Origin of the sequence: Streptomyces erythrochromogenes (genome assembly GCF_040684695.1) — a bacterium.
In the GTDB taxonomy this organism is placed as follows: Bacteria; Actinomycetota; Actinomycetes; order Streptomycetales; family Streptomycetaceae; genus Streptomyces; species Streptomyces erythrochromogenes_C.
The window spans coordinates 1-57,671 of the sequence record NZ_JBFBGM010000007.1 but is presented as its reverse complement, the minus strand read 5'-3'; the positions used below and the strand labels follow the sequence as shown (position 1 = coordinate 57,671).

The following is a 57,671-nucleotide window of genomic DNA, read 5'->3' as shown; positions in this document are numbered from 1 at the left end:
GGGCGGCGTGCAGGCCAAGCCGATCTACGAGATGCTCTTCGTCGCCGCGCTCCTCTACGGCTTCGGCCGACTCGGCAACTGGCGGACGGTCTGGACGCGCCTGGTCGTCGCGCGCGGCCCCGTCGTCCAGGCCCTCGCGGTGGTTCCGCTCGCCTACGTGACGATCCTGCTCGTGCACAACTACCAGCTGCCGATCCGGCAGCTGGTGGAGGGATTCCTCACCTTCGACGGTGATCCGGTGGCCAACCGGGCCCTCGTGGACACCACCCGGACCGTGATCGACGTGGTCCTCGTCCTCGCCTTCGCCCTCCTGGGCGGTGTCGTGGGCCTGGTCCGCCGGTTCGCGGGCGGCGGCGGAGCGGCGGCAGCCGCGAGCCCGGAGCGCCCGCAGCCGCCCGCCTCCCAGCCGGGTGGCGAGGGGGATCCCGTGCGGTGGCCGCAGTTGCGGGGGGCCGGGCTGGTGGAGGCGGCCGACCGGCTGGAGGGGGAGGCCGGGGGCGGGCGGATGAACGACGTGGACTACACCCGGATCCGCCGGGCCTGGGACTCCGTGCGCGTCGACCCCTCCCGCATGCGGGCCTTCGCCGACTCCGTCCGCGACAAGGGCGCCGGGGCCTGTGTGCACCCCTCCGGGGACCGGGACCTGCCCGTGCGGGCGGCCCGGCACGACCTGCTGGCCCGGCAGGTGCTGCTCGGCACCGTCGAGGACGGTGTCCGCAACCCCTACGCCCGCCGCGGCACCTCCCTCGCGCTCGACCCCGACGTCCTCGGCACCTCCCTCCTCGCCGTCGGCCCCTCCGGCACCGGCAAGACCCAGCGCCTGGTGCGGCCCGTCGTGGAGTCCCTCGCGCTCCAGGCGCTCGCCGGCCAGGCCGCCGTCGTCGCCGTCGGCGCGGCCGGGGCCCAGCTCGGGCCGGACGCCGCCTACGACGTCGTGGTCCGCATCGGCGACCCCGCCTCCGTCTACGACCTCGACCTCTACGGCGGGGCCACCGACCCCGACGAGGCCGCCACCCTGCTCGCGGAGGCCTTCGTCGGAGACGTCCCCGGCATCGACGTACGCCGGGCCGCCACCGCCCTCGCCCAGCTCCTCGGGCCGTTCCGGACGGCGTACGGCCGCTTCCCCGCCGTGCCCGAGCTGCGCGAGCTGCTCGACCAGGTACCGGCCGCCTTCGACGCCCTGCGCCGCGAGCTCGCCGCCGACGGCGCCCAGCACGCCATGCTGCGCGAGCTCGACGCCCGCACCCGCCAGCACGGGGCGCACGGCGACCCCGGGCCGGCCCTCGCCGACCGGGTGGCCCTGCTGGACCGGCCCGCCTTCGCCGGCTTCTTCGACACCACCGGCCAGGGCCGGCCGTTCTCGCTGCGCGCCCTGGAGCACCCCATCCGGGTCCGCGTCGACCTCCCCGAGCGCGGGCACGCCGACGCCTCCCGGATGCTGGCCCGGCTGCTGCTCGCCCAGTTCAACGCCGCCGCGGCCGCCCGCGCCGACCGCTCCCTCTTCGCCTTCCTCGCCTTCGACGACGCCTCGCACACCCTGACCGCCGAGACCGTGCGCGGGGTCCAGCGGCTGCGCTCGGCGCACGCGGGCGTCCTGCTCACCCTGCGCTCGCTGGACGACGTACCGGAGGCGCTGCGCACGCCCCTGCTCGGGGCGGTCGGCTGCCGGATGGCCTTCTCCGGGGTCACCACCTGGGACGGCAAGCGCTTCGCCGAGGCCTGGGGCACCGAGTGGGTGGAGACGCGCGACGTCACGCACCGCACCGTCTTCGCCGACCAGCCGCTGACCCGGGCGATCCACGCCTTCCGCAAGCTCGTCACCGGCAAGGCGGTCACCACGGACGCGGTGACCGTGCGGCAGGTGGAACGGGAACGGTGGTCCGCCTCGGACCTGGCGCACGCCGTGCCGCCGGGGCACGCGGTGCTCTCGCTCACCTCCGTGAAGGGGGAGCGGGCGGCCCCGCTGCTGGTCCGGCTGGCCGGAACGGCCTGACCCGCGCCTCGACCCGTACGAGGTGGCAGAATCGAGGGGAGTCGTTCGTACGACACGGCGAAAAGGCGGCGAAGCGTCGAAGTGCCGAAGTGCCGAAGTGCCGACGGCTCCCGCGACCTCGCCCCCGTCTCCCCTGTCCCCTCCCGCCTCCCTCCGCCTCCCTCCCGCCGAAGGCCCCTGGTAACCGATGCCGCTGACCCTCGCCTCACTCGTCCAGCACTCGGCGCTCAAGCTCAGCGTCCGGGCGGGGGAGAACCGCCTGGACACCCCCGTGCGCTGGGCCCACGTCAGCGAGCTCGCCGACCCCGTCCCCTATATGGAGGGCGGCGAACTGCTCCTGATCACCGCGATGAAGCTGGACGCCGACGACCCGCAGGAGATGCGGGCCTACGTGCGCCGCCTCGCCGCGGCCGGAGTGGTCGGCATCGGCTTCGCGATCGGCGTCAACTACGAGGCGGTCCCCGAGGCGCTGGTCGAAGCGGCGCGCACCGAGGACATGCCGCTGCTGGAGGTGCCCCGCCGGACGCCCTTCCTCGCCATCAGCAAGGCCGTCTCCGCGGCCCTCGCGGCCGACCAGTACCGGGCGGTGACCGCGGGCTTCGAGGCGCAGCGCGAACTGACCCGCGCCGCGCTCTCCGCCGACGGCCCCGCCGAGCTGCTCGCGAAGCTCGCGGCGCACGTGCACGGCTGGGCCGCGCTCTACGACACCTCCGGCGCGGTCGTGGCCGCCGCCCCCGACTGGGCCGCGCGCCGCGCCGCCCGGCTGACGCCCGACGTGGAGCGGCTGCGGGAGCGGCCCGCGCCCGCGAGCGCCGTGGTCGGAGGCTCCGAGGACCGCGTCGAGCTCCAGTCCCTGGGCACCGGCCGGCGGGCGCGGGGCGCGCTCGCCGTCGGCACCGGGGCCCCGCTGGGCACGGCCGAGCGGTACGCCGTCCACTCCGCGGTCGCGCTGCTGACGCTGACCACCGAGCGGTCGCGGTCGCTGCACGACGCCGAGTCCCGGCTGGGGGCGGCCGTGCTGCGGATGCTGCTGGCGGACGAGCCGGAGCACGCCCGGGCCGTGGCCGGCGACCTGTACGGGTCCCTGCTCGACGCGCCGTTCCGGCTGGTCGTGGCCGAACCGGCGCTGGCGGGGACCGCGCAGCCGGAGGGCCTGGCGCTGCTGACCGACGCGGTGGAGTCCGCGGCCGCCCGTACCGGGGAGGCGCTGCTCGTGGTCCCGGAGGCCGGGCGGCTCGTGGTCCTCGCCTGCGACGCCGGCTCGGCCGTACAGGCCTGCACCGACCACGCGGAGGCGCTGGAGGCCCGGCGCGGCCGGGACGCGGCCGGCCCGGAGCCGGACGAGCTGGTGATCGGCCTGTCCGCGCCCGCGGGGCCCGGCGGCGTCGCGGCGGCCCTGAAACAGGCCGACCAGGCCCTCGCCGTCGCCCGCCGCCGCGGGCGGCCGATGGTGGAGCACGAGGAGATGGCGGCCGGCTCGGTCCTGCCGCTGCTGGCCGACGACGCGGTACGGGCCTTCGCGGACGGCACCCTGCGCGCGCTGCGCGAACACGACGCGACGGGACGCGGGGACCTGGTGGCCTCGCTCCAGGCCTGGCTCTCCCGCCACGGCCAGTGGGACGCGGCCGCTGCCGACCTCGGCGTGCACCGGCACACCCTGCGCTACCGGATGAAACGGGTCGAGGAGATCCTCGGCCGCTCCCTGGAGGACCCCGACGTCCGCATGGAACTCTGGCTCGCCCTCAAGGCCACCTCCACGCCGGCCTAGGGGTCCCCGTCGGGTCCGCAACCGCGGGCGACAGTGACAAACCGGCGCGACCCCGACGGCAGGTACTACACCCCGGATAAACGCCGAATCCCCCGGGGAGTCCTACGGTGGAGGGGTCAGGACCCACCGCACACTTCTCGAAGGGCCGGGATTCGCATGACTTCCACCCACGCCTTCTGGCTCGCCGGCCGCCAGGCCACCGGCGAGGACAGCTTCGACGTCCACTCCCCGTGGGACGGCCGACTGGTCGGCACGGTCAGCGTGCCCACCGACGAGCAGGTCGAAGAGGCCGTGGCCGCGGCGTACGCCGTGACGGCGGAGTTCTCCGCGACCCCCGCCCACGTACGGGCCGCCGCCCTGGACCACGTGTCCAAGCGGCTCGTCGAGCGCACCGAGGAGATCGCCCAGCTGATCTCCGCCGAGAACGGCAAGCCCATCAAGTGGGCCCGCGGTGAGGTCGGCCGTGCGGTGTCCGTGTTCCGCTTCGCCGCGGAGGAGGCCCGTCGCTTCAACGGCGGCGAGGCCCAGCGCCTCGACACCGACGCCGGCGGCGTCGGCCGCCTCGCGCTGACCCGCCGCTTCGTCAAGGGCCCGGTCCTCGGCATCGCGCCGTTCAACTTCCCGCTGAACCTGTGCGCCCACAAGGTGGCCCCGGCCATCGCCGTCGGTGCGCCGATCATCCTCAAGCCGGCCCCGGCCACGCCGCTCTCGGGTCTGATCCTGGGTGAGCTGCTCGCCGAGACCGACCTCCCGGCCGGCTCCTGGTCGGTCCTGCCGGTCGCGAACGACAAGATGCCCGCCCTGGTCAAGGACGAGCGCCTGCCCGTCATCTCCTTCACGGGCTCCGACACCGTCGGCTACGCCATCCAGCAGTCGGTGCCCCACAAGCACTGCACTCTGGAGCTCGGCGGCAACGCCGCGGCCGTGGTCCTCGACGACTGGTCCTCCGAGGCCGACCTCGACTGGGCCGCGACCCGCATCGCGACCTTCTCGAACTACCAGGCCGGCCAGTCCTGCATCTCCGTGCAGCGCGTGATCGCCGACGCCTCCGTCTACGACCGCCTCGTCGAGAAGGTCGTCGCGAAGGTCCAGGCGCAGGTCACCGGCGACCCGAACGACGACGCCACCGACGTCGGCCCGCTCGTCTCCGAGGCCGCCGCCCAGCGCGTCGAGTCCTGGGTCGACGAGGCCGTCAGCGCCGGCGCCAAGCTGCTCACCGGCGGCAAGCGCGAGGGCGCCTCGTACGAGCCCACCGTCCTCGCGAACGTCCCCGAGGGCGTCAAGCTCGCCACCGAGGAGGTCTTCGGCCCGGTCCTGACCCTGCTGCGGGTCGAGAACACCGACGAGGCCTTCGCCGCGGTGAACGAGTCGAAGTTCGGTCTGCAGACCGGCGTCTTCACCCGCAACGTCCAGACCGCGTTCCGCGCGCACCGCGAGCTCGAGGTCGGCGGCGTGATCATCGGCGACGCGCCGTCCTACCGCGCCGACCAGATGCCCTACGGCGGCGTCAAGCAGTCCGGTGTGGGCCGCGAGGGCGTCCGCTACGCGATGGACGACTACACGTACGAGCGGGTCCTGGTCCTGACCGGCCTCGACATCTGATCTCGTACGGCCGAAAAGCCGACGGCCGGAGCCTACTGTGCGGGGGCTCCGGCCGTCCCCCTTTTCCCGGCCGGGTCCGGGCGGGAAGTTCCGGCCCCGGGACCCGGCGATTCCCCCGACTGGTCCGCCCCGGCTTTTCCCGCGGAGCCGGGCGGGGTACGACTCACAGGTAGCACCGGCCAGTAGGCCGGTACCACCGACTCCGGCGGCGAGGTGAGTCCCCTCATGTCCGCAACACAGCCCGTACAGCCCAGCGGCACACAGCCCAAGGTGACCGAGCGCGAGGCACGACAGGTCGCGGAAGCGGCCCGGGAACAGGACTGGCGCAAACCCAGCTTCGCCAAGGAACTCTTCCTCGGGCGGTTCCGGCTGGACCTGATCCATCCCCACCCGCTCCCCACCGACGAGGACGTCCGCCGGGGCGAGGCCTTCCTCGCCCGGCTGCGCGAGTTCTGCGAGACCCGTGTCGACGGCGCGCTCATCGAGCGCGAGGCGAAGATCCCCGACGAGACCGTGCGCGGCCTCAAGGAACTCGGCGCCCTCGGCATGAAGATCGACCCCAAGTACGGGGGCCTCGGCCTCACCCAGGTCTACTACAACAAGGCGCTCGCCCTGGTCGGCTCCGTCAGCCCGGCCATCGGGGCCCTGCTCTCCGCGCACCAGTCGATCGGCGTGCCCCAGCCCCTGAAGATGTTCGGCACGCAGGCACAGAAGGACGCCTACCTGCCGCGCTGCGCCACCACCGCCATCAGCGCCTTCCTGCTCACCGAGCCCGACGTGGGCTCCGACCCGGCGCGCCTGGCCACCACCGCGGTCCCGGACGGCGACGACGCCTACGTCCTCGACGGAGTGAAGCTCTGGACCACCAACGGGGTCGTCGCGGACCTGCTCGTGGTCATGGCCCGGGTGCCGAAGTCGGAGAACCACCGCGGCGGGATCACCGCCTTCGTCGTCGAGGCCGACTCGCCCGGCATCACCGTCGAGCACCGCAACGCCTTCATGGGCCTGCGCGGCCTGGAGAACGGCGTCACCCGCTTCCACCAGGTGCGGGTCCCCGCCGACCAGCGCATCGGCGCCGAGGGCGCGGGACTCAAGATCGCCCTCACCACGCTCAACACCGGCCGGCTCTCCCTGCCCGCCATGTGCGTCGGCGCCGGCAAGTGGTGCCTGAAGATCGCCCGCGAGTGGTCCGGCGTGCGCGAGCAGTGGGGCCGGCCGGTCGCGAAGCACGAGGCGGTCGGCGCCAAGATCTCCTTCATCGCCGCCACCACCTTCGCCCTCGAAGCGGTCGTCGACCTCGCCTCCCAGATGGCCGACGAGGACCGCAACGACATCCGCATCGAAGCCGCCCTCGCCAAGCTCTACGGCTCCGAGATGGCCTGTCTGATGGCCGACGAACTGGTCCAGATCCGCGGCGGGCGCGGATTCGAGACCGCCGAGTCCCTGGCCGCCCGCGGCGAACGCGCCGTCCCCGCCGAGCAGATGCTCCGCGACCTGCGCATCAACCGGATCTTCGAGGGCTCGACGGAGATCATGCACCTGCTCATCGCCCGCGAGGCTGTCGACGCCCACCTCTCGGTCGCCGGCGACCTCATCGACCCCGACAAGGCCCTCGGGGACAAGGCGAAGGCCGGCGCCCGCGCCGCCGGGTTCTACGCCCGCTGGCTGCCCAAGCTGGCCACCGGACCCGGCCACGTCCCCGGCACCTACCGGGCCTTCCACCCCGGCGGCCACCCCGACCTGTCCACCCACCTGCGCTACGTGGAGCGCAGCGCCCGCAAACTCGCCCGGTCCACCTTCTACGCCATGTCCCGCTGGCAGGGCCGCATGGAGACCAAGCAGGGCTTCCTCGGCCGGATCGTCGACATCGGCGCCGAACTGTTCGCGATGAGCGCGGCCTGCGTCCGCGCCGAGCACCTGCGCGCCTCGGGCGAGCACGGCCGAGAGGCGTACCAGCTCGCCGACGCCTTCTGCGAGCAGTCCCGGCTGCGCGTCGAGGAGCTCTTCGGCCGGCTCTGGTCCAACACCGACGACCTCGACCGCAAGGTGGTCGCCGGCGTCCTGTCCGGGACCTACGCCTGGCTGGAGGAGGGGGTCCTCGACCCCTCCGGGGACGGCCCCTGGATCGCGGACGCCGCCCCCGGCCCGTCGAACCGCAAAAACGTGCACCGTCCCATCCGCTGACCTGCGATCATCGCCGCACGTCGGACAGGCGTACGAGGATGAGTGCGCGTGCGGACCCGGCACGCGTACGAGCACAGCACGAGGCGGACGAACGATGTCGACGGCCGAGCAGGACCGCACCAGCCGACGGCTGGCCTGGTGCGTGGCGCACCTCCTGCGCCACGCACCGGACCACGTCGTCGTCGACATGGCCCGCCGGCTCGACCGGCCGGCCCTGAAGTACCTCTGCCGGGACGAATGGCTGGCGGCCTCCACCGTCACCCTGCTGCTGCGCCACGGCGCCGCCGCCGACCGCGACTACATCGCCCGCAACCCCCGCGTCGTGGGCCGGCCGCTGCCCGGCCTGCCCGGGCCCGCCCGCTACGCCCGCCGCCGCACCCCGCCCGAGCTGCTGCCCGTGCTCCGCGCCGAGCTCGGCCGGGACCCCGAGGAGCGGCCCCTCACCGCCGCCGAGCTGGCCGGACTGCTGCGCCGGCACGGCCGTCGCGGACCGCGGGTCCCCCTGGACGTCCTGGCGCTTCCCCACGAGGCCGATCCCGGACCGCTGCTCGCCGAGCACGTCCGCGATCCGCTGCCCGCCGGCTCCGTCGAAGCCCTGCTGCTCGCCGCCGACCTGCCCCGGGAGAGCGTCCACGGGCTGCTCGCCACGGCCGCGGCCCCGGTGGACGGCCCCTCCTGGCACCGGCCCGCCGTCCGCGCCGTGCGGATGGGCCGCCTCACGCACGAGGAACTCGTCGCCCACGTCGCCCCCGCGCGCCACACCCTGCTCCTCGGCCACCTTCCCGCCCGCCGCTCCCTGCGCTGGACCCTGCCCGAACAGGCCGGCATGCAGACCGCCGTGATGCGCGCCCTGCGCCCGCTGGGGGACGACCCCAGGCTCTGGGCGGAGCTGCTGCGGCACGCCCCCGGACATGCCGGCCCGCTGCCCGCGCTGGTGGCGGGCGTCGTCGACGGGACCCTGCCCGCACCGGACGGCGTACGGGAGCGCGACCCCGAGCTCGCCCGGGCCGTGCGCCACCTGGCGCCGACGGCCGCCGACCCCTCCGGGGGAGTGGAGCGCGAGCTGGCCCTCGCGAGCCTCGCCGTGCCCATGGAGCGCGTCGAGGAGGACATCCGCTGGGTGCGCGACTGCCTCGACCGCGGCCTGCTCACCGGCATCGACGTGATCCGGCACAAGCTGCCGGCCTGCTGGGCCCTCGACGAGGACCACTGGCTCGGCGAGGTGGACCACCCCGACCGGCACGACCGTCCCGGTGCCGTCCTCGCCGCCCACGCCGAGGCGTACCGGCTGCTCACCGCGGCCCTCGGGGAGGACCCGGAGGCCTGGTGGCGCACCGCCCGCACGCTCCCCGACTTCGCCGGAACGCTCCCGCACCTCCTCCTGCGGGTCACGGAAGGGGGCTCCGTGTCGGGCCGCCCCTGACTTGCGGCAACAATGGGGGCATGAGCGACCGTCCAGCCCCCCTCGCCGACCCGCACCTCCTCTTCGACCCCGCGGCCGGCCGCCGGGACATCGTGATCCTCGGGTCCACCGGCTCCATCGGCACCCAGGCCATCGACCTCGCCCTGCGCAACCCGGACCGGTTCCGGGTGACCGCCCTGTCCGCCGCCGGCGGCCGGGTGGCGCTGCTGGCCGAGCAGGCCCGGCTGCTGCGGGTCGAGAAGGTGGCCGTCGCCCGCGAAGACGTCGTACCGGCCCTGAAGGAGGCGCTGAGCGCCCAGTACGGCCCGGGCGAGGCGCTGCCCGAGATCCTGGCCGGACCGGACGCCGCGACCGAACTCGCCGCCTCCGCGTGCCACACCGTCCTCAACGGCATCACCGGCTCCATCGGCCTCGCGCCGACCCTCGCCGCCCTGCGCGCGGGCCGCACCCTGGCCCTGGCCAACAAGGAGTCGCTGATCGTCGGCGGCCCGCTGGTCAAGGCCCTCGCGAAGCCCGGCCAGATCATCCCCGTGGACTCCGAGCACGCGGCGCTCTTCCAGGCGCTCGCCGCCGGCACCCGCGCCGACGTCCGCAAGCTCGTGGTGACCGCCTCCGGCGGCCCCTTCCGCGGCCGGACCCGCGCCGAGCTGGCGAAGGTGACCGTCGAGGACGCGCTCGCCCACCCCACCTGGGCCATGGGCCCGGTGATCACCGTCAACTCGGCGACCCTGGTCAACAAGGGACTGGAGGTCATCGAGGCGCACCTGCTCTACGACATCCCGTTCGAGCAGATCGAGGTCGCGGTCCACCCGCAGTCGTACGTGCACTCGATGGTGGAGTTCACCGACGGCTCCACGCTCGCCCAGGCCACCCCGCCGGACATGCGCGGCCCCATCGCGATCGGCCTCGGCTGGCCCCAGAGGATCCCGGACGCGGCCCCCGCCTTCGACTGGACCAAGGCCTCCACCTGGGAGTTCTTCCCGCTGGACACCGAGGCCTTCCCGGCCGTGGGCATCGCCCGGCACGTGGGCGCCCTCGGCGGCACCGCCCCGGCCGTGTTCAACGCGGCGAACGAGGAGTGCGTCGAGGCGTTCCTGGCCGGTCGGCTGCCGTTCACAGCAATCATGGATACGGTCTCTGCCGTGGTCGATGAGCACGGGACACCGCAGTCGGGAACCTCCCTGACCGTCCAGGACGTCCTTGAAGCAGAGGCCTGGGCCAGGGCCCGGGCGCGGGAGATGGCGGCTCGGGCCGCCGCGGAGGCGCGCGCATGACACTTCTGATGACGGTGCTCGGAATCGTGATCTTCGCGGTCGGCCTGCTGGTCTCCATCGCGTGGCACGAGCTGGGGCACCTCTCCACGGCCAAGCTGTTCGGCATCCGCGTGCCGCAGTACATGGTGGGCTTCGGCCCGACCGTCTGGTCGCGGAGGAAGGGCGAGACCGAGTACGGGATCAAGGCCATCCCCATGGGCGGCTACATCCGCATGATCGGGATGTTCCCGCCCGGCGAGGACGGCAAGGTCACCGCCCGGTCCACCTCGCCGTTCCGGTCGATGATCGAGGACGCCCGCTCGGCGGCGTACGAGGAGCTCCAGCCCGGCGACGAGACCCGGCTCTTCTACACGCGCAAGCCGTGGAAGCGCGTGATCGTGATGTTCGCCGGGCCGTTCATGAACCTGGTCCTGGCCGTGGCGATCTTCCTCACCACCCTGATGACCTTCGGTCTGAACACCCAGACCACCTCGGTCGCCACCGTCTCCGACTGCGTCATCCAGCAGAGCGAGAAGCGCGACAAGTGCCAGCCGGGCGACCCGGCCGCACCCGCCAGGGCCGCCGGCCTCAAGGCGGGCGACAAGATCGTCGCCTTCAACGGCCGCCAGGTCGACGACTGGTCCGCCCTCCAGAAGGACATCCGGGCCACCGTCGGACCCGCCACGATCACCGTCGTCCGCGCGGGCGAGCGCCTCGACCTCACGGCGAACCTGATCGAGAACAAGGTCGCCAAGACCGACGGCAGCGGCAAGTACGTCAAGGACGAGTACGTCACCGCGGGCTTCCTCGGCTTCGCCCCCGCCTCCGGCTACGTACCGCAGTCCTTCGGCCAGTCCGCCGAGCGCATGGGCGAGATGATGGAGGCCGGCGTGCAGTCGCTGGTCGCCCTGCCGTCCAAGGTCCCGGACCTGTGGAACGCGGCCTTCAACGGGGCCGAGCGCAAGCAGGACAGCCCGATGGGCGTCGTCGGCGCCGCCCGCGTCAGCGGTGAGATCTTCACCCTCGACATCCCCGCCCAGCACCAGCTGGTGTTCTTCCTGAACCTGCTGGCCGGCTTCAACCTCTCGCTGTTCCTCTTCAACATGCTGCCGCTGCTCCCGCTCGACGGCGGGCACATCGCCGGCGCCCTGTGGGAGTCCTTCCGGCGGGGCGTGGCACGGATCTTCCGCCGCCCCGACCCCGGCCCGTTCGACGTGGCCAAGCTGATGCCGGTCGCGTACGTGGTCGCGGGCCTGTTCATCTGCTTCACCCTGCTGGTGATGGTGGCCGACGTGGTCAACCCGATCAAGATCACCTAGTTTGCGGGGGCGTACCCCAGACGTACCGGAGCCGGGCACGGATCGTGCCCGGCTCCCTACGTTCGGGTGGCGCACCCCCTCGGATGCACGGCCCGCCCCTGGGTTGGCGTAATCTCGAAGCCTGGAGCCCGCCGATCTCGGGACCTTGATCCACACCTTGGGGTTGCACAGCAGATGACTGCCATCTCTCTCGGAATGCCGGCCGTGCCGACGAAGCTTGCCGACCGCAGGGTCAGCCGCAAGATCCAGGTCGGCAAGGTGGCCGTCGGCGGCGACTCGCAGATCTCCGTCCAGTCGATGACCACCACCAGGACCTCCGACATCGGGGCGACGCTCCAGCAGATCGCCGAGCTCACCGCCTCCGGCTGCGACATCGTCCGCGTGGCGTGCCCGACGCAGGACGACGCCGACGCGCTCGCCGTGATCGCCAAGAAGTCGCAGATCCCGGTCATCGCCGACATCCACTTCCAGCCGAAGTACGTGTTCGCCGCGATCGACGCCGGCTGCGCCGCCGTCCGCGTGAACCCGGGCAACATCAAGCAGTTCGACGACAAGGTCAAGGAGATCGCGAAGGCGGCGAACGAGACCCGCACGCCGATCCGCATCGGCGTGAACGCCGGCTCCCTCGACGCCCGCCTGCTGAAGAAGTACGGCAAGGCCACCCCCGAGGCGCTGGTCGAGTCCGCGCTGTGGGAGGCCTCCCTCTTCGAGGAGCACGGCTTCGGCGACATCAAGATCTCGGTCAAGCACAACGACCCGGTCGTCATGGTCAACGCCTACCGCCAGCTCGCCGCCGCCTGCGACTACCCGCTGCACCTGGGCGTCACCGAGGCCGGCCCCGCCTTCCAGGGCACCATCAAGTCCGCCGTCGCCTTCGGCGCCCTGCTCTCCGAGGGCATCGGCGACACCATCCGCGTCTCCCTCTCCGCCCCGCCGGCGGAGGAGGTCAAGGTCGGCATCCAGATCCTGGAGTCGCTGAACCTCAAGCCGCGCCGCCTGGAGATCGTCTCCTGCCCGTCCTGCGGCCGCGCCCAGGTCGACGTCTACAAGCTGGCCGAGGAGGTCACGGCGGGCCTGACCGGCATGGAGGTCCCGCTGCGCGTCGCGGTCATGGGCTGCGTCGTCAACGGCCCGGGCGAGGCCCGCGAGGCCGACCTCGGCGTCGCCTCCGGCAACGGCAAGGGCCAGATCTTCGTGAAGGGCGAGGTCATCAAGACCGTCCCCGAGTCGAAGATCGTCGAGACCCTCATCGAAGAGGCCATGAAGATCGCGGCGCAGATGGAGGCCGACGGCATCACCAGCGGCGAGCCGACGGTCGCCATCGGAGTCTGAGCCACCCCGCCACCGGCACCCGGCCCGGCCCCGTTCCCGCAGTTCGGGAGCGGGGCCGGGGCCTTTTCGTGACCTGCGGACGCGGCATCGTCCCGCACCTGCGGGTACAGTGCGGAGATCAGCAGACTTGCATCGTGAGGCCCCCGTGTTGACGCAGACCACCACCCGGGTCCTTGAGCCCAGTGATCTCGACGCCGCGCTCGACATCCTCGGACGCGAGCCGGTCGAGAACGCCTTCGTCACCTCCAGGGTCCAGGTCGCCGGACTCGACCCCTGGCGCCTGGGCGGCGAGATGTGGGGCTGGTACGCCGACGGCGAGCTCCGTTCGCTCTGCTACGCCGGAGCCAACCTCGTCCCCGTCTGCGCCGAGCCCGACGCCGTACGCGCCTTCGCCGACCGGGCCCGCCGCACCGGCCGCCGCTGCTCCTCCATCGTCGGCCCGGCCGGGCCCACCCGGCTGCTGTGGCAGCTCCTGGAGCCCAGCTGGGGCCCGGCCCGCGAGGTCCGCGCCCACCAGCCCCTCATGGTCATCGAGCGTCCGTCCACCACGGTCGAGCCGGACCCGCAGGTCCGCCGGATCCGCAAGAACGAGATGGACCTGATCATGCCCGCCTGCGTGGCCATGTTCACCGAAGAGGTCGGCGTCTCGCCCATGGCCGGCGACGGCGGCCTGCTCTACCAGGCCCGTGTCGCCGAGCTCGTCGCCGGCGGCCGCTCCTTCGCCCGCGTCGAGGACGACAAGATCGTCTTCAAGGCGGAGATCGGCGCCGCTACCTCCCGCGCCTGCCAGATCCAGGGCGTCTGGGTGGCCCCCGAGTTCCGCGGCCGCGGGCACTCGGAGACCGGGATGGCCGCCGTCGTCGAGTACGCGCTGCGCGACGTGGCGCCCGTGGTCAGCCTCTACGTGAACGACTTCAACACCGCCGCGCGGGCCGCCTACCGCCGGGTGGGCTTCCGTGAGGTCGGCGCGTTCATGAGCGTGCTGTTCTGAACCGGCAGGAGACCGGGGCCGCGCCATTCCGGCACACCCTTACCGCGAAGTAAGGTCACCGCATGCTGCCTTCCGGTGTCCGTATCGGCCCCCTCGACCTCGCCGCCCGGGTGGACGAGGCCCTGCGCGTGCAGGCCGTCGCCTTCGGCCTCAGCGAGGAGGAGGTCGGCATCCGGCGCTACATCGTCCAGCGCCACATGACCTGCAAGGGCGCCCGCGCCCTGGGGGCCTTCGCCGAGGACGGCGCGCTCACCGGGTTCGTGTACGGAATGCCGAACGACCGCACCCACTGGTGGTCCACCATCGTCGAGCCCTACCTGCGGGCCGACGGCCACGAGCACTGGCTCGACGGCTCCTTCGTCATCACCGAACTCCACGTCCACCCCGGCTTCCAGGGACACGGCATCGGCCGCTCCCTGATCACCACCCTCACCGACGCCGCCGCCGAGCCCCGCTCGATCCTCTCCGCCATCGACACCGAGAGCCCCGCCCGCGGCCTCTACCGGGCCCTCGGCTACGCCGACCTCGCCCGCCAGGTGCACTTCCCGAGCGCGAGCCTCCCGTACGCCGTCATGGGCGCCGCACTGCCCCTGACCAGGCCCTGAAACGGGTTGCCGGGGGCCCGCGGTGCCCCGGTAACCTCCCGGCATGTCCACACATCACGTACAGCGCATGTCCCGCCTCATGGCCAAGACCCTCCGCGAGGACCCGGCCGACGCCGAAACCCTCAGCCACCGGCTCCTGGTCCGCGCCGGATACGTCCGGCGCAGCTCGGCCGGGGTGTGGACGTGGCTGCCGCTCGGCAAGCGGGTCCTGGACAACGTCAGCCGCGTCGTCCGCGAGGAGATGGACGCCATCGGCGCCCAGGAGGTGCTGCTCCCGGCCCTGCTGCCCAAGGAGCCCTACGAGGTCAGCGGACGCTGGTCGGAATACGGCGACCTGCTGTTCCGGCTCAAGGACCGCAAGGGCGCGGACTACCTGCTCGGCCCCACCCACGAGGAGATCTTCACCCTGGTGGTGAAGGACCAGTGCACCTCGTACAAGGACCTGCCGGTCATGCTGTACCAGATCCAGACCAAGTACCGCGACGAGGCGCGGCCCCGGTCGGGCGTGCTGCGCGGCCGCGAGTTCCAGATGAAGGACTCCTACTCCTTCGACGTGTCCGACGAGGGGCTGGAGGAGTCCTACCGGCTCCACCGCGAGGCCTACGTCCGGATCTTCGAGCGGCTGGGCCTGGACCACCGGATCGTCTCCGCCGTGTCGGGGGCCATGGGCGGATCGGCGTCCGAGGAGTTCCTGGCCCCGGCCGGAGCGGGCGAGGACACCTTCGTGGACTGCCCCTCCTGCGACTACGCCGCCAACACCGAGGCCGTGACCTTCGCCCTGGCACCGGTGTCCGCGGAGCACCCGCCGCTGGAGGAGGTGGACACCCCCGACACCCCGACGATCGAGACCCTCGCCGCGCACCTGGGGGTCCCCGCCTCGGCGACGCTGAAGAACCTCCTGGTGAAGGTCGACGGCGAGATCGTGGCCGTGGGCGTGCCCGGGGACCGTGAGGTGGACCTCGGCAAGCTGGGCGAGCACCTGGCCCCGGCGGTCGTCGAGCTCGTCACGGCCGAGGACTTCACGGACCGCCCCGACCTCGTGCGCGGGTACGTGGGCCCGCAGGGCCTGGAGAAGGTCCGCTACCTGGCCGACCCGCGCGTCGCGCCGGGCACCGCCTGGGTGACGGGCGCCAACAAGCCCGACACGCACGCCCGCAACGTGGTCTGCGGCCGTGACTTCGAGGTCGACCGGTACCTGGACGTGGTCGTCGTGGAGCCGGGCGACCCCTGCCCCTCCTGCGGGGCCGGGCTCCGCCTCGACCGCGCCATCGAGATCGGCCACATCTTCCAGCTCGGCCGCAAGTACGCCGACGCCTTCGGACTGGACGTGCTGGGCCGCGAGGGCAAGCCGGTCCGGGTCACGATGGGCTCCTACGGCATCGGCGTCTCCCGCGCGGTGGCGGCCCTGGCCGAACAGACCGCGGACGAGCGCGGGCTGTGCTGGCCGGCGGCGGTGGCCCCGGCCGACGTCCACGTCGTGGCGGCGGGCAAGGCGGTGCCGCTGGCCCTGGCGGAGGAGGCGGCCGCGGCCCTGGCCGGCTCCGGCCTGCGGGTGCTGCTGGACGACCGTCCGGGCCTCTCCCCGGGCGTGAAGCTCACGGACGCGGAGCTGATCGGCGTGCCGTGGATCCTCGTGGCGGGCCGCCGCTCCGCGGAATCGGTGGTCGAGCTCCAGAACCGCGCCACGGGCACCCGCGAGGAACTCCCGCTGACCGAGGCCCTCGCCCGCCTGACGCCGTAACCCGGCCCCGGCCGACCCGCTCGCGCCGGGGCCGACCCGCCGGCCCGGGCGGGGGTCGGCCGGCGGCTAGTCCCGCAGCCCCTTGCGCTGCTGCTCCGGCGCGGGCGCGTCCAGCATCAGCCCGTCCGCCGGCGGGCCGAGGGCGTCCGTACCGGGGGCCGCGCCGAGCGCATCGGAGTCGTCGGCGGCGACCCCGGCCGGCCCGGGGCCTTCGGAAGCCGGGCCGGCCGGAGCCGGTTCCTCCCGCGCCGGCGCCGCTCCGGCCCCGGCCTGCGGGACCGAGCGTTCCAGGAAACGCAGCAGTTCCACCGGGAACGGCAGCACCAGCGTGGAGTTCTTCTCGGCGGCGACCGCGACGATCGTGTGCAGCAGGCGCAGCTGGAGGGCCGCCGGCTGCTCCGACATCACCTCCGCCGCCTCGGCCAGCTTGTGCGAGGCCTGCAGCTCGGCGTCCGCGTTGATCACACGGGCCCGCCGCTCGCGGTCGGCCTCCGCCTGCCGGGCCATCGACCGCTTCATCGTCTCGGGCAGGGACACGTCCTTGATCTCGACCCGGTCGATCTGCACCCCCCAGCCCACCGCCGGGCTGTCGATCATCAGCTCCAGGCCCTGGTTGAGCATCTCCCGGTTGGAGAGCAGGTCGTCCAGGTCGGACTTTCCGATGATCGACCTCAGCGAGGTCTGCGCCATCTGGGAGACGGCGAAGCGGTAGTCCTCCACCGCCACGATGGCGTTCGCCGGATCGACGACCTTGAAGTACACCACCGCGTCCACCCGCACCGTGACGTTGTCCCGGGTGATGCCCTCCTGCGCGGGCACCGGCAGCGTCACGATCTGCATGTTCACCTTGCGGAGCCGGTCGATCACCGGAACGATCACCGTGAAGCCGGGAGGGCGTATCTCCTCCCGCAGCCTGCCGAAGCGGAAGACCAGGCCCCGCTCGTACTGCTTCACCACGCGGGCCGCGGCGCCCATGTAGACGGCGGCGCCCACGCCTGCGGCCAGCACCGCTGTCAGCAGTTCCTCGACCATGACGGCCCCCTGCCGGACATACCTTCCTACCTACGGTATGCCCCACGCGGTGCCCGGGCGATCAGACCGGAACCCTCCTACAGCCAGGAGGCGAACTCCAGCAGGAGTTCCGCGTCCCGGCGCCGCCCCGCGGCCAGGGCGCGGTTGCCCGACTCCACCGCCCGGAAGAGCGTCCAGCCCCGCAGCCGCTCCCGGTCCACGTCCAGGGCGTCCGCCAGCTTGTTCACCCGGCGCCGGGCGCCCGCCGCTCCCGCCGAGGAGGCCACCTGGTCCTCCAGCCGGTCCCGGACCAGCCGCGCCAGGTCGTACGCCCGCTCGCCGACCAGCGGGTCGGGGCCCACCGTCAGCCACGGCGCCCGCTCGCCCGCCAGGACCTTGCCCTGCCGGAAGTTCCCGTGCAGCAGCAGTTCCTCCGGAGGGGCCGCCACCAGCTCCTCCCGCAGCGCCAGAGCGGTGTCGGCGAGGGCCCGGGCTTCCGCGGGAGCCGCCCGCAGGGCCTGCGCCTGCCGCGCGGTGCGCTCGGCCGCCGTCTCCCAGCCGTGTCCGGCCGGCGGCGCCACCCACAGCCGGCGCAGTGTGCCGCTCGCCTCCAGCAGTGCCTTCGCCTCCGGCAGGGACCGCAGCGACACCTCCGCGTGCAGCCGCTCCAGCAGCAGGGCCCCGTCCTCCTCGTGGTGGCGGGTGTCGAGGACCCGTACGGCGCCGAAGCCGCCCCAGTGCGCCAGCGCGGCCAGCTCCAGGTCGGGCCGGGCGTGCGGGGGCGCCAGCTTCAGAGCGGCCGGGGTCCCGTCCGCGTAGGCGACGAGGACGACCAGACTGCTGCGGCCGCCGGGGGCCTGCACCCGCTGGGCCCGTACGCCCCGCCGGGAGAGCGCGGCCTCGGTGAGCTCGGGCAACCGCCCCAGCCAGTCCGCTTCCCGCGCCGTCTCCGGCAGCTCGCCGAGCGCCCGTACAAGCCGCTGCGGCGGTTCGAAAGCCATGCGTGCGTGGTCCCTTTCAGCTGGTGAGGGCTCGCTATGCGCGTTCCGTGAGCCCAGGGAAGGCTACGCCGACACCGCGCCAGCGTGCCGCGCGCACCGCTGCGGCGCTCAGCGCGTCGGCCGCCTCGCGGCGCAGCGGACCCTCCGCCGCCCGCACCAGATCGGAGTACGCCCCGGCCACCCGGTCCTCGATGACCGCCGCCAGCCGCTCGGCGTCGGCGGGGCCGCGCACCTCGAACGGCAGGGCGTACGCGGCCTCCGAGGGCCGGGGCGCGCCGCCCAGTTCGCGCACGGTCCGGGCCAGCGCGTCGCGCCGCGCGAGGTGGCCGCCGTACGCCTCCCGGGCCTGCGTGGCACGGGCACCGGTGGTCCGCGCCCCGATCACCCCGTATCCGTAGGCGGCCGCGTGCTCGGCGGCGAGGGCCGCCTGGGCGGCCTCCAGGGCCCGCCCGGCGGGGGAGGGTTCGGGCTTCACGGCTTGGCTCCGGGGGTCGAGGTCAGCAGGTGGACGTGCACGGCGCCGCAGGCGGCCACCGAGGCCAGCATCCGGGCGAATTCTCCCGGCGCCCCGGCCAGGTCGATCGTCCGGGCCTCGGACAGGCTCCGCTCGGCGTCGGCGAGCGCGGTCAGGGCCTCGGCGGGCTTCGGGGGGACCGGCCCACCGCTCGCGGAGGGCGCGGCGGCCCCCGTACCGCCGGACGGCGACGCCGACGGGGACGGCCCGCCCGGTGCCGCGGGGGAGAGGGCGGTCGTGTGCGCGGCGACGGCGGCGCGCAGCGGAGCGAGCCGCGCGGCGAGGTCCGGATGGGCGGCCGCGGTGGCGTCGTAACGTTCCAGCAGCCGGGCACTGTCACGGACGGCCGCTTCCCGCATCCGCCGTTCGAGTGAAACCGCCGGGTCGGCGTCCGCCGAGCGGCCGTCGGTGCACCCGGTCAGCAGCGCGGCACCGGCCACGCCGGCGGCACCGGCGAGCAGGCTCCTGCGCGAAGGTCTGGAAGGCGGAGTCCAGGGCACGGCGGCGTCCTCGGGGTGTGGGGCGGGGCAGGGTGTGATCACGGTACCCGGGGCCCTGGTCGCAGGGCGGACGGCAACACCCTCCGACACCGGATACCCTTTGACCTGACGCACGACGGAAACCACAACAGCACACGCGGCCGAGGAGTCACCCGGATGAGCACCACCCAGAGCGACAGGCTGCGCGGACTGCTGGAGCCGCTCGTCGCCGCCAAGGGCCTGGACCTCGAAGAGATCGAGCTGTCGCGGGCCGGCAAGCGCCGGATGCTGCGGATCATCGTGGACTCCGACGAGGGCGTGGAGCTGGACGCGTGTGCCGAGCTGAGCCGTGAGGTATCCGACAAGCTCGACGAATCCGACGTGATGGGCGAGGACGAGTACGTCCTCGAGGTGAGCTCCCCGGGCGCCGACCGCCCGCTGACCGAGCACCGCCACTACGTCCGGGCCATCGGCCGCCTCGTGAAGTTCCAGCTGTCCGCCGAGGACGCGAAGGGTGCCGGGGAACTGGTCGCCCGCATCCTCGACGTGGACGACGAGGGCATGGACCTCGAAGTACCGGGCGTGAAGGGCCGCAAGGCGACCGCCCGCCGCATCGCGTTCACCGACATCGCCAAGGCGCGTGTCGAGATCGAGTTCAACCGCAAGGACAAGAAGGAAGAGGAGGCGTAGCCATGGACATCGACATGAGTGCCCTGCGGGGTCTGGTCCGGGAGAAGGAGATCTCCTTCGACCTGCTCGTGGAGGCGATCGAGTCGGCCCTCCTCATCGCGTACCACCGCACCGAGGGGAGCTTCCGCCGCGCCCGCGTCGTGCTGGACCGCACCAACGGTCACGTGGTCGTGTGGGCGACGGAAGACCCGAGGGATCTCGAAGAGGGCCAGGAGCCCAAGGAGTTCGACGACACGCCGTCGGACTTCGGCCGGATCGCCGCGACGACGGCCAAGCAGGTGATCCTCCAGCGTCTGCGCGACGCCGAGGACGACCTGACCTTCGGCGAGTTCGCCGGCCGTGAGGGCGACGTCATCACCGGCGTCGTGCAGCAGGGCAAGGACCCCAAGAACGTCCTCGTCGACATCGGCAAGCTGGAGGCCATCCTGCCGGTGCAGGAGCAGGTCCCCGGCGAGGAGTACCCGCACGGTCTGCGCCTGAAGGCGTACGTCGTGCGCGTCGCGAAGGGTGTCCGCGGCCCGTCCGTCACCCTCTCGCGCACCCACCCGAACCTGGTGAAGAAGCTGTTCTCGCTGGAGGTCCCGGAGATCGCCGACGGCAGCGTCGAGATCTCGGCGATCGCCCGTGAGGCCGGCCACCGCACCAAGATCGCCGTCCGGTCCACCCGTTCGGGCCTGAACCCCAAGGGCGCCTGCATCGGCCCGATGGGCAGCCGCGTGCGCAACGTGATGGCCGAGCTGCACGGCGAGAAGATCGACATCGTCGACTGGTCGGACGACCCGGCGGAGATGGTCGCGAACGCGCTGTCACCCGCCCGGGTGAGCAAGGTCGAGGTCGTCGACTGGGACTCCCGCTCCGCCCGCGTGACCGTGCCGGACTACCAGCTCTCGCTGGCCATCGGCAAGGAGGGCCAGAACGCCCGCCTCGCCGCGCGGCTCACCGGCTGGCGCATCGACATCCGTCCCGACACCGAGGCGTCCCCGGACGCGGACCGGGACCGGGGCGGGGAATAAACCTGTACCGGCCGGGGCTGTCCCGACGGTAGACAGGGATCACACGTCCGCTGCCCGGGCAGCGGATCAAGACAACACGACGTCCGTTCGATCTTTCCTCCGACACTTGTCGGGGGAGAGGTCGGTGCGGGGAGGTAGACTTAGGCGTGTCTGGCCGGACGCAAGCCCGCGCATGCCCCGAACGCACCTGTGTGGGGTGTCGGGAGCGAGCGGCCAAGAGCGATCTGCTGCGGATCGTGGCGATCGAGGACGAATGCGTCCCCGATCCTCGCGGTACGCTGCCCGGCCGGGGTGCGTACCTGCACCCTGCCGTGGTCTGCCTCGACCAGGCGGTTCGCCGCCGCGCGTTCCCCCGGGCCCTACGGTCCGCCGGAGCGCTCGACACGGCGAACCTGCGCAATGCCGTGGCCGGGAAAGCCGGGACCACAGCGTAAAGAAGTAGTACGGCACGGATACCCCGTGCGGTCAGGTACCTCGCGAGTTGGAAGTAGGTCGAGATTGCGATGAGCACTCGATGAGTACGCGATGAGTACGCCCATGAAGTAGCGACGGTCCGGCGTAACCCGGACCTAAAAGGAGCGAAGTGGCTAAGGTCCGGGTATACGAACTCGCCAAGGAGTTCGGGGTGGAGAGCAAGGTCGTCATGGCCAAGCTCCAAGAACTCGGTGAATTCGTCCGTTCGGCGTCCTCGACGATCGAGGCGCCGGTTGTACGCAAGTTGACTGACGCACTGCAGGGGCCCGGCGGCAACGCCGGCAAGTCCGCTGCAAAGCCCGGCGCGCCCCGCAAGGCCGCGCCCGCCAAGCCCGCAGCGCCGTCCCCGGCCGCTGCGGCACGTCCTGCTGCCCCGAAGCCCGGCGCACCGGCCCCCAAGCCGGCCGCTGCCGAGGCCCCGGCCGCAGCCCCCGTGACGCCGGCCGCCCCCGGCCCGCGTCCCGGCCCGAAGGCTCCGGCCGCCCCGAAGCCCGCTCCGGCGGCGCCCGTGGCGACCGAGTTCTCCGCGCCTCCGGCGGCCCCGGCCGCTCCGGCGCGTCCCGCCGCGGCCCCCGGCCCCCGTCCGGCGCAGCAGCGTCCGGCCGGCCCCGGCCAGGGCGGTGCCCGTCCCGGCGCCCCGCGCCCGGCCGGCGCCACCCCCGGTGCCCCGGCTCGCCCCGCGGGCACCCCCGGTGCCCAGGCACCGCGTCCGCAGGGCGCCCGTCCGGCCGGTCCCCGTCCGGGCAACAACCCGTTCACCTCTGGTGGCTCCACCGGCATGGCGCGCCCGCAGGCGCCCCGTCCGGCCGGCGCCCCGCGTCCCGGTGCCCCCGGCGCCGGCGGCGGCCAGGGTGCTCCCCGTCCGCAGGGCGGCCCCGGCGGCGCTCCGCGTCCGCAGGGTCCCGGCGGCGCCCGTCCGACCCCGGGCGGCATGCCCCGTCCGCAGGGCGGCGCCCCGCGTCCCGGTGGTGCTCCCGGCGGCAACCGTCCCAACCCGGGCATGATGCCGCAGCGTCCCGCTGCCGGTGGTCCCGGTCCCCGTCCCGGCGGCGGCCCCGGTGGCCGTGGTCCCGGTGCGGGCGGTCCCCGTCCCGGTGGCGCCGGTCGTCCCGGTGGCGGCGGCTTCGCCGGCCGTCCGGCCGGTCCCGGCTCGCGTCCCGCGGGCGGCGGCGGCTTCGGCGGTCCCCGTCCGGGTGGCGGCGGCTTCGGCGGCGGTCCGGCCGGTGCCGGTGGCGGCGGTCGTCCCGGCTTCGGTGGCCGTCCCGGCGGTCCCGGTGCCCGTGGCGGTACGCAGGGTGCCTTCGGCCGTCCCGGCGGTCCGGCCCGTCGCGGCCGCAAGTCGAAGCGTCAGAGGCGCCAGGAGTACGAGGCCATGCAGGCCCCGTCCGTCGGCGGCGTGATGCTGCCCCGCGGCAACGGCGAGACCGTTCGCCTGTCGCGCGGTGCGTCCCTCACCGACTTCGCCGAGAAGATCAACGCCAACCCGGCGTCGCTGGTCGCGGTCATGATGAACCTCGGCGAGATGGTCACTGCCACGCAGTCCGTCTCCGACGAGACCCTCCAGCTCCTCGCGGGCGAGATGAACTACGAAGTTCAGATCGTCAGCCCGGAGGAGGAGGACCGCGAGCTCCTCGAGACCTTCGACATCGAGTTCGGCGAGGACGAGGGCGGCGAGGAGTACCTGCTGCCGCGTCCGCCGGTCGTGACCGTCATGGGTCACGTCGACCACGGTAAGACCCGACTGCTCGACGCCATCCGCAAGACGAACGTCGTCGCGGGCGAGGCCGGCGGCATCACGCAGCACATCGGTGCGTACCAGGTCTCCACCGAGGTCAACGACGAAGAGCGTCGCATCACCTTCATCGACACCCCCGGTCACGAGGCGTTCACCGCCATGCGTGCCCGTGGTGCCAAGTCGACCGACATCGCGATCCTCGTGGTCGCGGCCAACGACGGCGTCATGCCGCAGACGATCGAGGCGCTCAACCACGCCAAGGCCGCCGGCGTCCCGATCGTCGTCGCGGTCAACAAGATCGACGTCGAGGGTGCCGACCCGACCAAGGTCCGCGGTCAGCTGACCGAGTTCGGTCTGGTGGCCGAGGAGTACGGCGGCGACACGATGTTCGTCGACATCTCCGCCAAGCAGGGTCTGCACATCGACTCCCTGCTGGAGGCCGTCGTCCTCACCGCCGACGCCTCGCTCGACCTGCGCGCCAACCCGGAGCAGGACGCTCAGGGTATTGCGATCGAGTCCCACCTCGACCGCGGCCGCGGTGCCGTCGCCACCGTCCTCGTCCAGCGCGGTACCCTCCGCGTCGGCGACACGATGGTCGTGGGCGACGCCTACGGCCGCGTGCGCGCCATGCTCGACGACAAGGGCAACAACGTCGAGGAAGCGGGTCCGTCGACCCCCGTCCTGGTCCTGGGTCTCACCAACGTCCCCGGCGCCGGCGACAACTTCCTCGTCGTCGACGAGGACCGCACGGCCCGCCAGATCGCCGAGAAGCGTGCTGCGCGCGAGCGCAACGCCAACTTCGCCAAGCGCGTCCGTCGCGTGTCCCTCGAGGACCTCGACTCCGTGCTCAAGGCCGGTCTGGTCCAGGAACTCAACCTCATCATCAAGGGCGACGCGTCCGGTGCGGTCGAGGCTCTCGAGTCCTCGCTGCTCCAGCTCGACGTCGGTGAAGAGGTCGACATCCGGGTCCTGCACCGCGGTGTGGGTGCGGTCACCGAGTCCGACATCGCCCTGGCGATGGGCTCCGACGCCATCGTCATCGGCTACAACGTCCGTGCTGCCGGCCGCGCCGCGCAGATGGCGGACCGCGAGGGCGTCGACGTCCGCTACTACTCGGTGATCTACCAGGCCATCGAGGAGATCGAGGCGGCCCTGAAGGGTCTCCTCAAGCCGGAGTACGAAGAGGTCGAGCTCGGTACGGCGGAGGTCCGCGAGATCTTCCGCTCGTCCAAGCTGGGCAACATCGCCGGTGTCCTCATCCGGTCCGGCGAGGTCAAGCGCAACACCAAGGCGCGCCTGCTGCGCGATGGCAAGGTCATCGCGGAGAACCTCACCATCTCCGGTCTGCGCCGCTTCAAGGACGACGTCACCGAGATCCGCGAAGGCTTCGAGGGCGGTATCAACCTCGGCTCCTTCAACGACATCAAGATCGACGACGTCATCGCGACGTACGAGATGCGCGAGAAGCCCCGCGCGTAAGCGCGAGGCGGTTCGCACCGTGTCGTAACTCGTAACACCGGGGCCGGTCGGCGGAATATCCGTCGATCGGCCCCGGCCGTTGCGTGTACGGTTCTGGTGACCCGGCCGCGCGAGCGCCGGGTGATCCTGCCGGGCGACGGCCCGGCAGGCCACCGAACCCGCACCGGCGGGATATCCGGAACTGCATGTACGTGGGGACTCTGTCCTTCGACCTGCTCCTCGGCGACGTCCACTCGCTGAAGGAGAAACGCTCCGTCGTCCGGCCCATCGTCGCCGAGCTCCAGCGAAAGTTCTCCGTGAGCGCGGCCGAGGTGGGCGACCAGGATCTGCACCGCAGGGCCCGCATAGGGGTCGCGCTGGTGAGTGGGGACGCGGGGTTCCTCTCGGACGTACTGGACCGCTGCGAGCGGCTGGTCGCGGCACGTCCGGAAGTGGAGCTGCTGTCGGTACGACGGCGCTTCCACGGTGATGAAGACTGATTGCTTGTCTGCAAGAAAAGAAGGAGACGGACCAGTGGCCGACAATGCGCGGGCGAAGAAGCTGGCGGACCTCATCCGGGAGGTGGTGGCGGAGAAGCTGCAGCGTGGTGTCAAGGACCCCCGCCTCGGTACGCACGTGACCATCACGGACACCCGGGTCACCGGCGACCTGCGGGAGGCCACGGTCTTCTACACGGTCTACGGCGACGACGAGGACCGCGCCAGTGCGGCGGCGGGCCTGGAGAGCGCCAAGGGCGTCCTGCGCTCCGCGGTGGGCCGGGCGGCGGGGACCAAGTTCACGCCCACCCTGACCTTCGTCGCGGACGCCCTCCCGGAGAACGCCAAGACGATCGAGGACCTCCTGGAGAAGGCGCGCACCTCCGACGCCCAGGTGCGGGAGGTGTCCTCCGGCGCCCAGTACGCCGGCGACGCCGACCCGTACAAGAAGCCGGGCGAGGACGACGAGGACGCAGCCGCGGAATGAGCACCGACGCAGGGAAGACTCCGGACGGCCTTGTCATCGTCGACAAGCCGTCCGGCTTCACTTCGCACGACGTGGTCGCCAAGATGCGCGGGATCGCCAAGACCCGCCGCGTCGGCCACGCCGGCACGCTCGACCCGATGGCGACCGGCGTGCTGGTCCTGGGCGTGGAGAAGGCCACCAAGCTCCTCGGCCACCTCGCGCTCACGGAGAAGGAGTACCTCGGCACGATCCGCCTGGGCCAGAACAGCCTGACGGACGACGCAGAGGGCGAGATCACCTCGTCCACGGACGCCACCGGGGTCACCCGGGAGGCCGTGGACGCGGGCGTCGCCAAGCTGTCCGGCGACATCATGCAGGTCCCGTCCAAGGTCAGCGCCATCAAGATCAAGGGCGTCCGCTCCTACAAGCGCGCCCGCGACGGCGAGGACTTCGAGATCCCGGCCCGGCCGGTGACCATCTCGTCGTTCCAGGTGTACGACATGCGCCAGGCGGAGGCCGAGGACGGCACCAAGGTCGTCGACCTCGTCGTCTCCGTGGTCTGCTCCAGCGGTACGTACATCCGCGCCCTGGCCCGCGACCTCGGCGCCGACCTCGGCGTCGGCGGGCACCTGACCGCGCTGCGCCGCACGCGCGTGGGCCCGTACAAGCTCGACCGCGCGCGGACCCTGGACCAGCTCCAGGAGGAGCTGACCGTCATGCCGATCGGCGAGGCGGCCGCGGCGGCCTTCCCGCGCTGGGACCTGGACGCCCGGCGGGCCTCGCTGCTCGCCAACGGCGTGCGGATCGACATGCCGCAGGAGTACGAGGCCGGCCGTACGGTCGCGGTCTTCGGGCCGGAGGGCCGGCTCCTCGGGCTCGTCGAGAGCAAGAACGGGAAGGCGAAGTCCCTCGCGGTCTTCGTCTGATCGTTGACGTGGAGCGGTGAGCGCACATGCCGTGCCGCTCACCGCTCCACGACCCCCCTCGGGTAGGTCTCTATCCACCCGGACGCCGCTATTCACCCGTCCGAGCAGGCGCTCGGAGTGAATGGAGGGAGCGTAAGGGGGCGCGTTCGCCACGTGTGCTGTTCGCGCTGATCTTCACCTGCCTACCGTCGTGAGCACGGGGGCGTTGCGGGGGAGCGGTGCGGGGAGTGGTGAGGCCATGGCGGAACTCGTGAAGATCTGCGATCCGGCCGGGCGGGAGCGCGGCAGCGGGTTCGTCGCGGACGACCGCGGGACGGTCGTCACCGGTCACGAGGCCGTCGACGGCCTGTCCCGGCTCGTGCTGCACGCCGGCGGGCGGACCCGGCCGGTGGCGGCGGCCGACGTGACCGAACTGCCCGGGCTGGCCCTGGCCCTCATCCGCACGGACGGACTCGGGGTGCGGCCGCTTCCGGTGGCGCAGCGCGGGGCGATCGATCCGGGGACCTACGTACGGCTGCCCGCGCGGGGCTGGCGGCAGGCGCGGGTGCTCGGGGACGCCCGGGTGGCGTACCGGGCGGCCGGCGGGCTGTACGCGCTGCCCGCGGGGGCCGCGGTGGAGCTGGCCATCGGCACCGACGGCCGCGACGCGCTCGCGCAGGGCGGGGAGGTGTGCGGCGGGCCCGTCCTCGACGCCGCCACCGGAGCGGTCCTCGCCGTACTGGGCACCGCTCTGTGCGCCGAGCACCGCTCCGGCGGCTTCGCGGTGGCCCTGCGGGCGGCGGCCGACTCCGATCCGCACGGCCCCCTCGCCGAGCTGCTGGCACGCAACGCGGAGACCGTGCCGGGCCGCGGCGCCGACCTGAACCTCGCCGGGGTGCTGGACCTGACGGCGGCCACCGTGGGCGCCGCCCTCCTCCCGGACCGGCGGGTGGAACGACCCGGTGTCGCGGCCGAGCTGGAGGCCTTCACGTCGGGGGACCGGCCGGTGCTCGGCCTGGTCGGCAGCCCGGGCACCGGCCGCACCACGGAACTGGCGGCCCTGGCCGCCGCCCGGGCCCGCGGCGCCCGCCCCGAGCCGACGCTCTGGCTGCGCGGAGCGGACCTGCACGCCGACGACACCTCGCTGGCGGACGCGGCGACCCGAGCCCTGACGGCGGCCGCCCGCCTCCTCGACGGGCCCGCGGCCGGCCCCGATCCCGGGCGCACCCCGGAGGCCGACCCGCGCACGGATCCCGGCGGGGACGGGTGGGTGCCTGGGCGATCCCCGCAGGGCGCTGAACGCACCGCCGCCCCGCCTTCCGGCCCCGAGGGCCGTTCGGCGGCCGAGGCGACGCCCCGGAGCGCGCCCGGCCCCGCCGGAACCCCGCCCGGCCGACCGGCCCCCGCCGGGGCCACGCCGTCCGACCGGCCCGGCGGGCCGGCGCCGCGCCCCGGCGGGTACTCGCCCGAGAACGGTGGCCGACCGCAGCCCCGCTCCTCCGGGACGGTGCCGGGCGGGTGGGGCGGCGGGCCGGTGGCCGTCCCCGGAGGGGCCAGGCCGGAAGGGCGCACCTTCGGACCGGAGTCCAGCCCTGGCGGGTCGACGCCGGCCGAGGGGCACGGCCGGCCGGAGCCCGGTCCGCGCGGAGCCGCGCCGGCCGATGGGCACGCCCGGGCCCGGTCCGCCACGAGCGCGTCAGGTCAGCCGGGGTGCGGCTCCAGCGGGACCGTGGCGGACGGGTGGGGCGGCGAGGCGGTGCCCGCCTTCGGCGGAACAACCCACGGAGGGCAGCCGGACCGCTCGGGTCCGGGCCCTCGTGAGCCCGCACCCGAAGGGGCCGGGCGACCGGACCCCGGCTCCGGCTCCCGCACGACCGTGTCGGTCGAGGGGCGCAGCCACGTGGTGCCGGGGCCTCGGGCGGCGCCGCCCGGGGAGCGGCGCGGCCGACCCGGCCCCGGTGGGGAGAGCGCTGCCCCGGCGGGAGCCGCTGCGCACCTCGCCCGCGTCGCCGCCCGCGCCGGACGCCCCCTGCTCCTCGTCCTGGACGCCCCCGAAGAGATGCCGCCGGAGCTCGCCCACCGGCTCGGAGCATGGACCGAGGCCACCACCGCCTGGCTGCGCGGCACCGGGGCCCGGCTGGTCGTCGCCGCCCGCCCCGAGTACTGGGAGCGGGCCGGAGCCCTGCACCCGCCGGGGGCGCTGCACGTCCCGGCCCGCGCGGCCCGCCGGCTGCCGCCCGCGCTCGAGGTCGGGGACCTCACCGCCGCCGAGGCGGAGACCGCCCGGGCCCGCCTCGGCATCCCCGCCGACGCCGTCCGCGAGTCCGACGCCCGCCACCCGCTCACGCTGCACCTGCTCGCCGGGATCCACGCCGCCGGGGTCACCGCCGGCCGCCCCGGCCGCGACGAGGTCTTCGCCGCCCACCTCGACCTGCTGTGCCTGCGCGCCGCGGTCCGGATCACCGCCGCAGGCGCATCGGTACACGGCCCCGGCGTCCGGCGGCTCGCCGCCCGCGTCGCCGGTCGCGTGCACGAGGCCGCCCGGCGCTGCCTGGGCCCCGGACAGGGACGGCTGGACCGGGCATCCTTCGAGGAGCTGTTCCCGTGGCGCACCGGCTGGGCCTCCGCCGTCCTCACCGAGGGACTGCTGGTGCGCGCCGGGTCCGGCTACCGCTTCGCCCACGAGGAACTGTCCGACTGGCTCCAGGCCGGCCACCTCGACGTGCCCACGGCCCTCGGCCTCCTCGTCCACGGCCCGGCCCGGCCCGGGCCGCCCGTGCCCCGGCAGCGGATCGGGCCCGTGCTCGAAGCCGTGCGCAGACTGGCACCGGACCGGCTCGGCGCGGAACTCACCCGGCTGGTCCACGCGCTGAACGGTTTCGCCGAAGCCGAAGCCGAAGCCGAAGCCGAAGCCGAAGCCGAAGCCGAAGCCGAAGCCGAAGCCCCGGCCGACGCCGACGCCGACGCCTACGCCGACCGTGCCTGGTGGGCCGCCCGGCTGCTGCGCGAGACCCTGCTGGGCCTCCCCGACGCGCACCCCCACCTCGCCGTCCTGCACGCCCTCGCCGAGCACGTGGCCCGGGCCGGCCCCGGCGCGTTCGGCGGCGGGTTCTGGAACCGGCTCCGGCTGGCCGAGCCCGACCGCCTCGACCTGCTGCGCCGCCTGCTGCCCGCCGACCCCGCCGAGGCGGTCCCCGGCGACCGCTACCTCGACGCCGTCGCCCGCCGCCTGACCCGGGACCCCCGGCGGACCCAGCCGCTGCTCTGCGCCTGGTTCACCGACGGCCGCCGCCTGCGCGGCCGTCCCGGGGCCACCGTCGCCACCGCCGCGCAGGCCCTGCTGCACACCCACCGCCGCCTCGCCCCGGACGACCTCACCGAGGCGCTGGTCACCGCCGCGCACCCGCGCGCCGACGAGCTGCTCGCCGTACTCGCCGAGGAGGAGCCCTCCGTCCTGTGCCGGGCCGTGGACCGCTGGGCCCGTGACGAACGCCCCTCGCGCAGGGTCGCGGCCGCCGCCTACGCCCTCGCCACCGCCCCGCACGTCCGCACCCCCGCCGACCGGGAGCTGCTGCGCCGTGCCGCGCAGGCGCTGCTCGCCCGCCCCGCCGACGCCACCCTGCACGGCAGTGCCCTGGCCGTCCTGCTGCGCGACCCGCAGGAGCGCGCCCGTCACCTGCCCGCGGCCCTCGCGTCCTTCCGAGACCCCGAGCCCGGCTCCCGGCTGCCCGCCGAGGCGCTGGTCGCGGCCCTGCCCGTACTGCCGGACCAGGACGCGGTGTTCGCCGCCCTGCGGGACCGTGCCGACGCAGAGGTGCTGCGCGCCCTGGCCGCGCTGAACCCGCCGGGACTGGCCCGGCGCGCGGCCGACCTCGTACGGGAGCACCTCGCGCACAGCCCCGGGGACGCACCGCACGCCGCGGCCTTCGTGGACCGGCGGCTGGAGCAGGGGCCCGCCGCCGGTCCCGCGCTGCGCCGGCTCGTGCTGGACCTGCTGCGGACCGCGCCGGCCGGGGTGCGGGCCGAGCTCGCCGCCGTACTGGGCGCGCCGGGCGGGGAGCCCTCGCACGCGCTGCGCGGCGAGCTGGCCGGCGTACTGCTGCGCGAGGAGAGGGACCCGCGGGTGCTGGACGCGTTCCTCGGAGCGGTCGCGGCGGGGGCCGCGGCGCGTCCGGAGGACCGTACGCGGGAGCTGCTGCGCCGGACCGGGCGGCAGCTGCTGCGGGCCCCCGGCGGGCCGGCGGTCTTCGAGCGGCGGACGGTGGAGCTGGCCCGCGCCCAGCCGGCCTTCGGGCTGCTCGTGGCCCGCTGGCAGGCGCAGGCGGTCACGGAGGCCGCGGCCCTGCTCGGCCCCGGCGCCCGGCAGACGGTGGAGACCCTCGGCAGGGCCGCCGCGGATGTGACGTGAGGATGCGCGACGGCGGCCCGCCGGGGCCCGCCCGGCCCGGATGCCGATGCGTGGCACCGGGCCCCGGCATGGCAGTCTTAGACCTGCAATCGGCAATCAGTTCAAGGACCAACCGGGTTCGGGCGAGGAGCGGTCACAGTGCAGCGGTGGCGTGGCTTGGAGGACATCCCCCAGGACTGGGGACGCAGCGTCGTCACCATCGGCTCCTACGACGGCGTGCACCGGGGACATCAGCTGATCATCGGACGGGCCGTCGCCACGGCGCGCGAGCTCGGCGTCCCGTCCGTCGTCGTCACCTTCGACCCGCACCCGAGCGAGGTCGTCCGCCCCGGCAGCCACCCGCCGATCCTGGCCCCCTACGACCGGCGCGCCGAGCTGATGGCCGGACTGGGCGTGGACGCGCTGCTGATCCTGCCGTTCACCGCCGAGTTCTCTCAGCTGTCCCCGGCCGACTTCATCGTCAAGGTCCTCGTCGACAAGCTGCACGCCCTCGCCGTCATCGAGGGCCCGAACTTCCGCTTCGGCCACCGGGCCGCCGGGAACGTCGACTTCCTGCGCGAGCTGGGATCGACGTACGACTACCGGGTCGAGGTCGTGGACCTCGTGGAGCGCGGCGAGGCGGGCGGCGGGGTGCCGTTCTCCTCGACGCTGGCGCGCCGGCTGGTCGCCGACGGCGACATGGACGGTGCGGCCGAGGTCCTGGGGCGCCCGCACCGGGTCGAGGGCGTGGTGGTGCGCGGAGCGCAGCGCGGGCGCGAACTCGGCTACCCGACGGCGAACGTGGAGACGCAGCCGCACACCGCGATCCCGGCCGACGGGGTCTACGCGGGCTGGCTGACGGCGGACGGCGAGCGGATGCCCGCGGCGATCTCGGTCGGGACGAACGTGCAGTTCGACGCGACCGAGCGGACGGTGGAGGCGTACGCCATCGACCGGGTCGGGCTGGACCTGTACGGCAAGCACGTGGCCGTCGACTTCCTCGCGTACGTGCGCGGGATGGCGAAGTTCGAGTCGCTCGACGGGCTGCTGGAGGCGATCGCCGACGACGTGAAGCGGGCGCGCGTGCTGACCGACGCGTACGACCTGAAGCGCTGACGCGGCAACGGGCGAGGGCCCGTACCGTCCCGGAAACCGATGCGGTCCGGGGTGGTACGGGCCCTCGCCCGTGGTGCGTGCGGCGCTGCCGTCAGCCCAGGCGCGGGTCGCGGGGCGGCTGCTGCGGCTGGGGCGGGGCGGCCGGGGGCTGCTGCCAGGGCTGGCCCGGCTGCGGCTGCTGGGGGTAGGGCTGTCCGTAGGGTCCCGGCTGCTGCGGAGGCTGCTGGTACGGGGGCTGGCCCTGGGGCTGACCGTACGGCTGGGGCGGCTGCGGCGGCTGGTGGTGCTGCGGCTGCGGGGGCTGCTGGGGGTGGGGCTGGTGGGGCTGCTGCGGTGCTCCCCAGTGGTTCTGGGGGGCCTGCTGCTGGGCCCGGAGGAAGTCCTCGGCCACAAGGGCGGAGAGGTTGAAGTACGCCTCGCGGGTCTTGGGCCGCATCATGTCGAGGTCCACCTCGGCGCCCGCCGCGAGGTGTTCGTCGAAGGGCACCACGACGACACCGCGGCAGCGGGTCTCGAAGTGCTGCACGATGTCCTCGATCTTGATCATCTTGGCGGTCTCGCGGACCCCCGAGATGACGGTGAGGGAGCGGGACACCAGGTCCGCGTACCCGTGGGCGGAGAGCCAGTCGAGCGTGGTGCTGGCACTGCTGGCGCCGTCCACGGACGGGGTCGAGATGATGATCAGCTGATCGGCCAGGTCCAGGACGCCGCGCATGGCGGAGTAGAGGAGACCGGTGCCCGAGTCGGTGAGGATGATCGGGTACTGGCGGCCCAGCGTCTCGATGACGCGGCGGTAGTCCTCGTCGTTGAAGGTCGTGGAGACCGCCGGGTCCACGTCGTTGGCGATGATCTCCAGACCGGAGGGCGCCTGCGAGGTGAAGCGGCGGATGTCCATGTACGAGTTCAGGTACGGGATCGCCTGGACCAGGTCGCGGATCGTCGCGCCCGTCTCGCGTCGGACACGGCGGCCGAGCGTGCCGGCGTCGGGGTTCGCGTCGATGGCCAGGATCTTGTCCTGGCGCTCGGTGGCGAGGGTGGCGCCGAGAGCGGTGGTGGTCGTGGTCTTGCCGACGCCGCCCTTGAGGCTGATGACGGCGATGCGGTAGCAGGACATCACCGGGGTGCGGATCAGCTCCAGCTTGCGCCGGCGCTCCGCTTCGGCCGCCTTGCCGCCGAAGCGGAACAGGCCGCCGCCCGCTCCGTTGTTGTTGCTCTTGGGCTTCTGCTTGTTGCGCAGCAGCCGGTCCGAGGACAGCTCGACGGCGGCGGTGTAGCCGAGCGGCGCGCCTCCACCGGTGGGGCCGGCCGCGTACCGCGGGTCGTGCGGCTGGGGCTGGGTTTGGGGCTGAGGCTGCGGCGGCTGCTGACCGGGGCCGACGGGCCACTGCTGTCCGCCGGTGCGGGGATCGTACTGCGGCTGCGGCTGCGGCTGCGGCTGCGGCTGCGGGGGCTGGGGCTGCTGCGGTACGGGCGCGGGCGCCGGCGGCGGGAAGCCGTAGGAGCCGCCGCCCTGGTTGGCGAACGCGGGCGGCAGCGGCGGCAGTTCGCCGGGAGGCGCGCCGAACGGGCTCTCCCCCTCGGCCGGGTCGACGGCGGGCGCCGGAGCGGGGTACGGCGGGACCTCGTCCACGGGGGCCGGCGGCGCCGGGGCCGCGAACGGCGCGGGCACGGCATCGGCCGGCTGCGGGGCGGCCTCCTCGGCGGGAGCCGCGAACGGCGGGAGCGGAGGGAGCGGCACCGGGGCCTCGGGCACCGCGGGCGCCGCATCGACCGGAGCCGGAGCCGGCGGTTCGGGGGCCGCGATCGGGGCCGGGATCCCGGCCACCGCGGGGGCGGGCTCGACCGGGGAAGCGCCCGCGACCGGGGTCGGAGCCGTGTAGGGAAGTTCGGGCGCCGGGACGGGCGCCGCCGGGGCGGGCTCGACCGGGGCGGGCGACGGTACGGCCGCCGCGTACGGCAGGTCGGGGGCCGTGATCGGTGCCGGGGCGGCGTACGGGTCGGGAGCCTGCAGCGGAGCGGGGCCCTCGGGCGCCGCGGGAGCGGGCTCGGCGGGGACCGCGACCGGGCTCGGGCCCGCGTACGGGTCGGGAGCCTGCACCGGCAGCACCGGCAGCACCGGCAGCACCGGAGTTTCGGGAGCCGCCGGGGCGGGCTCGGTCTGTGCCGCGACCGGGGCCGGGGCCGCGTACGGCAGCTCGGGCGCAACGATCGGCTCGGGAGCGGAGTACGGCAGGTCGGGCGCCGTGATCGGCTCCGGAGCCGACGCGTACGGAGGCTCGGCGGCCGCCGGGGCCGGAGCGGGCGCCGACAGGGGCGTGCCCGCACCGTCGGACGGGGTCCGCGGCACCGGCGGAGCGATCCGCATCGTCGAGGGCGATTCCAGGTCGGACGGGCGGTGCGGCTCGAAGCCGCTCCCCTCGGGGAGCCCCGGGACCTGGGCGGCCGCGGCCGGCGGCGCACTCTGCGTGTACCAGGCCGGCGGTGTGTAGTCGATGGTGAACTCGCCCGTCATCTCGGGCTCCGCGTCGGACTGATCGTCCGTCGGGACGTCCCACGTCCCGCCGCGCCTCTCGTTCCGATCGCCGCTCACTGGTCCTCCTGGTATGTCGAACACTGCTCCGGCGCCCACCCACGCCGCGCCGGCGTCCAGCCTAATCGGGGCACGTCGCCCCTGTCCGCCGCGTCCCGTTCCACGGGGAGGGCGGGCGGCCCGCCCGGGGCGCGCCCCGTCAGTCGATGCGGCGCGCCGGGCCCAGCAGGCCGGTCTCCGCCTCGGTCCCCTGCGTCATCACGAACTGCCGGTCCCGGGGGGTGCACCACAGGGTCACCCCGTCGCCCAGGGTCGGCAGGGACGCCACGGCCCGGCGCGGCAGCCGCATCAGGCCGCCGATCTGCTCCGCCTCGTCCGGGGACACCCGCTGCACGCCCACCAGCGACGCCTGCTGGAGCAGCCGCGGCGCCGTCGGGCTCAGGTACGGCAGCAGGGTCAGCACCGACTGCCACGGCCCCGCCACCACACGGCCGCGCGGCGGCCGCATCCCGCAGTCGCGGACCACCAGCACCGGGCTGCCCGCGGACGCCCCCTGCGGCGGGATCCGCCCCACCTCGTGCAGGGTCACGCACTGCTGCCCGCCTCCGGCGGCCTGCGCCAGCCCGGACCACACCTGGCCGCGCCCGGTCTCCACCGCCACGCGGGCACCCGTGGCCGCCGCGCGCAGCGCCAGCACCTGCGCCGTCCACAGGCCGCCGATCAGCGTCACCTCGTACGGCGTCGGCCGGTTGATGCCGAGCACCGCCGACCGTCCCTCGGCGTCCACGCCGATGACGACCCCGTCGTCCCCGACGGGCACCGCCAGCGCGTCCAGGTCCGCCGCGGGCACCACGTGGCGCTCCCGCCGCGGGCCGACCAGTCCGAAACCGCCCCTCATCGCGCGCCTCCCAGCGGCAGCGAAGCCAGCAGCCCCGGCACCTGTTCGCGGTCGAGCCGGACCAGCCCGGTCTTCACGCCCCGCGCCGTCCTTTCCAACTCCCGCCGGGCCGCGATCAGTTCCTCGTCGCTGCGCCCTGTCACCCGTACGTGTCCGGTCAGGTTCACGCCCTGTCGTTCCGCCGGGGCCATCGTCAGGCTGAAGTTCGTGGCGAGCGCGGGCAGGGAGGTCAGCAGCGCCACGAACTGCGGCAGCGCCGCCGCCCCGCCGCCGCCCAGCTGGGGCCAGCGGCCTATCCAGTACGTCGTGTGGCGGCGGTCGTCGCAGCGCCAGGTCCGCGAGGTCTCCTCGGTGCGCCGCCCGGTGCTCGCCGACCGGCCGGCCTGGGTGATCGCCATCGGGTTCGCGCACGAGGACGTGGCCAGCGCCGCCGTCAGCTCCTGCTCGGTGAGCACGGTGGCCCTGAACCCGGACCCGGCCAGCCGGCTCGCCAGCTGGTCCGCGGCCCGCACCACGCACCGCTGCGCACCCGCGAGGCCGCCGCCGCGGGCGGTGACCGCCTCGGGGCACAGTTCCGGGTCGAGCTTGAGCGCGATCCAGGTCAGCCGCACCGCGGGCGTGCCCGTACGGGCCTGCAGCGGGGCGTAGTTGAGGGTGGCCATCGACCGGGCGGGCAGGTGCGGGGCCGGCGCGGGCTGCGTGTGCTGGACCAGCTGCGCGGACTCCAGCCGGATGCCGTCCACTTCGAGGACGTCCCGGACGATGCCGAGCGGCAGCGGCCGCGCCGCCCGGTCGGGCCGCAGCGCGGTGGCGTCCGTGTCCACCTGGACCACCGCGGTCAGGAAGGTCCCGTCGCCGACCATCCCGACCGGACGCCGGTCGCGGTCGCTGAACGTCAGGGTGCGCAGGGCGGGATCGGCCTCGACCAGCGGCGCCAGCCCCGGCTCCGTGCCCGCGGGCACGGTGAAGGCGGCGGCCCTGCGGCGGCGGGCGCGCAGTGCGAGCGCGCCGCCGATCCACTCCGGCAGGGAGCGCTGGTGGCGGCGGACGACCGCGAGCACCACCAGCACCAGCGCGAGCGCCCCGGCGGGGACCAGGAGCAGCGGCTCGACCACCCACGCCACGAGCAGTCCGGCCACCGCCACCTGGAGCAGCACGAGTTGTTGCAGTCGGAACGGGCCGAAGCGGCCGGGGCTCGACCTGGGGTGCGGCGTCACCCCGCCGCGTACGGGTGCGGGCGCGCCGGTCTGCGGCTCCGTCGCCGTGGCCATCACTCGCGCACTTCCCCTCTCACGGGCCGGACCTGCTGTGTTCCGGCGCTGCGCGACACCCGTCGCGGGGCCCCGGAACCTCCCCAATCCACCCCAACAAGCCCTGATTGCACCGGTGTGGAAGGCCCTGAGCGGCTGCCTCACCCTACCCGGCCCCTGCATACCGTCCGTCAAGAGGCATAGTAGGTGCCCGGTCCGACTATCGAGGCCCGGGGACCGTACCCACCGGCCGGGCCGTGCGGGGAGAAGCAGACGGTCATGGCATCACGACGTGATGAGCTCAACGCGTACACCTTTGCGAAGCGGCGGACGGTGGCCGCGTTCCTCCAGCCCTCCGCGACGGGTACCGAGGAGGGGGCGCCCCGCCCCCTGCGCGCGGTCCTGCCGGGGGTGATCGTCGGAGCCCTCGTGCTCGCCGGGTTCGGTGCCTGGGGCATGTTCAAGCCGACCGCCCCCAAAGGCTGGGACGAGCCCGGAACGCGGGTCATCGTCGGCAAGGACTCCACGACCCGCTACGTCGTCCTGACGACGAAGGTCGGCGGCAAGAACCAGACCCGCCTGCACCCGGTCCTCAACCTCGCCTCCGCCCGACTCCTGCTGGACCCGCAGAAGTTCAAGGTGGTGCAGGTCGAGGACAAGGTCCTGGACGCGGGCAAGCCGCCGCGCGGCCCCATCATCGGCATCCCGTACGCCCCCGACCGGCTCCCCTCCAAGTCCGAGGCCGGCAAGGCCAAGCGCTGGGCCGTCTGCCAGCAGCCCGGCGGCAACGGCCGCGGCGTGCAGACCGCCACCTTCGTCCTCGCGGACCGGGAGGCGTCCGTGACGGACGACGCCCGCAGGCTCACCGACACCCAGGCGCTGTACGTGGAGAGCACCGGTCCGGGCAAGGAGCGGTACCTGGTCGACGCGACCGGCACGAAGTACAAGTTCCCCGAGGGCACCCCGGCCGCCGGAACGATGACCAACGCCCTGGTCGGCACCGGAGCCACCCCGCAGCAGGTCGGCCCGGAATGGCTCGGCACCCTCAACTCCGGCGACGACCTGACCTTCCCGCCCCTCCCCGGCAAGGCCGGCGCCGCCGCCGACGTCAAGGGCCTGACCACCGCCGACAACAAGGTCGGCATGGTGCTCAAGGCCCAGACCGGCTCCGGCGCCCAGCACTACGTGGTCCTCCCCGGCAAGGTCGCACCGGTCTCCGACTTCGTCGCCTGGCTGCTGATCTCGGCCCCGGCGACCGACGGCCTCAACATGCACGGCAAGGCCCGCGAGGTCGACCTCCAGTCCCTGGAGCCGGACCCCGCCCCGTTCGCCGGCGAGGTCAAGTGGCCGCAGAAGAAGACCGAGCGGATCAACCGGACGACGCCGGACGCCGGCACCCAGGCCGGCGGCGCCAACAACCGCGACACCGTCTGCAACGTCCTGCGCTCGGTCGACGGCCAGGGCAACCAGACGCTGAGCACCTGGGCCGGCACCGGCTACCCCGTCGACATCACCGCCAGCGGCACGAGCGCGTACGTCACACCCGGTTCGGGCCTGCTCTACACCCAGGTGCAGGGCAAGCAGACCACGGCCGGGGGCTCGCTCTTCCTGGTCACCGACACCGGCCTGCGGTACGCCGTCCAGGCCAACGGCGACAGCGACTCCGCGCAGTCCGGGATCGGCGCACCCGACCCGTCCAAGGCGGGCGGGGACGGCCGCCCCGAGGCCAGCCAGGCGCAGGTCAGGCTCGGCTACGGCGGCGTCAGCCCGGCCATGGTGCCCATCGCGTGGTCGGAGTTCCTCTCCAAGGGCCCCCGGCTGGACACCAACTCGGCCCGTCAGCCGCAGGGTTCGTGAGGAGGCCGCCGATGCACCAGGACCGCAGGCCCCGGCGCGCGCTCCGCACGCCCGTAGCCGTAGCCGCATCCGTAGCCGTATCCGCCCTGGCCCTGGCCCTGGCCGCCGGCGGTCCGGCCGCGGCCGGAACCGCCGCGCCGCACCCTCCGTACGCACTGCGCCTCGACGGCGCGGGGGAGTGCACCTTCCCCATGAAGAAGCAGATCGAGGACCGCCCCTGGGCCCTGCAGCGGCTGCTCCTCGACGAGCTCTGGGCGCAGACCAAGGGCAAGGACAGCAACGGCGCGAGCGTCCGCGTGGCCGTCATCGACACCGGCGTGGACCGGGCGAACCCGCAGCTCAGCGGCGCCCTCGACGTCGGTGCGGGCAAGGACCTCGTCGACCCCAAGGGCGGCGACGGCACGACCGACACCGTCGGCCACGGCACCAAGGTCGCCGGGCTGATCGCGGCCCGCCCCCAGGCGGGCACGGGCTTCGTCGGCCTGGCCCCCGACGCCACCGTCATCCCCATCCGGCAGAACGACGGGCAGGGCAAGGGCAACGCCCTCACCCTGAGCCAGGCGATCGACCACGCGGTGGCCAAGGGCGCCCAGGTCATCAACATCTCGCAGGACACCGACGTCCAGCTGTCCGCGGACTCCGAACTCGGCAAGTCCGTCCAGAAGGCGGTGGCGGCCGACATCGTGGTCGTCGCCTCGGCGGGCAACGACGGCATGAGCGGGCAGAAGCGCAAGACCTATCCGGCCGCCTTCCCCGGGGTCCTCGCCGTGGGTGCCTCGGACCGCAACAACGAGCGCGCGGCCTTCTCCCAGCCCGGCGACTTCATCGGGGTCGCCGCTCCGGGGGTGGACATGGTCTCCACCGTCCCGGGCTTCGGCCAGTGCATCGACAACGGCACCAGCTTCTCCGCCCCCTACGTCGCCGGGGTCGCCGCCCTGCTGCGCGCCGAGCACCGGGACTGGTCCGCCCAGCAGATCGTCTGGCAGATCCAGAACACGGCGGAACGCTCCGTCAAGGGCCGTGACGACTACGTCGGTTGGGGGGTCGTCGACCCCGTCCGCGCCCTCAGCCAGGACCAGCAGCCCCCGAAGGCCCCCGTCCCGGACCCGGGCCCGCCCCCGGCGGCGGCGCCGCAGGCAGCCCCCCTCCGGCTCACCGAAACCGCCCAGGAACGACAGGAGCGGTACGGCACGTACGCTCTCGGTATCGGCGCCGTGCTGATCGCCGTCATCGCGGGTACGGCGACGGTCGTCCGGGACGCGCGCAGCCGCCGGCGCCGTTTGCAGTGAACAGTCACAGTTCGTCCACGGAAGCGGCCCACCGGTGTTGGGACCGCTCCGTGAACGCAATAGAGTGACACCAGGCTTCACGAGTGTGATCGGGGGATCGCGTGAAGCGGAGGGGGATGGTCCGCAGTGCGTGACTCGCATCCGCGCCGGACGCGCCCGCCCCGCTGCGCAATCCGCCGGTTCTGCCGGCGAATTGAGAAGTGAGGAGCTTCGATGAGCACGAACACCTTCGGACTTGCGGACGATCCGGTCGTCCAGGCGAAGAACAAGATCCAGGAGACGGGCAGCGCCGTCTCCAAGCAGGCCCGAGAGCTGGCCGACATCATCGCCACCGTGAGCGCCGGCTGGACCGGTGTGGGCGCCTCGGGCTTCATCACGGCCCAGACGACGCTCAACGACAGCCACGACGAGATCCGCCGCCTCCTCGGCGTCCTGCACAACGCCGTGGCGCAGACCAAGAACCTCAGCAACGCGCAGGACGAGGAGGTGCGGGCCGCGTTCAAGAACGCCGTCCAGCCGACGACGTCCGGCTCCGGCCCGCGTTCGGGCCTCGACGGCATCTGATCGACGCCCCCACATCCATTCGGCCGCAGCGAGAAGGAGAAGAACATGACGGCGAACGACGGGACCCGGGTCCGGTACGAGACCGTTCAGCAGATGGCGGACCGCATCCGGGTCGTCTCCGGGAACATCCTGAAGGACCTGGCCGAGATGGAGCAGGCCGTGAAGGTCGTCACGGACACCTGGGACGGTGAGGCGCACCAGGAGTACCTCACCCTCCAGAAGAAGTACAAGGCCAAGGCCGACACCATGCACGCGGAGCTCGAGAAGGTCGCCAAGCTCATCGAGCGCGGCAAGGACGACTACCGGGCCACGGACAAGCGGGCCTCGACCCTCTTCACCGAGGCCTACTGAGACCTGCGGGCCCCAGGCCCGACACGCCGAAGGGGCGCACCCGCAGCGGGTGCGCCCCTTCGGCGTGTCGGGCCGCCCCTCAGGGCTGTTGGCGGTCCAGATCGAACTCGCCGTCCCTGGCGCCGAGTACGAAGGCCTCCCACTCGGCGGCCGTGTAGCGCAGGACCGTCTCGCGGTCCAGCGAGGAGCGCATCGCCACCGCCCCCTCGGGAAGCCGCGCGATCTCCACCCGCTCCTCGTCCGGGCTGGTCCCCGGCGGCCCCTCCCACTCCACGCCGCTGATGTCGAGCGCGTACAGCTCGTCCTTCTCCTGCTGGGTGCCCATGGGCGGCCTTTCCCTCGGTGGCGCGGTCTTCCCCGCCGATTATCGGGGAGCCGCCGCCGGCCGGGACGGGATTCCCCCCGATCCGGCCTCCGCCCGCCGCTCCCCGGACCTCACATGCCGCCCGGCATCCGGCCCAGCTGGACCAGCGACGTACCCCGCCGGCGCGAGGCGAAGTAGCCCCGGCCCGGCGGCATCGGGCGCGGCCGGACGGTGCCGACCAGATCGCCCTCGGCCGGATCGCCGGACAGGACGACGCCCTGCGCGCCCAGCTCCTTGATCCGCTGCATGAACGACTCGTACATGGAGCGGGAGGCACCGGCCGAGCTGCGCGCGATGATGAAGCGCACCCCCGTGTCACGGGCGAAGGGCAGGTACTCCACCAGCGGTGCCAGCGGATTGCCCTGGCTCGTGGACACCAGGTCGAAGTCGTCGATGATGATGAACACGTCCGGGCCCGTCCACCAGCTGCGGTCCCGCAGCTGCTGCGGAGTGACGTCCGCCGGAGGCTGCCGCCGGGAGAACACCCCGCCCAGCGCCTCCATGTGCATCTGCAGGGAGCTCGCCATCGGCGCGTACTCCAGCAGGTGCTCCTCCGGCAGCGCCCCGAGCAGGGTCCGCCGGTAGTCGCCCACCACCAGCCGTGCCTGGTCCGGGGTGTACCGCTCCGCGATCTGCTTGGCGATCAGCCGCAGCAGGTTCGTCTTGCCCGACTCGCTCTCGCCGAAGACGAGGAGGAAGGGGTCGGTCTCGAAGTCGACGAACACCGGCTCCAGGTCGGTCTCGTCGATGCCGATCGCGATCCCGCGCTCGGGGAACTCCCCGCCCTTGGGCAGCTGGTCGGAGTGGAGCAGCCGCGGCAGCAGCCGCACGCCCGGAGCCGCCGGCCCCGCCCAGTTCTGCCGGACCGCCTCCACGAAGGCGGCCGTGGCCTCCGAGAGGTCACCGGCCTCGTGCGAGCCGTCGACCCGCGGCAGCGCCCCCAGGAAGTGCAGCTTCTCCGCCACCTGACCGCGGCCCGGCATCCCCGTGGGGACGTTCGCCGCGACCTTCCGGTCGAACTCCGAGTCCATGGTGTCGCCGAGCCGCAGCTCCAGCCGGCTGAGCATCTGGTCCTTCAGCGCCGCCCGGACCTCCATGTACCGGCCCGCGGTGATCACCACGTGGATGCCGTAGCCCAGACCCCGCGCGGCGATGTCCGTGACGACCTGCTCCAGGACCTCGTACTCGCCGCGGAAGTTGCCCCAGCCGTCCACGACCAGGAACACGTCGCCCCACGGCTCGTGCGGCAGATCGCCCGCCGCCCGCCGGCGCCGGTAGGTGGCGATCGAGTCGATGCCGTTCGCGCGGAAGAACTCCTCGCGGCGGTTGAGGATGCCCCCCACCTCCGCGACCGTCCGCCGCACCCGCTCCGGGTCCAGACGCGAGGCGATGCCGCCCACGTGCGGCAGGTCGGCGACCGCCGACAGACTGCCACCGCCGAAGTCCAGCCCGTAGAACTGCACCTCGCGCGGGGTGTGCGTCAGCGCGAAGGAGGAGATCAGCGTCCGCATCAGCGTCGACTTGCCCGACTGCGGGCCGCCGACCACCATCATGTGGCCCGCCGCGCCGGAGAAGTCCCGGTACAGCACCTCGCGCCGCTGCTCGAACGGCTTGTCGATCAGGCCGAGCGGCACGATCAGCCCGCCCGGCCGCGTGTAGCCCTCCGCGTGCAGCCCGCGCTCCGCGCTCGGCGCCAGCGCCGGCAGCAGCTGGTCCAGCGGCGGGGCCTGGTCGAGCGGCGGCAGCCACACCTGGTGCGCCGGCACCCCCTGCCCCTCCAGCCGGCCCACGATCACGTCCAGCACGGTGTCCGCGAGCGCGTCGTCCTCGCGCCCCGACCGCGCCGCCAGGTACGCCGGGTCCGGCGCCGCGTACACCACCGGCACAGGCGCCGCCGTGAACAGCGCGGGCCGCCGCTCCACCGGGAACTGCCCCACCGAGAGGTCCGGCCCGCCCGAGCGGTAGGTGCCCGAGACGTACGCCGCCTTGAAGCGCACCATCTCGTCCGTACCGAACTTCAGATAGCCCGAACCGGGCACCGACGGCAGGTGGTAGGCGTCGGGCACGCCGATCGCCGTCCGCGACTCCGCCGCCGAGAAGGTCCGCAGACCGATCCGGTACGACAGGTACGTGTCCAGGCCGCGCAGCTTGCCCTCCTCCAGCCGCTGCGACGCCAGCAGCAGGTGCACGCCCAGCGAACGGCCGATGCGGCCGATCTGGATGAACATGTCGATGAAGTCGGGCTTCGCCGTCAGCAGCTCGCTGAACTCGTCGATGACCAGCACCAGCGAAGCCAGCGGCTCCAGCGGGGCGCCCGCCGCACGGGCCTTCTCGTAGTCGTGGATGTTGGCGTAGTTGCCCGCCGAACGCAGCAGCTCCTGACGGCGCTGCAGCTCGCCGCGGATCGAGTCGCCCATGCGGTCCACGAGCGTCAGGTCGTCCGCCAGGTTCGTGATGACCGCCGCGACGTGCGGCATCTGGCCCATGCCCGTGAAGGTCGCACCGCCCTTGAAGTCGGCCAGCACGAAGTTCAGCGTCTCCGAGGTGTGCGTGACCGCCAGGCCCAGCACCAGCGTGCGCAGCAGCTCCGACTTGCCCGAACCGGTCGCACCCACGCACAGGCCGTGCGGGCCCATGCCCTCCTGCGCGGCCTCCTTCAGGTCCAGCATGACCGGGCCGCCGTCCTCGCCGACACCGATCGGCACGCGCAGCCGCTCACCGGCGGACCGCGGCCGCCAGGTCCGCGCCACGTCCACCGAGGCCGCGTCGCCCAGGTTCAGCAGGTCCGTGAAGTCCAGGTTCGCCAGCAGCGGCTCGTCGTCGTCCCCGCCACCCGTGCGCAGCGGCGCCAGCTGCCGCGCGAGCGCCTCCGCCGCGGGCAGCGACAGGGTGTCCGGCACACCCTCGTAGGCGACCCCGCCCCCCGATTCCAGGCGCAGCCGGCCCGGCCGCACCACGACCGACAGGCCGCCGCGCGGCTCGTCCAGCTCGCCCGCGACCACCTCGACGATCGTGACGCCCTGCAGGCCCTCTGCCGCGGCGAACACCGAGTCCGGGGGCACCATGCCGCCGTCCAGCACCACCACCAGGTGCGGCTGGTCCAGCACGGGGGAGACGTCACGGCTGAACCGCGGCCGCCCCTCCAGCCGGGACGCCAACATCCCCTCCAGCTCGGCGAGGTCGTCGCCGAACAGCCGCTTCGTACCGGCCCCGTCGACCTGCCCGGGGAGCTGCGCGTGCGGCAGCCACTTCGTCCAGTCCCACGAGGGCACCGCACCGGGCGCGGCCACCACGGCCACCATCAGGTCCTCGGGGGAGTGCAGCGTCGCCAGCTGCGCGACCAGCGCCCGCGCCGCACCGCGCGCCGACTCCGGCTCCCCGGACACCGCCACGTGGTAGAAGGCGCGCATCGACACCGCCATCGGCAGCCCGTCCAGCGAGGAGTGCACCTTCAGGAAGCGCTGCATCGCGCCCGCCGTCAGCGGCTCCAGCTCGTCCACCGGCGCCGTCTCGGGAGCCACCAGCGGCGTCGCCAGACGCTGCGCACCCAGCCCCAGCCGGGCCTGGCCGAAGTCGGGATCGCCGACCCGCCGCTCCCACAGCCGCGAACCGTCCGCCACCACCGACCACAACTGCTCCGGAGACGGGTGCAGGTACAGCTGCGCGTCGCGCTGCGCCCGCGCGGTCCTGCGCACCTGACGGCGCGTCTGCGCGAGGTACTTGAGGTAGTCCCGGCGCACATCGGCCATTTGCCCCTGCGTACCGCGCCGGTGGCGCACCAGCTGCGCCACGACCATGGCCACCGTCGAGGCCAGCATCAGCACACCCATGATGCGCATGAAGGGGGCCGCGCCCGGCATGAAGAAGAAGACGACGGAGGAGCCCATGCCGAGCATCGGCAGGAGCTGCATCAGCATGCCCTCCTGCTGCCCGCGCGGGAGTTCGGGAGGAGCCTCCAGCCTCAGCTCCTCCGAAGGAACCTCGGGCGGCAGGGACCGCGGCGGGCGTTTGACGACGATCTGGCTCACCGGAGCATCAATCCCTCGAAAACGGACGGGACGTCGCAACCGGCGCCCCCAAGTCCCGGGCGCGCAAGGGGTATCCCCAGCGCGACGGTGATCCTACTTGCCGACTGTCTCTCATACGCCCGGTAGGGTGTCGCGCGCAGCATGCGCATCCGCGAATCGAGCACGGGCGCGGACACCAACCGAGGGGGTCACGCAGGTGAGTACGGCCGGCACGACGGGTTTCTGCAGGGTCACCGTCGTGGCCCCCGACAGCCGCATCGACGTCGCCCTCCCCGAGGACATCGCCGTCGCCGACGTCTACCCCGAGCTGCTGCGCCTCACCGGACAGACCCAGCCCGTCGGCGCCCCGACCGGCTTCCACCTCGTACGCCGATCCGGGACCGTCCTTGACGGCGCCCGCACCCTCGCCGCCCAGCAGGTCCTCGACGGCGAGGTGCTCAGCCTGCGCCCCTTCGCCGAATCCCTGCCGCCGGCCGTCTTCGACGACGTCTCCGACGCCGTCGCCTCCGCGGTCGTCCGCGACCGGCACCGCTGGAGCGACGACATGCTGCGCGGCGCGGGCCTCGCCGGCTCCGCCGTGCTCCTCGTCATGCTGGGCTTCGTCCTCTGGTACGCCGACCCCGTCCGCCACGACATGCACGGCCTGCCCGGGATCATCGCGGGCGCCGTCGGGGTCCTGCTCACTGCCGTCGCCGGGGTGCGCGCCCGCGTCTACCGCGACCGCCTCTCCGCCGTGGCCCTCGGCCTCGGCGCCCTCCCGCACCTGCTGATCGCCGGATCCGGGATCATCGGCCCCGCCGTCGGCGACGGCCCCGGCCGCCTCCAGTTCCTCCTCGGCTGCGTCTGCGCCCTCGTCGCCTCCGTCGCCCTGGTCGCGCTCACCCCCAGCGGCGACGCCCCCTTCGTCGCGGCCACCTTCGTCGCCGCCACCGGCACCCTCGCCACCTTCGCCGCGATCGCCACCGAGGCCTCCGCCACCTACACCGCCGCCGTCTGCGCGCCCGTCGCCATCGGCCTCGTCGCCTTCCTGCCCGGCCTCTCCGCGCGCTTCGCCCGCCTGCCCATCGGCTACGCGGCCCCGCAGAGCGCCGTCGAGGACTACCAGACCCCGGACCGCTACGAGACCGAGCCGTACGGTGACCAGGCCGGCGCGGACCAGCACGAGCAGGGCGCCCCCCTCGACGCCGAGGCGATCGCCGCCCAGGCCCGCCGCGGCCACGAGATGCTGCTCGGCCTGGTCGGCGGCTGCGCCGCGGTCGCCGTCGGCGCCGCCGCCGTCCTCGGCTTCTCCGACAACACCTGGGGCCGCCTCCTGGCCCTGGCCACCGGGCTCGCCATGCTGCTGCGCGCCCGCCTCTTCCGCTACACCTCCCAGGTGGTGTGCGCCCTGACCGCCGGCCTCGCCGCCGTCGCGCTGCTGATCCTCGGCCTGTCCCTGCACCCGCCGCAGGCCCTGCTCGAAGCCCTCGTCGTGGAACAGGACCGCAGCGGCCTGGACCTCCGTACGATCTGGCTCACCGCCGCCGTCGCCGCCGGCGCGGCCCTCCTCGCGGGAATTGCGCTTGTCATCCCCCGCAAGGGCCTGTCACCCTTCTGGGGAAGGCTGCTCGACCTCACCGAGGCGGCGGTCCTGCTCAGCCTGGTGCCCCTGACCCTGGCCGTGCTCGACGTCTACGCCCGGGCCCGCGCTCTCACCAGCTGAGACGGGGCGGAGCGGCAGCCTGGTACGCTGTGTGACGGCCGTTTGTGTACGCGTCCCCCGGACCCCCTTCGAAGGGTCTGTGGACTGCGCTCAGCGGACCCCGCCTCCCGAGTAACGGAAGCTCCCCAGAGACTCAGACCTGGGGCACTCGGTGGCAACGAAGACCTAAACGAGGAGTACGCGTGCCGCTCGACGCCGCTACGAAGAAGCAGATCATCACCGAGTTCGGTGCCAAGGAGGGCGACACCGGCTCCCCCGAGGTCCAGGTTGCGATGCTCTCCCGCCGCATCTCGGACCTGACCGAGCACCTCAAGACCCACAAGCACGACCACCACTCCCGTCGTGGTCTGCTGATCCTGGTCGGCCAGCGTCGCCGCCTGCTGCAGTACCTGGCCAAGAAGGACATCCAGCGCTTCCGTACGCTGGTCGAGCGCCTCGGCATCCGCCGCGGTGCGGCCGGCGCCAAGTAAGACGCCGTGAAGGGAGCGGTTCCCACATCCGGGGGCCGCTCCCTTTGCTGTACGTGCGGTACGGACCGGTCCCTTTGTAGTCTGGAACGGACGCACGTGTACGTCCGACGACGAGACGTGCACAACTGAAGAGGAGGAGCGCCCTCCCACGCCGCCGGTCCTCGGTAGTGGCACCCGGAATGCCCCAGGGGGCAACGAACCGGATGCTTCGATCGAAGACCGGCCCGCACGCCAGGAGCGCTTCTCCGCAACCGTCCACCGCCACACGGGCGGCGGACGGAGACGACGAAAATGGAGAAAACGCTAGTGGAGAACGAGACCCACTACGCCGAGGCCGTCATTGACAACGGTTCCTTCGGCACCCGCACCATCCGCTTCGAGACGGGCCGTCTGGCCCGCCAGGCCGCCGGCTCCGCCGTTGCCTACCTGGACGACGACACGATGGTGCTGTCCGCCACCACCGCGTCGAAGAAGCCCAAGGACCAGCTCGACTTCTTCCCCCTGACGGTGGACGTCGAGGAGCGGCAGTACGCGGCCGGCAAGATCCCCGGCTCCTTCTTCCGTCGTGAGGGCCGGCCCTCCGAGGACGCGATCCTCACCTGCCGCCTGATCGACCGCCCGCTGCGCCCGTCCTTCAAGAAGGGCCTGCGCAACGAGATCCAGGTCGTCGCCACCGTCATGGCGCTCAACCCGGACCACCTGTACGACGTCATCGCGATCAACGCCGCGTCCGCGTCCACCCAGCTCGCCGGCCTGCCCTTCTCCGGCCCGATCGGCGGCGTCCGCGTCGCGCTGATCCGCGGCCAGTGGGTGGCGTTCCCGACGCACACCGAGCTCGAGGACGCCGTCTTCGACATGGTCGTCGCGGGTCGCACCCTCGAGGACGGCGACGTCGCGATCATGATGGTCGAGGCCGAGGCCACCGAGAAGACCATCGCCCTCGTCAAGGGCGGCGCCGAGGCGCCGACCGAGGAGATCGTCGCCGCGGGCCTCGAGGCCGCGAAGCCGTTCATCAAGGTCCTCTGCAAGGCCCAGGCCGACCTCGCCGCCAAGGCCGCGAAGCCCGAGGGCGAGTTCCCGGTCTTCCTGGACTACCAGGACGACGTGTACGAGGCCCTCGCGGCCGCCGTCAAGGGCGAGCTCTCCCAGGCGCTGACCATCGCGGGCAAGCAGGACCGCGAGGCCGAGCTGGACCGCGTCAAGGAGATCGCCGCCGAGAAGCTCCTCCCGGCCTTCGAAGGCCGCGAGAAGGAGATCTCCGCCGCGTACCGCAGCCTGACCAAGGCCCTGGTCCGCGAGCGCGTCATCAAGGACAAGGTCCGCATCGACGGCCGCGGGATCACGGACATCCGTACCCTCGCCGCCGAGGTCGAGGCCATCCCGCGCGTGCACGGCTCGGCGCTGTTCGAGCGTGGCGAGACCCAGATCCTGGGCGTCACCACCCTCAACATGCTCCGCATGGAGCAGCAGCTGGACACCCTCTCCCCGGTGACCCGCAAGCGCTACATGCACAACTACAACTTCCCGCCGTACTCCGTCGGCGAGACCGGCCGCGTCGGTTCGCCGAAGCGCCGCGAGATCGGCCACGGCGCGCTCGCCGAGCGCGCGATCGTGCCGGTCCTGCCGACCCGCGAGGAGTTCCCCTACGCGATCCGCCAGGTGTCCGAGGCCCTCGGCTCCAACGGTTCGACGTCCATGGGCTCGGTCTGCGCCTCCACCATGTCGCTGCTGAACGCCGGTGTGCCCCTCAAGGCCCCCGTCGCCGGTATCGCCATGGGCCTGATCTCCCAGGAGATCGACGGCAAGACCCACTACGTCGCCCTCACCGACATCCTCGGTGCGGAGGACGCCTTCGGCGACATGGACTTCAAGGTCGCCGGCACCAAGGAGTTCGTCACCGCGCTCCAGCTGGACACCAAGCTGGACGGCATCCCGGCCTCCGTCCTGGCCGCGGCCCTCAAGCAGGCCCGCGACGCCCGCCTCCACATCCTCGACGTGATGATGGAAGCGATCGACACGCCGGACGCCATGTCCCCGTTCGCCCCGCGGATCATCACCGTCAAGATCCCCGTGGACAAGATCGGTGAGGTCATCGGCCCCAAGGGCAAGATGATCAACCAGATCCAGGAGGACACCGGCGCCGAGATCACGATCGAGGACGACGGCACCATCTACATCGGTGCCGCCGACGGCCCGGCCGCCGAGGCCGCCCGCGCCACGATCAACTCGATCGCCAACCCGACCATGCCGGAGGTCGGCGAGCGCTACCTGGGTACGGTCGTCAAGACCACCACCTTCGGTGCCTTCGTCTCCCTCATGCCCGGCAAGGACGGCCTGCTGCACATCTCGCAGATCCGCAAGCTCGCCGGTGGCAAGCGCGTGGAGAACGTCGAGGACGTGCTCGCGGTCGGCACCAAGGTCCAGGTCGAGATCGCCGAGATCGACCAGCGCGGCAAGCTCTCCCTGATCCCCGTGATCGAGGGCGAGGCCGCCGCCGACGAGGCTGACAAGGACGACTCCGACAAGTGACGTCGCGTAGTTCCCGTGTGACGGCCCGCCCCTCTTCGGAGGGGCGGGCCGTCGCCCGTACCCAAACCCTGCTCAAGGGCAGCAACGGCATCGGCACCGTCCGCCGCACCGTCCTGCCCGGCGGACTGCGCGTCGTCACCGAGACGCTGCCCTCCGTCCGCTCCGCCACCTTCGGCATCTGGGCGCACGTCGGCTCCCGCGACGAGACGCCCACGCTGAACGGCGCCACGCACTACCTGGAGCACCTCCTCTTCAAGGGCACGCGCAAGCGCAGCGCCCTCGACATCTCCTCCGCGATCGACGCGGTCGGCGGCGAGATGAACGCCTTCACGGCGAAGGAGTACACCTGCTACTACGCGCGGGTGCTCGACACCGACCTGCCGCTCGCCATCGACGTGGTTTGCGACATGCTCACCGGCTCGCTGATCCGCGAGGAGGACGTCGACGCCGAGCGCGGGGTCATCCTCGAAGAGATCGCGATGACCGAGGACGACCCGGGCGACATGGTTCACGACCTGTTCGCCCAGACCATGTACGGGGACACCCCGCTGGGCCGCCCCGTCCTCGGTACCGTCGACACGATCAACGCCCTCGGCGCCGACCGGATCCGCCGCTTCTACAAGAAGCACTACGACCCCACCCACCTGGTCGTGGCCGCCGCCGGCAACGTCGACCACAACAAGGTCGTCCGCCAGGTTCGCGCCGCCTTCGAGCAGGCCGGCGCCCTGACCCGCACCGACGCCGAGCCGATCGGCCCGCGCGCCGGCACCAAGCGCATCCGCACCTCCGGCCGCGTCGACCTGGTGAGCCGCAAGACCGAGCAGGCCCACGTGGTCCTCGGCATGCCCGGCCTCGCCCGCACCGACGAGCGCCGCTGGGCGCTGGGCGTACTGAACACCGCCCTCGGCGGCGGCATGTCCTCCCGCCTCTTCCAGGAGGTCCGCGAGAAGCGGGGCCTGGCCTACAGCGTGTACTCGTACACCTCGGGCTTCGCCGATACCGGCCTCTTCGGCGTCTACGCGGGCTGCCGGCCCAACCAGGTGCACGACGTGCTCCGGATCTGCCGCGACGAGCTCGACAAGGTCGCGACGGAAGGCCTCGCGGACGACGAGATCAAGCGGGCCATCGGCCAGCTCTCCGGATCCACCGTCCTCGGCCTGGAGGACACCGGCGCGCTCATGAACCGCATCGGCAAGAGCGAGCTGTGCTGGGGCGACCAGATGTCGGTCGACGACATGCTGGCGCAGATCGCCGCGGTGACCCCGGACGACGTCCGCTCGGTCGCACAGGATGTACTGGCCCAGCGGCCCTCGCTGGCGGTGATCGGCCCGCTGAAGGAGAAGCAGGCCGCCCGCCTCGACGAGGTCGTCGCCTAGATCCGTACGTAGGTAAGGAAGTAGCAACTATGAGCAAGCTGCGCGTGGCAGTCCTCGGCGCCCGGGGCCGCATCGGATCCGAGGCGGTCCGGGCGATCGAGGCCGCGGAGGACATGGAGCTGGTCGCGGCGCTCGGCCGGGGCGACAAGCTGGAGACGCTGGCCGAGGCCGGCGCCCAGGTCGCGGTCGAGCTGACCACCCCCGCCTCGGTGATGGAGAACCTCGAGTTCCTCGTCGGCCACGGCATCCACGGCGTGGTCGGCACCACCGGCTGGACCGAGGACCGCCTCGCGCAGCTGGACGCGTGGCTCGCCGCTTCCCCGAAGACCGGTGTGCTCATCGCACCCAACTTCTCCATCGGCGCCGTCCTCACCATGAAGTTCGCCGCCCAGGCCGCCCGCTACTTCGAGTCCGTCGAGGTCGTCGAGCTGCACCACCCCAACAAGGTCGACGCCCCCTCCGGCACCGCGACCCGTACCGCGCAGCTCATCGCGGCCGCCCGCGCCGAGGCCGGCCTCGGCGCGCAGCCCGACGCCACCGCCACCGCGCTCGACGGCGCCCGCGGCGCCGACGTCGACGGCGTTCCGGTCCACGCCATCCGCCTGCGCGGCCTGCTCGCCCACCAGGAGGTCCTCCTCGGCGGCGAGGGCGAGACCCTGACCATCCGTCACGACTCCCTGCACCACAGCAGCTTCATGCCGGGCATCCTGCTCGGCGCGCGCCGCGTGACGCAGACCCCGGGCCTCACGTTCGGCCTGGAAAACTTCCTCGACCTGGGCTGACCGGACTGATTCACGATGCGCGCGAAGATCACGTACTTCATCACGGCCGCCGTCCTGGTCGTCTACTTCGTCCTGGTCGGCAGCCGGGGCCTGCTGCTGATCCAGCAGGGCACCTGGCTCACCGTCACCTTCGGGGTGGCCGTGCTGATCATGCCGCTCATCGGCATCTGGTTCCTGTGGAAGAACACGCAGTTCGTCACGCGGGCCAACCAGCTCGCCGGTGAGCTGGAGGCCGAGGGCGGACTGCCCGTGGACGAGCTGGAGCGCGACCAGTACGGCCGCATCCTGCGGGACTCGGCCGACGAGGTCTTCGCACGCCGCAAGGCCGAGACCGAGGACGCGCCGGGGGACTGGCGCAGCTGGTTCCGGCTCGCCGTCGCCTACCACGACGCCCGGGACACCCCGCGGGCGCGCAAGGCCATGCAGCGGGCGATCGCCCTGCACGACAAGAAGCCCGTGCAGGTCTGACACCTGTACGGGCTCCACGCGGCGCGTCCCGTCGTACCCCGGGACCCGGGTGTCAGGCGGGCACGGGCCGGTACTCCTCGGCCCAGGCCTCGACCGTGTCCGCGGCCCGGTCGAAGGCCTCGGCCCGCGACAGGAAATCGGCGCTGTGGTCGGTCAGCAGCACCGGCTGCTCCTCGGCGCCCCGGGCGGACACCGTCAGCGCCTGCCCCTGGACGGTCCTCGGCAGCCCGAGCCAGCGCACCGGCTGCTGCACCGTGCGGATCTCGGTGACCTCGTTCCACGCGATCGTCCGGGTCACGAAGAAGCCGACCCTGCGCAGACCCGCGGGGCTGACCCAGACGCCGACGCGCAGCATCTGCAGTGCAGACGCGAGGACGGCGAGGGCGGCGACCAGACAGGCGCCCGCTCCGGCCCAGCCCCCGCCGGCGAAGGCGACGATCATGGTGGCCAGCAGCATGAAGGCGGACAGCAGGAGCAGCACCGCGGAGATGGCCACGCGCCAGGGGCCGGGCCGGTAGGGCCGCCGCCAGCGGTCTTCGTCGGCGTGGGCCAGGACCTCGTCGACATCGTCATCCGCGTCGGATGCGCCGTCGGCCGTCAGGAAGGGCAGGGGCACGGCTGGACCTCACTCACATGCACGTTCGGTTGGGCTGTGCCCGTGAGGCTACCGCCCCTCGGACGCGGTCGACTGCTGCGACTTCTCCGGGGCCTTGTTCGGCTGCAGTGCGGGTATGCCGAAGAGCAACGAGCCGGCGAGCCCCGCGACCACGGTCAGCCCGACCAGACTACGGGCGGCCAACTGGGCCTTGCCCAGACGCTCGCGCGGCGGTGGAGTGACATTGCTGCGGAATCGGTCGGCCTCGGCGACGAAGGCGAACGGAACGGGTTCGCGCCGGCGAAACATGAGAGCGAATCTCCTCGGGCTCGATGCGGGTGCGTTCTGCTCTGTAGGACGTACGGGCCGCCCAATCGGTGCCGGATTTCGGGACATTAACCAAAATTCATGGCTGTGTGTCAGCTGTGCGGATGCCCCGGCGGCAGGTGAGCATGCGCGGGGACGCGTGAGGGGCGCCGTAGAGTGGGCGCGCCCCAGGACGCACGTTTGGAAGGACCCCCGGTGAGCGAGACCGCCGCTTCAGATCTGAAACCCAGCTTCCGCAGCGACGTGACGGTGGAGCTGGTGAAGCACTCCGCCGCCGACTCCGACGTACTGTGGGCGGCCCGCGTCTCCACGGCCGGCGAGCAGTCCCTGGAGGAGCTCCAGAAGGACCCGGAGCGTTCCAAGGGCCTCATCAACTACCTGATGCGGGACCGTCACGGCAGCCCCTTCGAGCACAACTCGATGACCTTCTTCATCAGCGCCCCGATCTTCGTCTTCCGGGAGTTCATGCGGCACCGCGTGGGCTGGTCCTACAACGAGGAATCGGGCCGCTACAGGGAGCTCGAGCCGGTCTTCTACGTCCCGGACGCCGAGCGCAAGCTCGTCCAGGAGGGCCGTCCCGGCAAGTACGTCTTCGTCGAGGGCACCCGGGCGCAGCAGGAGCTGACCGCCCGCGTCATGGAGGACTCGTACGTACAGGCGTACGAGGCCTACCAGGAGATGCTGGCCGCGGGCGTGGCCCGGGAGGTGGCCCGTTCGGTCCTGCCGGTCGGCCTCTTCTCCTCGATGTACGCGACCTGCAACGCGCGCTCGCTGATGCACTTCCTCGGCCTGCGCACGCAGCACGAGCTCGCGGCCGTCCCGTCCTTCCCCCAGCGGGAGATCGAGATGGTCGGCGAGAAGATGGAGCAGCACTGGGCCGGGCTCATGCCGCTGACGTACGCGGCGTACAACAGCAACGGTCGCGTTGCCCCGTAAGGGTCGATACACCCATGGCGTACTGATGTACGGAGTCAAGTCCGAAGTGTCCGTATTGCGACGTTTCGTAAAGTTCATCTAGGCTGATCAAACGGACCCGGCACTGCTTGAACCCCCGAGCAGGCAGTGCCGGCGTCCAACACCCCGTTGACGTCCCCCGAGGGGACACCGCGAGCATGGCAGCGAGTAGCGTGTTACCCATGGCTCCGATCTCGACTCCGCAGACCCCCTTCGGGCGGGTCCTCACCGCCATGATCACGCCGTTTACGGCGGATGGCGCACTCGACCTCGACGGCGCGCAGCAGCTCGCCGTCCACCTGGTGGACGCAGGCAACGACGGCCTGATCATCAACGGCACCACCGGTGAGTCGCCCACCACCACCGACGCGGAGAAAAACGACCTCGTACGAGCCGTCCTCGAGGCCGTCGGAGACCGCGCCCACGTGGTCGCCGGCATCGGCACCAACGACACCCGCCACACCCTGGAGCTGGCCCGCGAGGCCGAGCGCACCGGCGCCCACGGCCTGCTCGCGGTCACCCCGTACTACAGCAAGCCGCCGCAGGAAGGCCTCTACCGGCACTTCACGGCGATCGCCGACGCGACCGAGCTGCCGGTCATGCTGTACGACATCCCCGGCCGCAGCGGTGTCCCGATCGAGACCGAAACCCTGGTCCGGCTGGCGGAGCACCCCCGTATCGTGGCCAACAAGGACGCCAAGGGCGACCTCGGCCGCGCGAGCTGGGCGATCGCGCGCAGCGGCCTGGCCTGGTACTCCGGCGACGACATGCTGAACCTGCCGCTCCTGTCGGTCGGCGCCGTCGGCTTCGTCTCCGTCGTCGGCCACGTGGTCACGCCCGACCTGCGCGCGATGCTGGAGGCCCACCTCGCCGGCGACGTCCAGAAGGCCGCCGAGATCCACCAGAAGCTGCTGCCCGTCTACACCGGCATGTTCCGCACGCAGGGTGTGATGACCACCAAGGGCGCGCTGAACCTCCAGGGCCTGCCCGCCGGCCCGCTGCGGCTCCCGCTGATCGAACTGAGCGACGAAGAGACGGCTCAGCTCAAGATCGATCTTGCTGCGGGCGGGGTACAGCTCTGACAACAGACTTCACAACTGAATAAGCACCGCCGAACAAATACAGAGCAGACAACAGCAAGTGCACGAATGACATGCGCGCCACGTGCCTTCCGGGTACGTGGCGCGCGTGGTGAAGGAGAAACTTTTGAGCCATCCGCATCCGGAACTCGGTCCGCCGCCGAAGCTGCCCAAGGGCGGCCTCAGGGTCACCCCCCTGGGTGGCCTCGGTGAGATCGGCCGCAACATGACCGTCTTCGAGTACGACGGCCGCCTGCTGATCGTCGACTGCGGTGTCCTCTTCCCCGAGGAGGAGCAGCCGGGCATCGACCTGATCCTGCCGGACTTCTCGTCCATCCGGGACCGCCTCGACGACATCGAGGGCATCGTCCTCACGCACGGCCACGAGGACCACATCGGCGCCGTTCCGTACCTCCTGCGGGAGAAGCCGGACATCCCGCTGATCGGCTCCAAGCTGACGCTGGCCCTCATCGAGGCCAAGCTGCAGGAGCACCGCATCCGCCCTTACACCCTCGAGGTGAAGGAAGGGGAGCGCGAGGGCCTCGGCCCCTTCGACTGCGAGTTCATCGCGGTCAACCACTCCATCCCGGACGCGCTGGCCGTCGCGATCCGCACCGGCGCCGGCCTGGTCGTCGCCACCGGCGACTTCAAGATGGACCAGCTCCCGCTGGACAAGCGCCTCACGGACCTGCACGCCTTCGCGCGCCTGAGCGAGGAGGGCATCGACCTCCTGCTCTCCGACTCGACGAACGCCGAGGTCCCGGGCTTCGTCCCGCCGGAGCGCGAGATCTCCACGGTCCTGCGAAACGTCTTCGCCAACGCCCACCACCGGATCATCGTGGCCAGCTTCGCCAGCCACGTGCACCGCATCCAGCAGATCCTCGACGCCGCCCACGAGTACGGCCGCCGGGTCGCCTTCGTCGGCCGCTCGATGGTCCGCAACATGGGCATCGCCCGCGACCTGGGCTACCTCCGGGTCCCGGCCGGTCTCGTCGTGGACGTCAAGACGCTCGACGACCTGCCTCCCGAGGAGGTCGTGCTGGTCTGCACCGGTTCGCAGGGCGAGCCGATGGCGGCGCTCTCCCGCATGGCGAACCGCGACCACCAGATCCGGATCGTCCCCGGCGACACCGTCATCCTGGCGTCGTCCCTGATCCCGGGCAACGAGAACGCGGTCTACCGCGTGATCAACGGCCTGACCCGCTGGGGCGCCAACGTCGTGCACAAGGGCAACGCCAAGGTGCACGTCTCCGGCCACGCCTCGGCAGGCGAGCTGCTGTACTTCTACAACATCTGCAAGCCGCGCAACCTGATGCCGGTCCACGGCGAATGGCGCCACCTGCGCGCCAACGCCGAGCTCGGCGCCCTGACGGGCGTCCCCAAGGACCGGATCGTCATCGCCGAGGACGGGGTGGTCGTCGACCTGATCGACGGCAAGGCCCGGATCTCCGGAAAGGTGCAGGCCGGCTACGTGTACGTGGACGGCCTCTCGGTCGGCGACGTCACCGAGTCCTCGCTCAAGGACCGCCGGATCCTCGGCGACGAGGGCATCATCTCGGTCTACGTCGTCGTGGACAGCACCACCGGCAAGGTGGTCAGCGGCCCGAACATCCAGGCCCGCGGTTCCGGCATCGACGACGCGGCCTTCGGTCCCGTCGTCACGAAGATCGAGGAAGCCATCGCCCGCGCCGCGGCCGACGGCGTCGCCGAGCCGCACCAGATCCAGCAGCTCATCCGCCGCACGATGGGCAAGTGGGTCTCGGACAGCTACCGCCGGCGCCCGATGATCCTCCCGGTCGTCGTCGAGGTCTGATCGGGACCTCGCCGTAGCGCCGTCACCGGAGCGGGGCAACCGGATTTGCATCCGGGGGCCCCGCTCCAGTACGTTTACGTCTCCACCCCGCAAGAACCCCCGGCACACACGTGTGTCCGGGTCGAGTCGTGCGGGCGGGTGGGAATCAGACCCGGGGAGACCTGATAAAGTCTGATCCGCCCGAAAGGGAAAGGCCCTCCAACGGCCACCGAATTCAAATCCGAACCGGCAACGGCAAGGAAATGGTCTGGTAAGGTTGGAATCGCCGGAAAGGGAAACGCGAAAGCGAAAACCTGGAAAGCGCCGAGGAAGTCGGACACGAAAGAGTCTGATAGAGTCGGAAACGCAAGAACACAGCAGGACAGTAGAACGAAAGCCCGGAGGAAAGCCCGAGAGGGTGAGTACAAAGGAAGCGTCCGTTCCTTGAGAACTCAACAGCGTGCCAAAAATCAACGCCAGAAGTTGATACCCCGTCCACTTCGGTGGAT

At 72.9% G+C, this 57,671-nt stretch carries 44 protein-coding genes (1 of these 44 running past the window's edge); 33 read left to right on the top strand and 11 right to left on the bottom strand.

Going from position 1 to position 57,671, the window contains the following annotated elements; translation table 11 throughout:
- From AB0O53_RS13565 to AB0O53_RS13515, 11 genes are all read left to right on the top strand, one after another.
- A protein-coding gene (locus AB0O53_RS13565) for an ATP/GTP-binding protein (protein ID WP_365195278.1) crosses the window boundary here: on the top strand, positions 1-1,993 show its 3' portion. 386 nt of this gene lie to the left of the window's left edge; only the last 1,993 of its 2,379 coding nucleotides appear in the window; the start codon falls outside the window, past its left edge; the stop codon is at positions 1,991-1,993.
- 187 nt (positions 1,994-2,180) lie between these two features.
- Positions 2,181-3,761, top strand: a complete 1,581-nt coding sequence (locus tag AB0O53_RS13560) for a PucR family transcriptional regulator (RefSeq protein ID WP_350987678.1) — start codon at positions 2,181-2,183, stop codon at positions 3,759-3,761.
- Between the two features lie 156 nt (positions 3,762-3,917).
- Positions 3,918-5,363 carry an aldehyde dehydrogenase family protein gene (locus tag AB0O53_RS13555; protein WP_350987677.1) on the top strand — a complete coding sequence of 482 codons (1,446 nt, stop codon included), beginning with the start codon at positions 3,918-3,920 and terminating at the stop codon, positions 5,361-5,363.
- A gap of 225 nt (positions 5,364-5,588) precedes the next feature.
- Positions 5,589-7,547 (top strand): acyl-CoA dehydrogenase family protein, encoded by a 1,959-nt coding sequence (locus tag AB0O53_RS13550; protein ID WP_365195275.1) that lies wholly within the window; start codon positions 5,589-5,591, stop codon positions 7,545-7,547.
- A gap of 94 nt (positions 7,548-7,641) precedes the next feature.
- Complete coding sequence (locus AB0O53_RS13545; RefSeq protein ID WP_350987675.1) at positions 7,642-8,970, top strand: serine/threonine-protein kinase; 1,329 nt, start codon at positions 7,642-7,644, stop codon at positions 8,968-8,970.
- A gap of 20 nt (positions 8,971-8,990) precedes the next feature.
- The gene (gene dxr, locus AB0O53_RS13540; protein WP_350987674.1) at positions 8,991-10,244 is read left to right on the top strand and encodes a 1-deoxy-D-xylulose-5-phosphate reductoisomerase; all 1,254 of its coding nucleotides are present in this window, start codon (positions 8,991-8,993) and stop codon (positions 10,242-10,244) included.
- On the top strand, positions 10,241-11,542 hold the full coding sequence (locus tag AB0O53_RS13535) for a M50 family metallopeptidase (protein WP_350987673.1): 1,302 nt from the start codon (positions 10,241-10,243) through the stop codon (positions 11,540-11,542). The genes dxr and AB0O53_RS13535 overlap by 4 nt, the downstream gene beginning before the upstream one ends.
- Before the next feature lie 174 nt (positions 11,543-11,716).
- Complete coding sequence (gene ispG / locus AB0O53_RS13530) at positions 11,717-12,874, top strand: flavodoxin-dependent (E)-4-hydroxy-3-methylbut-2-enyl-diphosphate synthase (RefSeq protein ID WP_350987672.1); 1,158 nt, start codon at positions 11,717-11,719, stop codon at positions 12,872-12,874.
- A 145-nt stretch (positions 12,875-13,019) separates the two neighbouring features.
- A complete protein-coding gene (locus AB0O53_RS13525; protein ID WP_350987671.1) occupies positions 13,020-13,865 on the top strand; it encodes a GNAT family N-acetyltransferase in 846 nt (281 codons plus the stop codon).
- Positions 13,866-13,927: 62 nt separating this feature from the next.
- Entirely contained in the window at positions 13,928-14,470 is a 543-nt protein-coding gene (locus tag AB0O53_RS13520) for a GNAT family N-acetyltransferase (protein WP_350987670.1), read from the top strand.
- A 43-nt stretch (positions 14,471-14,513) separates the two neighbouring features.
- A complete protein-coding gene (locus tag AB0O53_RS13515) occupies positions 14,514-16,211 on the top strand; it encodes a proline--tRNA ligase (RefSeq protein WP_365195269.1) in 1,698 nt (565 codons plus the stop codon).
- 66 nt (positions 16,212-16,277) lie between these two features.
- Here the strand turns inward: AB0O53_RS13515 and AB0O53_RS13510 are convergent, their stop codons facing one another.
- From AB0O53_RS13510 to AB0O53_RS13495, 4 genes are all read right to left on the bottom strand, one after another.
- The gene (locus tag AB0O53_RS13510; protein ID WP_359128276.1) at positions 16,278-17,243 is read right to left on the bottom strand and encodes a slipin family protein; all 966 of its coding nucleotides are present in this window, start codon (positions 17,241-17,243) and stop codon (positions 16,278-16,280) included.
- A 77-nt stretch (positions 17,244-17,320) separates the two neighbouring features.
- Positions 17,321-18,223 carry an aminoglycoside phosphotransferase family protein gene (locus tag AB0O53_RS13505; RefSeq protein ID WP_365195266.1) on the bottom strand — a complete coding sequence of 301 codons (903 nt, stop codon included), beginning with the start codon at positions 18,221-18,223 and terminating at the stop codon, positions 17,321-17,323.
- A gap of 34 nt (positions 18,224-18,257) precedes the next feature.
- Entirely contained in the window at positions 18,258-18,698 is a 441-nt protein-coding gene (locus AB0O53_RS13500; protein ID WP_350987666.1) for a ferritin-like domain-containing protein, read from the bottom strand.
- On the bottom strand, positions 18,695-19,237 hold the full coding sequence (locus AB0O53_RS13495) for a hypothetical protein (protein WP_350987665.1): 543 nt from the start codon (positions 19,235-19,237) through the stop codon (positions 18,695-18,697). Before AB0O53_RS13495 ends, AB0O53_RS13500 begins: the two co-directional genes overlap by 4 nt.
- A 156-nt stretch (positions 19,238-19,393) precedes the next feature.
- Between AB0O53_RS13495 and rimP the strand changes: the two genes are divergently transcribed.
- The 9 genes from rimP to AB0O53_RS13450 all read left to right on the top strand — a co-directional run bounded on the left by rimP (position 19,394) and on the right by AB0O53_RS13450 (position 31,957).
- A complete protein-coding gene (gene rimP, locus AB0O53_RS13490; protein WP_030031619.1) occupies positions 19,394-19,906 on the top strand; it encodes a ribosome maturation factor RimP in 513 nt (170 codons plus the stop codon).
- A gap of 2 nt (positions 19,907-19,908) precedes the next feature.
- Positions 19,909-20,919 (top strand): transcription termination factor NusA, encoded by a 1,011-nt coding sequence (gene nusA / locus AB0O53_RS13485; protein ID WP_046776383.1) that lies wholly within the window; start codon positions 19,909-19,911, stop codon positions 20,917-20,919.
- A 146-nt stretch (positions 20,920-21,065) separates the two neighbouring features.
- A complete protein-coding gene (locus tag AB0O53_RS13480) occupies positions 21,066-21,353 on the top strand; it encodes a YlxR family protein (RefSeq protein ID WP_350987664.1) in 288 nt (95 codons plus the stop codon).
- Between the two features lie 149 nt (positions 21,354-21,502).
- Positions 21,503-24,607, top strand: coding sequence for a translation initiation factor IF-2 (gene infB / locus AB0O53_RS13475; protein WP_350987663.1), 3,105 nt, complete (start codon positions 21,503-21,505; stop codon positions 24,605-24,607).
- A 185-nt stretch (positions 24,608-24,792) separates the two neighbouring features.
- Entirely contained in the window at positions 24,793-25,086 is a 294-nt protein-coding gene (locus tag AB0O53_RS13470; RefSeq protein WP_030030358.1) for a DUF503 domain-containing protein, read from the top strand.
- Positions 25,087-25,120: 34 nt separating this feature from the next.
- Positions 25,121-25,570, top strand: a complete 450-nt coding sequence (rbfA, locus tag AB0O53_RS13465) for a 30S ribosome-binding factor RbfA (protein WP_030651161.1) — start codon at positions 25,121-25,123, stop codon at positions 25,568-25,570.
- The gene (truB, locus tag AB0O53_RS13460) at positions 25,567-26,475 is read left to right on the top strand and encodes a tRNA pseudouridine(55) synthase TruB (protein ID WP_350987662.1); all 909 of its coding nucleotides are present in this window, start codon (positions 25,567-25,569) and stop codon (positions 26,473-26,475) included. Before rbfA ends, truB begins: the two co-directional genes overlap by 4 nt.
- Before the next feature lie 238 nt (positions 26,476-26,713).
- Positions 26,714-30,862, top strand: coding sequence for a hypothetical protein (locus AB0O53_RS13455; RefSeq protein ID WP_365195261.1), 4,149 nt, complete (start codon positions 26,714-26,716; stop codon positions 30,860-30,862).
- 138 nt (positions 30,863-31,000) lie between these two features.
- Positions 31,001-31,957 carry a bifunctional riboflavin kinase/FAD synthetase gene (locus AB0O53_RS13450; protein WP_365195258.1) on the top strand — a complete coding sequence of 319 codons (957 nt, stop codon included), beginning with the start codon at positions 31,001-31,003 and terminating at the stop codon, positions 31,955-31,957.
- A gap of 91 nt (positions 31,958-32,048) precedes the next feature.
- Here the strand turns inward: AB0O53_RS13450 and AB0O53_RS13445 are convergent, their stop codons facing one another.
- From AB0O53_RS13445 to eccE, 3 genes are all read right to left on the bottom strand, one after another.
- On the bottom strand, positions 32,049-34,547 hold the full coding sequence (locus AB0O53_RS13445) for an SCO5717 family growth-regulating ATPase (protein ID WP_365195256.1): 2,499 nt from the start codon (positions 34,545-34,547) through the stop codon (positions 32,049-32,051).
- A 139-nt stretch (positions 34,548-34,686) separates the two neighbouring features.
- A complete protein-coding gene (locus AB0O53_RS13440; protein ID WP_350987658.1) occupies positions 34,687-35,385 on the bottom strand; it encodes a hypothetical protein in 699 nt (232 codons plus the stop codon).
- Complete coding sequence (gene eccE, locus AB0O53_RS13435; protein ID WP_365195254.1) at positions 35,382-36,656, bottom strand: type VII secretion protein EccE; 1,275 nt, start codon at positions 36,654-36,656, stop codon at positions 35,382-35,384. Before eccE ends, AB0O53_RS13440 begins: the two co-directional genes overlap by 4 nt.
- 258 nt (positions 36,657-36,914) lie before the next feature.
- Between eccE and eccB the strand changes: the two genes are divergently transcribed.
- The 4 genes from eccB to AB0O53_RS13415 all read left to right on the top strand — a co-directional run bounded on the left by eccB (position 36,915) and on the right by AB0O53_RS13415 (position 40,696).
- Positions 36,915-38,492, top strand: a complete 1,578-nt coding sequence (gene eccB / locus AB0O53_RS13430) for a type VII secretion protein EccB (RefSeq protein ID WP_365195252.1) — start codon at positions 36,915-36,917, stop codon at positions 38,490-38,492.
- An 11-nt stretch (positions 38,493-38,503) separates the two neighbouring features.
- Positions 38,504-39,781 (top strand): type VII secretion-associated serine protease mycosin, encoded by a 1,278-nt coding sequence (mycP, locus tag AB0O53_RS13425; protein ID WP_365195250.1) that lies wholly within the window; start codon positions 38,504-38,506, stop codon positions 39,779-39,781.
- A 213-nt stretch (positions 39,782-39,994) separates the two neighbouring features.
- Entirely contained in the window at positions 39,995-40,345 is a 351-nt protein-coding gene (locus AB0O53_RS13420) for a WXG100 family type VII secretion target (protein WP_350987654.1), read from the top strand.
- 45 nt (positions 40,346-40,390) lie between these two features.
- The gene (locus AB0O53_RS13415) at positions 40,391-40,696 is read left to right on the top strand and encodes a WXG100 family type VII secretion target (RefSeq protein WP_136234496.1); all 306 of its coding nucleotides are present in this window, start codon (positions 40,391-40,393) and stop codon (positions 40,694-40,696) included.
- Between the two features lie 79 nt (positions 40,697-40,775).
- Here AB0O53_RS13415 and AB0O53_RS13410 read toward each other — a convergent pair whose 3' ends face one another.
- The gene (locus AB0O53_RS13410; RefSeq protein ID WP_350987653.1) at positions 40,776-41,021 is read right to left on the bottom strand and encodes a DUF397 domain-containing protein; all 246 of its coding nucleotides are present in this window, start codon (positions 41,019-41,021) and stop codon (positions 40,776-40,778) included.
- A gap of 110 nt (positions 41,022-41,131) precedes the next feature.
- On the bottom strand, positions 41,132-45,088 hold the full coding sequence (eccCa, locus tag AB0O53_RS13405; RefSeq protein ID WP_365195248.1) for a type VII secretion protein EccCa: 3,957 nt from the start codon (positions 45,086-45,088) through the stop codon (positions 41,132-41,134).
- 196 nt (positions 45,089-45,284) lie between these two features.
- Between eccCa and eccD the strand changes: the two genes are divergently transcribed.
- The 6 genes from eccD to AB0O53_RS13375 all read left to right on the top strand — a co-directional run bounded on the left by eccD (position 45,285) and on the right by AB0O53_RS13375 (position 52,415).
- Entirely contained in the window at positions 45,285-46,790 is a 1,506-nt protein-coding gene (eccD, locus tag AB0O53_RS13400; protein WP_350987651.1) for a type VII secretion integral membrane protein EccD, read from the top strand.
- A 182-nt stretch (positions 46,791-46,972) separates the two neighbouring features.
- Positions 46,973-47,260, top strand: coding sequence for a 30S ribosomal protein S15 (gene rpsO / locus AB0O53_RS13395; protein WP_030011220.1), 288 nt, complete (start codon positions 46,973-46,975; stop codon positions 47,258-47,260).
- 306 nt (positions 47,261-47,566) lie between these two features.
- Positions 47,567-49,789, top strand: a complete 2,223-nt coding sequence (locus AB0O53_RS13390) for a polyribonucleotide nucleotidyltransferase (protein ID WP_350988368.1) — start codon at positions 47,567-47,569, stop codon at positions 49,787-49,789.
- Complete coding sequence (locus tag AB0O53_RS13385; protein WP_365195244.1) at positions 49,786-51,165, top strand: M16 family metallopeptidase; 1,380 nt, start codon at positions 49,786-49,788, stop codon at positions 51,163-51,165. Before AB0O53_RS13390 ends, AB0O53_RS13385 begins: the two co-directional genes overlap by 4 nt.
- A 29-nt stretch (positions 51,166-51,194) precedes the next feature.
- On the top strand, positions 51,195-51,947 hold the full coding sequence (dapB, locus tag AB0O53_RS13380) for a 4-hydroxy-tetrahydrodipicolinate reductase (RefSeq protein ID WP_350987649.1): 753 nt from the start codon (positions 51,195-51,197) through the stop codon (positions 51,945-51,947).
- A 15-nt stretch (positions 51,948-51,962) separates the two neighbouring features.
- Positions 51,963-52,415 (top strand): tetratricopeptide repeat protein, encoded by a 453-nt coding sequence (locus AB0O53_RS13375; protein ID WP_359128325.1) that lies wholly within the window; start codon positions 51,963-51,965, stop codon positions 52,413-52,415.
- Positions 52,416-52,467: 52 nt separating this feature from the next.
- On the opposite strand, the gene AB0O53_RS13370 is transcribed toward AB0O53_RS13375, so the two are convergent.
- Positions 52,468-53,031, bottom strand: coding sequence for an SCO5741 family PH domain-containing membrane protein (locus tag AB0O53_RS13370; RefSeq protein WP_350987647.1), 564 nt, complete (start codon positions 53,029-53,031; stop codon positions 52,468-52,470).
- A gap of 48 nt (positions 53,032-53,079) precedes the next feature.
- The gene (locus AB0O53_RS13365) at positions 53,080-53,319 is read right to left on the bottom strand and encodes a hypothetical protein (RefSeq protein ID WP_030651221.1); all 240 of its coding nucleotides are present in this window, start codon (positions 53,317-53,319) and stop codon (positions 53,080-53,082) included.
- Positions 53,320-53,532: 213 nt separating this feature from the next.
- Between AB0O53_RS13365 and thyX the strand changes: the two genes are divergently transcribed.
- The 3 genes from thyX to AB0O53_RS13350 all read left to right on the top strand — a co-directional run bounded on the left by thyX (position 53,533) and on the right by AB0O53_RS13350 (position 57,183).
- Positions 53,533-54,273: an FAD-dependent thymidylate synthase gene (gene thyX / locus AB0O53_RS13360; protein ID WP_365195240.1), complete on the top strand. Its 741-nt coding sequence runs from the start codon at positions 53,533-53,535 to the stop codon at positions 54,271-54,273.
- Positions 54,274-54,473: 200 nt separating this feature from the next.
- A complete protein-coding gene (gene dapA / locus AB0O53_RS13355; RefSeq protein ID WP_350987645.1) occupies positions 54,474-55,373 on the top strand; it encodes a 4-hydroxy-tetrahydrodipicolinate synthase in 900 nt (299 codons plus the stop codon).
- A gap of 124 nt (positions 55,374-55,497) precedes the next feature.
- A complete protein-coding gene (locus AB0O53_RS13350; protein WP_350987644.1) occupies positions 55,498-57,183 on the top strand; it encodes a ribonuclease J in 1,686 nt (561 codons plus the stop codon).
- Positions 57,184-57,671 lie beyond the last annotated feature (488 nt).

What these genes read in the sequence shown, in the direction of transcription:
- AB0O53_RS13560 (WP_350987678.1), top strand. Translation starts at nt 2,181, where the DNA reads ATGCCGCTGACCCTCGCCTCACTCGTCCAGCACTCGGCGCTCAAGCTC.
- AB0O53_RS13555 (WP_350987677.1), top strand. Translation starts at nt 3,918, where the DNA reads ATGACTTCCACCCACGCCTTCTGGCTCGCCGGCCGCCAGGCCACCGGC.
- AB0O53_RS13550 (WP_365195275.1), top strand. Translation starts at nt 5,589, where the DNA reads ATGTCCGCAACACAGCCCGTACAGCCCAGCGGCACACAGCCCAAGGTG.
- AB0O53_RS13545 (WP_350987675.1), top strand. Translation starts at nt 7,642, where the DNA reads ATGTCGACGGCCGAGCAGGACCGCACCAGCCGACGGCTGGCCTGGTGC.
- dxr (WP_350987674.1), top strand. Translation starts at nt 8,991, where the DNA reads ATGAGCGACCGTCCAGCCCCCCTCGCCGACCCGCACCTCCTCTTCGAC.
- AB0O53_RS13535 (WP_350987673.1), top strand. Translation starts at nt 10,241, where the DNA reads ATGACACTTCTGATGACGGTGCTCGGAATCGTGATCTTCGCGGTCGGC.
- ispG (WP_350987672.1), top strand. Translation starts at nt 11,717, where the DNA reads ATGACTGCCATCTCTCTCGGAATGCCGGCCGTGCCGACGAAGCTTGCC.
- AB0O53_RS13520 (WP_350987670.1), top strand. Translation starts at nt 13,928, where the DNA reads ATGCTGCCTTCCGGTGTCCGTATCGGCCCCCTCGACCTCGCCGCCCGG.
- AB0O53_RS13515 (WP_365195269.1), top strand. Translation starts at nt 14,514, where the DNA reads ATGTCCACACATCACGTACAGCGCATGTCCCGCCTCATGGCCAAGACC.
- AB0O53_RS13510 (WP_359128276.1), bottom strand. Translation starts at nt 17,243, where the DNA reads ATGGTCGAGGAACTGCTGACAGCGGTGCTGGCCGCAGGCGTGGGCGCC.
- AB0O53_RS13505 (WP_365195266.1), bottom strand. Translation starts at nt 18,223, where the DNA reads ATGGCTTTCGAACCGCCGCAGCGGCTTGTACGGGCGCTCGGCGAGCTG.
- rimP (WP_030031619.1), top strand. Translation starts at nt 19,394, where the DNA reads ATGAGCACCACCCAGAGCGACAGGCTGCGCGGACTGCTGGAGCCGCTC.
- nusA (WP_046776383.1), top strand. Translation starts at nt 19,909, where the DNA reads ATGGACATCGACATGAGTGCCCTGCGGGGTCTGGTCCGGGAGAAGGAG.
- AB0O53_RS13470 (WP_030030358.1), top strand. Translation starts at nt 24,793, where the DNA reads ATGTACGTGGGGACTCTGTCCTTCGACCTGCTCCTCGGCGACGTCCAC.
- truB (WP_350987662.1), top strand. Translation starts at nt 25,567, where the DNA reads ATGAGCACCGACGCAGGGAAGACTCCGGACGGCCTTGTCATCGTCGAC.
- AB0O53_RS13455 (WP_365195261.1), top strand. Translation starts at nt 26,714, where the DNA reads ATGGCGGAACTCGTGAAGATCTGCGATCCGGCCGGGCGGGAGCGCGGC.
- AB0O53_RS13440 (WP_350987658.1), bottom strand. Translation starts at nt 35,385, where the DNA reads ATGAGGGGCGGTTTCGGACTGGTCGGCCCGCGGCGGGAGCGCCACGTG.
- eccE (WP_365195254.1), bottom strand. Translation starts at nt 36,656, where the DNA reads ATGGCCACGGCGACGGAGCCGCAGACCGGCGCGCCCGCACCCGTACGC.
- eccB (WP_365195252.1), top strand. Translation starts at nt 36,915, where the DNA reads ATGGCATCACGACGTGATGAGCTCAACGCGTACACCTTTGCGAAGCGG.
- mycP (WP_365195250.1), top strand. Translation starts at nt 38,504, where the DNA reads ATGCACCAGGACCGCAGGCCCCGGCGCGCGCTCCGCACGCCCGTAGCC.
- AB0O53_RS13420 (WP_350987654.1), top strand. Translation starts at nt 39,995, where the DNA reads ATGAGCACGAACACCTTCGGACTTGCGGACGATCCGGTCGTCCAGGCG.
- AB0O53_RS13415 (WP_136234496.1), top strand. Translation starts at nt 40,391, where the DNA reads ATGACGGCGAACGACGGGACCCGGGTCCGGTACGAGACCGTTCAGCAG.
- AB0O53_RS13410 (WP_350987653.1), bottom strand. Translation starts at nt 41,021, where the DNA reads ATGGGCACCCAGCAGGAGAAGGACGAGCTGTACGCGCTCGACATCAGC.
- dapB (WP_350987649.1), top strand. Translation starts at nt 51,195, where the DNA reads ATGAGCAAGCTGCGCGTGGCAGTCCTCGGCGCCCGGGGCCGCATCGGA.
- AB0O53_RS13375 (WP_359128325.1), top strand. Translation starts at nt 51,963, where the DNA reads ATGCGCGCGAAGATCACGTACTTCATCACGGCCGCCGTCCTGGTCGTC.
- AB0O53_RS13365 (WP_030651221.1), bottom strand. Translation starts at nt 53,319, where the DNA reads ATGTTTCGCCGGCGCGAACCCGTTCCGTTCGCCTTCGTCGCCGAGGCC.
- dapA (WP_350987645.1), top strand. Translation starts at nt 54,474, where the DNA reads ATGGCTCCGATCTCGACTCCGCAGACCCCCTTCGGGCGGGTCCTCACC.